54 protein-coding genes (2 of these 54 cut by a window edge) are annotated in these 55696 nt (G+C 57.1%); 32 read left to right on the top strand and 22 right to left on the bottom strand.

Annotation, left to right across the window (positions count from 1 at the left end; translation table 11 throughout):
• A protein-coding gene (locus ACTYEO_RS06855) for an NAD(P)/FAD-dependent oxidoreductase (RefSeq protein ID WP_449322970.1) crosses the window boundary here: on the top strand, nucleotides 1-816 show its 3' portion. It extends 216 nt beyond the left edge of the window; only the last 816 of its 1032 coding nucleotides appear in the window; the start codon falls outside the window, past its left edge; its stop codon occupies nucleotides 814-816.
• Between the two features lie 2 nt (nucleotides 817-818).
• Here ACTYEO_RS06855 and ACTYEO_RS06850 read toward each other — a convergent pair whose 3' ends face one another.
• Nucleotides 819-1361, bottom strand: a complete 543-nt coding sequence (locus tag ACTYEO_RS06850) for an NADPH-dependent FMN reductase (RefSeq protein WP_449322969.1) — start codon at nucleotides 1359-1361, stop codon at nucleotides 819-821.
• 56 nt (nucleotides 1362-1417) lie between these two features.
• Between ACTYEO_RS06850 and ACTYEO_RS06845 the strand changes: the two genes are divergently transcribed.
• Nucleotides 1418-3058 (top strand): thiamine pyrophosphate-binding protein, encoded by a 1641-nt coding sequence (locus ACTYEO_RS06845; protein WP_449322968.1) that lies wholly within the window; start codon nucleotides 1418-1420, stop codon nucleotides 3056-3058.
• Between the two features lie 211 nt (nucleotides 3059-3269).
• Nucleotides 3270-4676 carry a 3-isopropylmalate dehydratase large subunit gene (leuC, locus tag ACTYEO_RS06840; RefSeq protein WP_449322967.1) on the top strand — a complete coding sequence of 469 codons (1407 nt, stop codon included), beginning with the start codon at nucleotides 3270-3272 and terminating at the stop codon, nucleotides 4674-4676.
• A 54-nt stretch (nucleotides 4677-4730) separates the two neighbouring features.
• Here the strand turns inward: leuC and ACTYEO_RS06835 are convergent, their stop codons facing one another.
• Nucleotides 4731-5966, bottom strand: a complete 1236-nt coding sequence (locus ACTYEO_RS06835) for an MFS transporter (RefSeq protein WP_449322966.1) — start codon at nucleotides 5964-5966, stop codon at nucleotides 4731-4733.
• 43 nt (nucleotides 5967-6009) lie between these two features.
• Nucleotides 6010-7128 (bottom strand): HupE/UreJ family protein, encoded by a 1119-nt coding sequence (locus ACTYEO_RS06830; RefSeq protein WP_449322965.1) that lies wholly within the window; start codon nucleotides 7126-7128, stop codon nucleotides 6010-6012.
• A 31-nt stretch (nucleotides 7129-7159) separates the two neighbouring features.
• On the opposite strand from ACTYEO_RS06830, the gene ACTYEO_RS06825 reads away from it, so the two are divergent.
• The 6 genes from ACTYEO_RS06825 to ACTYEO_RS06800 all read left to right on the top strand — a co-directional run bounded on the left by ACTYEO_RS06825 (nucleotide 7160) and on the right by ACTYEO_RS06800 (nucleotide 13043).
• Nucleotides 7160-7969 carry a DUF4198 domain-containing protein gene (locus ACTYEO_RS06825; RefSeq protein ID WP_449322964.1) on the top strand — a complete coding sequence of 270 codons (810 nt, stop codon included), beginning with the start codon at nucleotides 7160-7162 and terminating at the stop codon, nucleotides 7967-7969.
• A 60-nt stretch (nucleotides 7970-8029) separates the two neighbouring features.
• A complete protein-coding gene (leuD, locus tag ACTYEO_RS06820) occupies nucleotides 8030-8635 on the top strand; it encodes a 3-isopropylmalate dehydratase small subunit (RefSeq protein WP_449322963.1) in 606 nt (201 codons plus the stop codon).
• Between the two features lie 340 nt (nucleotides 8636-8975).
• Nucleotides 8976-9707, top strand: a complete 732-nt coding sequence (locus tag ACTYEO_RS06815) for a hypothetical protein (RefSeq protein WP_449322962.1) — start codon at nucleotides 8976-8978, stop codon at nucleotides 9705-9707.
• A 23-nt stretch (nucleotides 9708-9730) separates the two neighbouring features.
• Nucleotides 9731-10741, top strand: coding sequence for an endonuclease/exonuclease/phosphatase family protein (locus ACTYEO_RS06810; RefSeq protein ID WP_449323010.1), 1011 nt, complete (start codon nucleotides 9731-9733; stop codon nucleotides 10739-10741).
• A 106-nt stretch (nucleotides 10742-10847) separates the two neighbouring features.
• Nucleotides 10848-11954 (top strand): 3-isopropylmalate dehydrogenase, encoded by a 1107-nt coding sequence (gene leuB, locus ACTYEO_RS06805; protein ID WP_449322961.1) that lies wholly within the window; start codon nucleotides 10848-10850, stop codon nucleotides 11952-11954.
• 87 nt (nucleotides 11955-12041) lie between these two features.
• Nucleotides 12042-13043, top strand: coding sequence for a DMT family transporter (locus ACTYEO_RS06800; protein WP_449322960.1), 1002 nt, complete (start codon nucleotides 12042-12044; stop codon nucleotides 13041-13043).
• A 15-nt stretch (nucleotides 13044-13058) separates the two neighbouring features.
• Here the strand turns inward: ACTYEO_RS06800 and ACTYEO_RS06795 are convergent, their stop codons facing one another.
• From ACTYEO_RS06795 to ACTYEO_RS06785, 3 genes are all read right to left on the bottom strand, one after another.
• Nucleotides 13059-13835, bottom strand: a complete 777-nt coding sequence (locus ACTYEO_RS06795; RefSeq protein ID WP_449322959.1) for an ATP-binding cassette domain-containing protein — start codon at nucleotides 13833-13835, stop codon at nucleotides 13059-13061.
• A complete protein-coding gene (locus tag ACTYEO_RS06790) occupies nucleotides 13832-14890 on the bottom strand; it encodes an ABC transporter permease (RefSeq protein WP_449322958.1) in 1059 nt (352 codons plus the stop codon). Before ACTYEO_RS06790 ends, ACTYEO_RS06795 begins: the two co-directional genes overlap by 4 nt.
• Nucleotides 14891-14965: 75 nt before the next feature.
• On the bottom strand, nucleotides 14966-15985 hold the full coding sequence (locus ACTYEO_RS06785; protein WP_449322957.1) for a substrate-binding domain-containing protein: 1020 nt from the start codon (nucleotides 15983-15985) through the stop codon (nucleotides 14966-14968).
• 163 nt (nucleotides 15986-16148) lie between these two features.
• On the opposite strand from ACTYEO_RS06785, the gene ACTYEO_RS06780 reads away from it, so the two are divergent.
• The 4 genes from ACTYEO_RS06780 to ACTYEO_RS06765 are packed head-to-tail and all read left to right on the top strand — an operon-like array spanning nucleotide 16149 to nucleotide 21109.
• Nucleotides 16149-17336, top strand: coding sequence for an ROK family protein (locus ACTYEO_RS06780; RefSeq protein WP_449322956.1), 1188 nt, complete (start codon nucleotides 16149-16151; stop codon nucleotides 17334-17336).
• A gap of 39 nt (nucleotides 17337-17375) precedes the next feature.
• Nucleotides 17376-18224, top strand: a complete 849-nt coding sequence (locus tag ACTYEO_RS06775) for a BadF/BadG/BcrA/BcrD ATPase family protein (protein WP_449322955.1) — start codon at nucleotides 17376-17378, stop codon at nucleotides 18222-18224.
• The gene (nagA, locus tag ACTYEO_RS06770; RefSeq protein ID WP_449322954.1) at nucleotides 18221-19366 is read left to right on the top strand and encodes an N-acetylglucosamine-6-phosphate deacetylase; all 1146 of its coding nucleotides are present in this window, start codon (nucleotides 18221-18223) and stop codon (nucleotides 19364-19366) included. Before ACTYEO_RS06775 ends, nagA begins: the two co-directional genes overlap by 4 nt.
• A gap of 54 nt (nucleotides 19367-19420) precedes the next feature.
• The gene (locus ACTYEO_RS06765) at nucleotides 19421-21109 is read left to right on the top strand and encodes an ABC transporter permease (RefSeq protein WP_449322953.1); all 1689 of its coding nucleotides are present in this window, start codon (nucleotides 19421-19423) and stop codon (nucleotides 21107-21109) included.
• A gap of 51 nt (nucleotides 21110-21160) precedes the next feature.
• On the opposite strand, the gene ACTYEO_RS06760 is transcribed toward ACTYEO_RS06765, so the two are convergent.
• Nucleotides 21161-22174 carry an extracellular solute-binding protein gene (locus ACTYEO_RS06760; protein WP_449322952.1) on the bottom strand — a complete coding sequence of 338 codons (1014 nt, stop codon included), beginning with the start codon at nucleotides 22172-22174 and terminating at the stop codon, nucleotides 21161-21163.
• 283 nt (nucleotides 22175-22457) lie between these two features.
• Between ACTYEO_RS06760 and ACTYEO_RS06755 the strand changes: the two genes are divergently transcribed.
• On the top strand, nucleotides 22458-23480 hold the full coding sequence (locus ACTYEO_RS06755) for an aspartate-semialdehyde dehydrogenase (RefSeq protein WP_449322951.1): 1023 nt from the start codon (nucleotides 22458-22460) through the stop codon (nucleotides 23478-23480).
• A 77-nt stretch (nucleotides 23481-23557) separates the two neighbouring features.
• Entirely contained in the window at nucleotides 23558-25195 is a 1638-nt protein-coding gene (locus ACTYEO_RS06750; protein ID WP_449322950.1) for a mucoidy inhibitor MuiA family protein, read from the top strand.
• 27 nt (nucleotides 25196-25222) lie between these two features.
• Here the strand turns inward: ACTYEO_RS06750 and ACTYEO_RS06745 are convergent, their stop codons facing one another.
• A complete protein-coding gene (locus ACTYEO_RS06745; RefSeq protein WP_449322949.1) occupies nucleotides 25223-25879 on the bottom strand; it encodes a carbonic anhydrase in 657 nt (218 codons plus the stop codon).
• Nucleotides 25880-26018: 139 nt separating this feature from the next.
• Here ACTYEO_RS06745 and ACTYEO_RS06740 point away from each other — a divergent pair, with 139 nt between their 5' ends.
• The 3 genes from ACTYEO_RS06740 (at nucleotide 26019) to ACTYEO_RS06730 (ending at nucleotide 28703) form a co-directional block, all read left to right on the top strand.
• Entirely contained in the window at nucleotides 26019-26402 is a 384-nt protein-coding gene (locus tag ACTYEO_RS06740; RefSeq protein WP_449322948.1) for a hypothetical protein, read from the top strand.
• A 67-nt stretch (nucleotides 26403-26469) separates the two neighbouring features.
• On the top strand, nucleotides 26470-27864 hold the full coding sequence (locus ACTYEO_RS06735; RefSeq protein ID WP_449322947.1) for a leucyl aminopeptidase family protein: 1395 nt from the start codon (nucleotides 26470-26472) through the stop codon (nucleotides 27862-27864).
• The gene (locus tag ACTYEO_RS06730) at nucleotides 27861-28703 is read left to right on the top strand and encodes a C40 family peptidase (protein ID WP_449322946.1); all 843 of its coding nucleotides are present in this window, start codon (nucleotides 27861-27863) and stop codon (nucleotides 28701-28703) included. The genes ACTYEO_RS06735 and ACTYEO_RS06730 overlap by 4 nt, the downstream gene beginning before the upstream one ends.
• Here ACTYEO_RS06730 and ACTYEO_RS06725 read toward each other — a convergent pair whose 3' ends face one another.
• Nucleotides 28704-29048, bottom strand: coding sequence for a DUF2794 domain-containing protein (locus ACTYEO_RS06725; protein WP_449322945.1), 345 nt, complete (start codon nucleotides 29046-29048; stop codon nucleotides 28704-28706).
• An 87-nt stretch (nucleotides 29049-29135) separates the two neighbouring features.
• Nucleotides 29136-30005, bottom strand: a complete 870-nt coding sequence (locus ACTYEO_RS06720; RefSeq protein ID WP_449322944.1) for a branched-chain amino acid aminotransferase — start codon at nucleotides 30003-30005, stop codon at nucleotides 29136-29138.
• A gap of 172 nt (nucleotides 30006-30177) precedes the next feature.
• Between ACTYEO_RS06720 and ACTYEO_RS06715 the strand changes: the two genes are divergently transcribed.
• The 6 genes from ACTYEO_RS06715 to dxs are packed head-to-tail and all read left to right on the top strand — an operon-like array spanning nucleotide 30178 to nucleotide 35400.
• Nucleotides 30178-30693 (top strand): MarR family winged helix-turn-helix transcriptional regulator, encoded by a 516-nt coding sequence (locus tag ACTYEO_RS06715; protein WP_449322943.1) that lies wholly within the window; start codon nucleotides 30178-30180, stop codon nucleotides 30691-30693.
• Nucleotides 30690-31403 (top strand): response regulator, encoded by a 714-nt coding sequence (locus ACTYEO_RS06710; protein WP_449322942.1) that lies wholly within the window; start codon nucleotides 30690-30692, stop codon nucleotides 31401-31403. The genes ACTYEO_RS06715 and ACTYEO_RS06710 overlap by 4 nt, the downstream gene beginning before the upstream one ends.
• A gap of 9 nt (nucleotides 31404-31412) precedes the next feature.
• Entirely contained in the window at nucleotides 31413-32345 is a 933-nt protein-coding gene (locus ACTYEO_RS06705; RefSeq protein ID WP_449322941.1) for a histone deacetylase family protein, read from the top strand.
• Nucleotides 32345-32590, top strand: a complete 246-nt coding sequence (locus ACTYEO_RS06700) for an exodeoxyribonuclease VII small subunit (RefSeq protein WP_449322940.1) — start codon at nucleotides 32345-32347, stop codon at nucleotides 32588-32590. The genes ACTYEO_RS06705 and ACTYEO_RS06700 overlap by 1 nt, the downstream gene beginning before the upstream one ends.
• Complete coding sequence (locus ACTYEO_RS06695; RefSeq protein WP_449322939.1) at nucleotides 32591-33457, top strand: polyprenyl synthetase family protein; 867 nt, start codon at nucleotides 32591-32593, stop codon at nucleotides 33455-33457.
• Between the two features lie 23 nt (nucleotides 33458-33480).
• A complete protein-coding gene (dxs, locus tag ACTYEO_RS06690; protein WP_449322938.1) occupies nucleotides 33481-35400 on the top strand; it encodes a 1-deoxy-D-xylulose-5-phosphate synthase in 1920 nt (639 codons plus the stop codon).
• A gap of 4 nt (nucleotides 35401-35404) precedes the next feature.
• On the opposite strand, the gene ACTYEO_RS06685 is transcribed toward dxs, so the two are convergent.
• The 9 genes from ACTYEO_RS06685 to hslO form a co-directional block, all read right to left on the bottom strand.
• Nucleotides 35405-36184, bottom strand: coding sequence for an ion transporter (locus tag ACTYEO_RS06685; protein ID WP_449322937.1), 780 nt, complete (start codon nucleotides 36182-36184; stop codon nucleotides 35405-35407).
• A gap of 17 nt (nucleotides 36185-36201) precedes the next feature.
• The gene (locus ACTYEO_RS06680; RefSeq protein WP_449322936.1) at nucleotides 36202-37437 is read right to left on the bottom strand and encodes a class I SAM-dependent RNA methyltransferase; all 1236 of its coding nucleotides are present in this window, start codon (nucleotides 37435-37437) and stop codon (nucleotides 36202-36204) included.
• Nucleotides 37438-37446: 9 nt separating this feature from the next.
• Nucleotides 37447-37881 carry a glyoxalase gene (locus tag ACTYEO_RS06675; RefSeq protein WP_449322935.1) on the bottom strand — a complete coding sequence of 145 codons (435 nt, stop codon included), beginning with the start codon at nucleotides 37879-37881 and terminating at the stop codon, nucleotides 37447-37449.
• Between the two features lie 18 nt (nucleotides 37882-37899).
• Complete coding sequence (locus tag ACTYEO_RS06670) at nucleotides 37900-39759, bottom strand: ABC transporter ATP-binding protein (protein WP_449322934.1); 1860 nt, start codon at nucleotides 39757-39759, stop codon at nucleotides 37900-37902.
• The gene (locus ACTYEO_RS06665) at nucleotides 39756-41603 is read right to left on the bottom strand and encodes an ABC transporter ATP-binding protein (protein ID WP_449322933.1); all 1848 of its coding nucleotides are present in this window, start codon (nucleotides 41601-41603) and stop codon (nucleotides 39756-39758) included. Before ACTYEO_RS06665 ends, ACTYEO_RS06670 begins: the two co-directional genes overlap by 4 nt.
• Nucleotides 41604-41652: 49 nt before the next feature.
• Nucleotides 41653-42234, bottom strand: a complete 582-nt coding sequence (locus ACTYEO_RS06660) for a LysE family translocator (protein ID WP_449322932.1) — start codon at nucleotides 42232-42234, stop codon at nucleotides 41653-41655.
• A 75-nt stretch (nucleotides 42235-42309) separates the two neighbouring features.
• Complete coding sequence (locus ACTYEO_RS06655) at nucleotides 42310-43455, bottom strand: CCA tRNA nucleotidyltransferase (RefSeq protein ID WP_449322931.1); 1146 nt, start codon at nucleotides 43453-43455, stop codon at nucleotides 42310-42312.
• On the bottom strand, nucleotides 43452-44054 hold the full coding sequence (locus tag ACTYEO_RS06650) for an NUDIX hydrolase (protein WP_449322930.1): 603 nt from the start codon (nucleotides 44052-44054) through the stop codon (nucleotides 43452-43454). Before ACTYEO_RS06650 ends, ACTYEO_RS06655 begins: the two co-directional genes overlap by 4 nt.
• The gene (gene hslO, locus ACTYEO_RS06645) at nucleotides 44038-45051 is read right to left on the bottom strand and encodes an Hsp33 family molecular chaperone HslO (protein ID WP_449322929.1); all 1014 of its coding nucleotides are present in this window, start codon (nucleotides 45049-45051) and stop codon (nucleotides 44038-44040) included. The genes ACTYEO_RS06650 and hslO overlap by 17 nt, the downstream gene beginning before the upstream one ends.
• Before the next feature lie 165 nt (nucleotides 45052-45216).
• Between hslO and ACTYEO_RS06640 the strand changes: the two genes are divergently transcribed.
• The 5 genes from ACTYEO_RS06640 (at nucleotide 45217) to ACTYEO_RS06620 (ending at nucleotide 50804) form a co-directional block, all read left to right on the top strand.
• Nucleotides 45217-46476, top strand: coding sequence for a glycosyltransferase family 4 protein (locus tag ACTYEO_RS06640; RefSeq protein ID WP_449322928.1), 1260 nt, complete (start codon nucleotides 45217-45219; stop codon nucleotides 46474-46476).
• A gap of 69 nt (nucleotides 46477-46545) precedes the next feature.
• On the top strand, nucleotides 46546-47259 hold the full coding sequence (locus ACTYEO_RS06635; RefSeq protein WP_449322927.1) for a sugar transferase: 714 nt from the start codon (nucleotides 46546-46548) through the stop codon (nucleotides 47257-47259).
• A complete protein-coding gene (gene galE / locus ACTYEO_RS06630) occupies nucleotides 47238-48251 on the top strand; it encodes a UDP-glucose 4-epimerase GalE (protein WP_449322926.1) in 1014 nt (337 codons plus the stop codon). Before ACTYEO_RS06635 ends, galE begins: the two co-directional genes overlap by 22 nt.
• 130 nt (nucleotides 48252-48381) lie before the next feature.
• Nucleotides 48382-49407: an SDR family NAD(P)-dependent oxidoreductase gene (locus ACTYEO_RS06625; protein WP_449322925.1), complete on the top strand. Its 1026-nt coding sequence runs from the start codon at nucleotides 48382-48384 to the stop codon at nucleotides 49405-49407.
• 89 nt (nucleotides 49408-49496) lie between these two features.
• Nucleotides 49497-50804: a UDP-glucose dehydrogenase family protein gene (locus ACTYEO_RS06620; RefSeq protein ID WP_449322924.1), complete on the top strand. Its 1308-nt coding sequence runs from the start codon at nucleotides 49497-49499 to the stop codon at nucleotides 50802-50804.
• A 22-nt stretch (nucleotides 50805-50826) separates the two neighbouring features.
• Here ACTYEO_RS06620 and ACTYEO_RS06615 read toward each other — a convergent pair whose 3' ends face one another.
• A complete protein-coding gene (locus ACTYEO_RS06615; protein ID WP_449322923.1) occupies nucleotides 50827-51792 on the bottom strand; it encodes a KpsF/GutQ family sugar-phosphate isomerase in 966 nt (321 codons plus the stop codon).
• Nucleotides 51793-51897: 105 nt separating this feature from the next.
• Here ACTYEO_RS06615 and ACTYEO_RS06610 point away from each other — a divergent pair, with 105 nt between their 5' ends.
• Nucleotides 51898-52359 (top strand): NUDIX domain-containing protein, encoded by a 462-nt coding sequence (locus ACTYEO_RS06610; RefSeq protein WP_449322922.1) that lies wholly within the window; start codon nucleotides 51898-51900, stop codon nucleotides 52357-52359.
• On the opposite strand, the gene ACTYEO_RS06605 is transcribed toward ACTYEO_RS06610, so the two are convergent.
• Complete coding sequence (locus ACTYEO_RS06605) at nucleotides 52343-53596, bottom strand: PP2C family protein-serine/threonine phosphatase (RefSeq protein WP_449322921.1); 1254 nt, start codon at nucleotides 53594-53596, stop codon at nucleotides 52343-52345. The genes ACTYEO_RS06610 and ACTYEO_RS06605 overlap by 17 nt on opposite strands.
• A 147-nt stretch (nucleotides 53597-53743) precedes the next feature.
• Here ACTYEO_RS06605 and ACTYEO_RS06600 point away from each other — a divergent pair, with 147 nt between their 5' ends.
• The gene (locus tag ACTYEO_RS06600; RefSeq protein ID WP_449322920.1) at nucleotides 53744-54073 is read left to right on the top strand and encodes an Hpt domain-containing protein; all 330 of its coding nucleotides are present in this window, start codon (nucleotides 53744-53746) and stop codon (nucleotides 54071-54073) included.
• 20 nt (nucleotides 54074-54093) lie between these two features.
• Here ACTYEO_RS06600 and ilvA read toward each other — a convergent pair whose 3' ends face one another.
• Nucleotides 54094-55341: a threonine ammonia-lyase IlvA gene (gene ilvA / locus ACTYEO_RS06595; protein WP_449322919.1), complete on the bottom strand. Its 1248-nt coding sequence runs from the start codon at nucleotides 55339-55341 to the stop codon at nucleotides 54094-54096.
• Between the two features lie 165 nt (nucleotides 55342-55506).
• Between ilvA and ACTYEO_RS06590 the strand changes: the two genes are divergently transcribed.
• A protein-coding gene (locus tag ACTYEO_RS06590) for an argininosuccinate synthase (RefSeq protein WP_449322918.1) crosses the window boundary here: on the top strand, nucleotides 55507-55696 show its 5' portion. 1037 nt of this gene lie beyond the right edge of the window; the window shows 190 of its 1227 coding nt (coding positions 1-190); it begins with the start codon at nucleotides 55507-55509; the stop codon falls past the right edge of the window.

The raw sequence follows: 55696 nt of genomic DNA, 5'->3' as shown, positions 1-55696 counted from the left end.
TGGGGTGAAGTCAGCGAAACGGCGGGCGAGGATGCGGGCTATGCCCGTTCGGGCCGCTTGCAACCGATCCTTGATGAGGGTCAGATCGCCTTGGCCGAAAAACGGGTCGAGACCGCGAAAACCCTTTGGCAGGGACAGTTCCATTGGCGATTGGTCGAGGCAGACCAATTCGGCGATTTCGCGCCCTCCCCCACGGGCTTGGTCATCAAAGATAGCCTGAGCGCGCGCATCCACCCCCGCCGCGCGACCCATGCTTTGGCCAAAGCCATCCAAGCCAAAGGCGGCGAAATTTGTGATGTAGGCAAGCCTGAGGGCGCAATCATCTGGGCAACAGGTGTTGCGGGGCTGGAGGCGCTGAGCAATGAGGCTGGCCGCCCTGCGGGTCTCGGGGTGAAGGGGCAAGCGGCCCTTCTTGATTTTGACGGGCGCGGCCTGCCGCAATTATTTGCCGATACGCTGCACATCATCCCGCATAGTGATGGCACAACAGCCATCGGGTCGACCTCTGAGACCAGCTTTTCCGACCCAAGCGCAACCGATGATCAGATCGACGCCATCATCGCGCGGGCGCGGCTGCTTTGCCCCGCGCTGAAACAGGCGGATGTCGTGGAAAAATGGGCGGGCCTGCGCCCCCGCGCCCGATCCCGTGCACCCTTGATCGGGCGGCATCCATATGAGGAACAAACATTCCTTGCCAATGGCGGCTTCAAAATCGGCTTTGGCATGGCCCCCAAAGTCGGCGAGGTGATGGCTGACCTCATTTTGAAGGGCGAGGATAACATCCCCCCCAGCTTCAAACCCGAGGCCAGCCTCTAGGCCTAGGCCAGCCCTGCTGTTTTGCGCAATTCATCCATCAAGTCCTGCAAGGCCTTGAGGTTGAACTCATTGCTCAAAGTATCGCCCTCGAATTGCTGTGCGGTTTGGGCCACCATAACCTCGGGCCCCTGCAAAATGCGCGGACGGAAGGGCACCATGCATAAACGCAGGGAAAACTGTGCGCGCTCGCCACCTGCGCGGCCAGCCGCGGCCGACATGATCGCAACAGGTTTATCCAGCCAAGGGCTGCCCTTTGTGCGGCTCACCCAATCCAAGGCATTCTTCAGAACACCTGACAGCGCCTTGTTATATTCAGGTGTCGAGATGACAACGGCATCGGCCTTGGCGATCTCATCGGCCAAAGCCTGCACCTCGGCGGGAATGCCTGTGCTGCCTTCGATATCCTCATCAAACAGCGGCAGGCGCAGATTGCCTTCGATGAACTCGGCAGGATCAAAAAGGCGCGCGGCTTCGCGCATCAATTTGCTGTTAAAGGCATCGGCGCGCAGCGACCCCGATATCCCCAAAAGACGGCCACTAGACATACTACACCCAGTCAGATCATGTGAATGCTCAAGCACAGATATGACATGAGGCGGCAATGGCAAACAGGCATGGCGGAAAAATCCTTGCGGATCAGTTGGCGATCCAAGGCGTGAGCCGTGTTTTCTCTGTTCCGGGCGAAAGTTTTCTGGCGGCTCTTGATGGGCTTTATGACCACGACATCCAGAATATCGTTTGCCGCCAAGAAGGCGGTGCCTCCCTGATGGCCGAGGCCCATGCCAAGGCAACGGGGCGCGCGGGGGTGGTGTTTGTGACACGGGGGCCTGGCGCAACAAATGCCAGTTCGGGGCTTCACGTGGCGATGCAGGATTCCACGCCGCTGGTTTGTTTCATCGGTCAGGTCGAGTTGAAACACCGTGACCGTGGCGCTTTTCAGGAGGTGGATTACCGCGCCTTTTTCGGCCCATTGGTGAAATGGGCAGCCGAGGTCGAAAGCACCGAACGTTTGCCCGAATATATCGCGCGGGCCTTTCAAGTGGCGCAGTCGGGCCGCCTCGGCCCTGTTGTTTTGGCCCTGCCCGAAGATGTACTGAGCGCCATGGCAGATACGCCCGATCTGGGGGCCGCACGCGTGGTTCAGCAAAGCGTTGATCCAAGCCTTGCCCGTGACGCAATGGAGCAGCTTCTTTCGCATGAGCACCCGATGATCATGGTGGGCGGGTCGCAATGGTCCGAGAAGGCGCGCCTTGATCTGGAGGCGCTGGCCACCCGCACAGGCCTGCCCGTTGCCACATCCTTCCGCAGGCAGGATTATATCGACAACGCCCATCCCAATTTCATCGGCTATGCAGGCGTGGGGGCCAGCGCGCATGTGCAAAAGCAATTGCAGCAGGCCGATGCTATTCTTGTTCTTGGCGCGCGCCTTGGGGATACTGCCACAGGCGGCTACACCCTGATTGACCCCGCCGCGCCGAACAAATCGATCATCCATGTTCATCCCGATCCGGACGAGCTTGGCACCGTTTATCAACCCAGCCTCGCCATTGCCGCTGCTGCCCCTGACATGCTGGCGGCCTTGTCTGGTTTGAATGATCTTCCCAAGACCCGCTCGGAGGATACCGCGCGCGGGCAGGCAGCCCTTGCCGCATGGCAAATCCCGCAAGAAACCCCGGGTGCTGTGAAGCTGGAGGAGGTTGTGCATTGGCTGTCCAACCATCTGGACGGGCGTGGGATCATCACCAATGGCGCGGGCAATTACGCCGCTTTTGTACATCGCTATATGCAATACCGCCGTTACGGCGCGCAGCTTGCCGCAACCTCAGGCTCAATGGGCTATGGCCTGCCAGCCGCGATTGCCGCCAAACTGGCCAAACCAAGCGAAACCGTCATCTGTTTTGCAGGGGATGGCTGCTTCCAGATGACGATGCAGGAGCTTTCGACTGCGCGGCAATACGGGGCCGATATCATCGTGATCATCGCCAATAATGGGCGCTATGGTACGATCCGAATGCATCAGGAAAAGCATTATCCTGGCCGCGTTTCTGGCACCGATCTGTTCAACCCCGATTACATGATGCTGGCACAGGCCTATGGCGGCACAGGTCATATCATCACCCGAAGCGATCAATTCGCGCAGGCCTTCCAACAGGCCGAGCAAGGCGGGCTGCATATCATCGAGCTGAAACTTGACCCCGATATGCTGACAACCAGCTACGCGCTCAGCGACATAGCGACATAGCCAAACGCGCTTTTGCCCAAGGCATCTTGGATTCCATGCGCGCGGGGTGTATCTGCCAGCCTATGACACGGGTATTCGACATGGATGACCGAGCACGCCTGCCCTGGCGATTTCACGGGCGGCAGCATTCGGCTTTGGGGCGACTTCGGGCGCACTGACCTCCCCCTTGTTCTTTCACCCCTAGCCAAACACCCGTCAGGAGAGACGAGACATGACCGCCGGCAAGACACTCTACGACAAAATCTGGGACGCCCATCTGGCCCATGAAGCCGAAGATGGCACCTCCCTTCTTTATATCGACCGCCACCTCGTTCACGAAGTGACCAGCCCGCAAGCCTTTGAAGGTCTGCGGATGGCAGGACGCAGCGTGCATGCGCCCGATAAAACCATCGCTGTGCCCGATCACAACGTACCGACAACGCTTGATCGCGAGAACGGGATCACCAATCCCGAAAGCCGCATTCAGGTGGAAGCGCTTGATAAAAACGCCAAGGATTTCGGCATTCACTACTACCCAGTGAATGACGTGCGCCAAGGCATCGTGCATATCGTCGGCCCCGAGCAGGGCTGGACCCTTCCGGGCATGACCGTGGTTTGCGGCGACAGCCACACCGCCACGCATGGTGCATTCGGCGCGCTGGCGCATGGTATCGGCACCTCCGAGGTGGAGCATGTTCTGGCAACGCAAACGCTGATCCAGAAGAAATCCAAAAACATGAAGGTCGAGATCACTGGCAAGCTGCGCGAAGGCGTAACCGCCAAGGACATCACCCTTTCGGTGATCGGTGTGACAGGCACCGCAGGCGGCACGGGCTATGTGATTGAATATTGTGGTGAGGCGATCCGCGACCTCTCCATGGAAGGCCGCATGACCGTGTGTAACATGGCCATTGAAGGCGGCGCGCGCGCTGGCCTGATCGCGCCTGACGAGAAGACTTTCGAATATGTAAAAGGCCGCCCGCATGCGCCAAAAGGCGCGCAATGGGAAGCTGCTCTGGCATGGTGGAAAACCCTCTATTCCGATGATGATGCGCATTGGGATAAAGTGATCACCCTCAAAGGCGAGGATATCGCGCCCGTGGTCACATGGGGCACCTCGCCCGAGGATGTTCTGCCGATCACCGCCAATGTGCCTGCACCAGATGATTTCAAAGGCGGCAAGGTTGATGCAGCCAAGCGCTCGCTCGAATATATGGGCCTGACAGCCGGCACGCCCCTCTCCGAGATCGAGATCGATACAGTGTTCATCGGCTCTTGCACCAATGGCCGGATCGAGGATTTGCGCGCTGCTGCCGCCGTTCTCAAAGGCAAGAAGATCAAGGATGGCCTGCGCGCCATGATCGTTCCAGGCTCAGGCCTTGTTCGGGCCCAAGCCGAGGAAGAAGGGCTGGCCGAAATCTTCAAAGAGGCTGGTTTTGAATGGCGCCTTGCGGGTTGTTCTATGTGCCTTGCCATGAACCCCGACCAGCTCTCCCCCGGTGAGCGCTGTGCCGCCACCTCGAACCGCAATTTCGAAGGGCGTCAGGGCCGCGGTGGACGCACGCATTTGATGTCGCCTGCGATGGCCGCGGCAGCGGCGATCACAGGTCGCCTCACAGATGTGCGCGAGATGCTCTGAGCGGCGTTTCAGTTGAATTCAAAGAAAGCCCCGTTCATTCGAGTGGGGCTTTTTTCATGGGCGCGCAAGGCGTTGCGACAGGTCGATCTCGGGGCCAAGTTTGCGCAGCACAAACACCATCGCCAAGGCAAGCCCAAGGCACCAGATGCCCAAAGCAAAACATTGCTCGGGGAAGGTGATGCCCAGATCAATCAGCCAGCCCGTCACGCCCGGACCGATGGCCGTGGATAGAACCATCAGCGCCACATTCATCGACCGCACCGCCCCAAGGTTCTTGGTGCCATAGACAAAGGGCAGAAACGCGCCCCAAAGCGTGCCGACCATGCCTTGGGTCAACGCCATAACGGCCAAGGCCACCACCCACATGATCGACGCGGCAGCAGGCCCGATCAGGAACATGGCCAGCCCCATCGGCACCAACACAATCGGCAAGAGTTTTTGCGAGCCAAAGCGGTCACAAGCCCATCCCGTCAGGATCGACACAACAATCGTGACGCTTGCATAGACAGGATAGGCCACCGCCATTTGCGTCAGGCTCCAGCCTTTGACCTCGGCAATATGCACCTGATGAAAGAACACGACCGTCCCGATAAAGCCCGGTGTCAGCATCAACGGCGTCAGCGCGGGGAATAACCAATGCGACAGCACCTCGCTCCGCGTCCAATGCCGCCCTTCAAGGCCTGTGCTGCCTGCCTCTCCACCTTGCCCTTGCGGCGCGCGATCCTGCGACAGGAGCAGCATCAATGCAGGCAAAAGGCCCAAGGCGATGATCCCCGCAACAATCATCCAACTGCTGCGCCAGCCGATGGTGGCAATCAGCAAAACAAAAACCAGCGGCCAGACCATTTCGCCCAAAGGAAAGCCAAGCCCTTTGATCGCGATCGCTCGGCCACGATTGGCCACAAACCAACGTCCCATCGCCGTTGCCGCGATATGGGTAAACATGCCCTGCCCGCAAAATCTCAGGAAAAAGACGGAAAGGCCCAAAATCCAGATGGATTGGCCAAAAGCCATGCCCAAAGCCGCCAGCGCAAAGACCGACGCCACAAGGGGCGCCAAGCGCGATAATGGCATGGTATCGGCCAAGGACCCGCGGCTGAGCAGCAAAAGCGCCGAAGCCAGTGTCGCGATTGTATAGATGCCACCCCATTCGCCATCGCTCAGCCCAAACTCGGCACGGATTTCACCTGCCGATAACGAGATGAACCAAGTCTGGCCAAAGGCAGACCCGAAGGCGAGGATGATACCCGTGGCCAGCCAACGGCTGTTATCAAGAAAGAAACGCAGCATGCCCTCGGCTCTACGCTCCTTCCTTGGTCAGGGGAAGAGGCCGTTATAGCAGCGTGCGCTCAATGAACCAGTAAGCCCCGATGGCCGCGATAACCAGCGAGGCTGGAATGGCGATCACACTGCGGTACCAAGGCTTTTTGCCAAACCAATATCCAACGGCAAGGAAGGCCAGCAAAATAACGGCCAATTGCCCCAGTTCGACCCCGATATTGAAGCCAACCAAGGCCACCGCAAAACGCTCGGTCGCGATGCCGAAATCGCCAAGCACGCTGGCAAAACCAAGCCCGTGCAGCAGACCAAAGCCAAAAATAAGGATGGTCCGCGATTTGGTTGTGCCCCAACCCGTGGCATTCTCGATCCCGACATAGACAATCGTGACGGCAATCAGCGGCTCGACAATGCTGGCCGGCACCGAAACGATCTCAAGGCTCGCCAAAGCCAGCGTGATGGTATGCGCCAGCGTGAATGCCGAGACCTGCAAAAGCAAAGGCCGCCATTTCAGCGCAAAGAAGAACAGGCCAAGGACAAAGAGGATATGATCCATCCCCAGCGGAATGATATGCTCAAACCCAGCTAGGACGTAGCGCAGGAAAACCGACCCCGCGCCTTCGGTCAGGATATCTTGACGGGGCAGCGCCTCACTCAGCGCGCCTCCGGTCAGGAAATCCTCATAGGCATCCTCACCACCACCGATCTGGCGCAGGACAAGCTCACCATACGACGGGCTCCAGCCGATCTGCACGGGCGCATCCCCTTCGGGCAGGGGAACAGACAAGCTCAAAGTCGCATCACGTGGCAATTCAAGATTGCCAATCTCAGGGATGGACAGGCCACTGATCTCGGGCGTCAGCCGCGTGCCATCAACTTCGAAGATGAAACCTTCCCGAATTTGTGGCCAAGCCTCACGAAAGGCGGCGTCAAGCTCAATGGGCTCCAGCGCGCGCAGGGCGTCATAGAGTGCAGCCTCTGGTGCATCATTTGTATCTTCGATACCCGCAAGGTTGATGCCAGCGACCAGAGGCTCCAAGGGCATCCGCACCGACATCCGCGCCTCATCTGCCAGAATCTCGACATCGGCCACACCCGGTCTGATTTCATGGGCCATTGCAAAAAACGTCATCGTGAAGGTCACGGCGATTGACAGCAGCAAGGAACGGATCATGTTTCTGGTAACTCTTGTTAGGAATTTCTTAATGCGCAAAATTGCACTCGCCGCCACACTTGTCGCAGTTGCCCTGATTGGCAAGGTCCAAGCCCATGAGTTCTGGATCGAACCGCTGGAATATAGGGCCGATACTGGGGCCGAGATCACTGCAAATTTGCGGATCGGTTCGGAATATGAAGGGTCGTTGGTGTCCTATCTGCCGCGCAACTTCACCCGTTTTGATGTTGTCCAAGGCGACGTAACCCGCCCTGTCGAGGGGCGTTTGGGCGATTCACCCGCGCTTAGCATGGCGGATATGGCCGATGGTCTGGCAATCGTTCTGCATGAAACCACCGAATCTACCCTGACTTGGAGCGAATGGGCCCGTTTCGCCAATTTCGCCGAGCACAAGGATTTCGAAGGTTATGAAGCCCATCATGAGGCGCGCGGCCTGCCGCGTGACGGGTTCCGCGAAAGCTATTCCCGCCATGTCAAAGCGCTGATTGCCGTGGGTGATGGCGCGGGCGAGGATCGGGCTTTTGGCCTTCTGACCGAAATCGTGGCCTTGGCGAACCCCTATACGGATGATCTGTCCGAAGGGCTGGCCGTGCAGGTCTTCTACCAAGGCGCGATCCGCCCCGACACACAGGTGGAGCTATTCTCACGCGGGTCGGATGGCGTGGTCGAGATCACCTATCACCGCACCGATACGAATGGGGTTTCGATTCTGCCAATGGAGGCGGGGCATGAATATCTCGTGGATGCGGTGGTGCTGGAGGATCTCGAACCCAGCACCGAGAATGACCCCGTCTATCGCACAAGATGGGCTGCCCTCACCTTCATGACCCCTGCGCAATAGGCGGTGCTTGCCCCCCTTCGCGCAAGGCGTTAAACGCAAGCCGACCGAAGGAGAGCACTCATGGACAAGTTCACCAAACTGACCGGCATTGCAGCCCCACTGCCCTTGATCAATGTTGATACCGACATGATCATCCCCAAGCAGTTCCTCAAAACGATCAAACGGTCCGGCCTTGGCGCGAACCTTTTTGACGAAATGCGTTTTGACGATAATGGCGACGAGATTGCCGATTTCGTTTTGAACAAGCCCGCCTATCGCAAGGCCGAGATTCTTGTGTCGGGCGATAATTTTGGCTGTGGCTCCTCGCGGGAACACGCGCCTTGGGCCTTGCTTGATTTCGGCATCCGCTGCGTGATCGCACCGTCTTTCGCCGATATTTTTTACAATAACTGCTTCAAGAATGGCATCCTGCCCATCGCGCTTCCGCAAGAAGATGTCGATAAATTGATGGAAGATGCCGAGCGGGGCGCCAATGCGACCGTAACCGTTGATCTGGTCGAGCAAACCATCACAGGGCCTGACGGCGGCTCGATCTCGTTTGAGGTTGATGCCTTCCGCAAACACTGCCTGCTCAATGGTCTCGATGATATTGGACTGACGCTGGAAAAAGCAGCATCCATCGAAAGCTTCGAAGCCAAGGCATCGCAAGAGCGCCCTTGGGTCTGAAACCTTCAAGAAAATGATCAAAATGGCCCGGTTTTCACCGGGCTTTTTTGTTTGCAGGTGATGCAAAGCGGCGACAGCCCAAATGCCAAAAGATATGTTTTGATTCCTTTAGGGTAATCAAATGCTTGCGTGACAATGCAAATTTGGGCAAGAATAAGGCAATTGAGGCAAAACTATGGAACAAGGGTCTGGCATGAACTGGATCCGGCCAAGTTAAGGGTTGAAGCACGTGGTTTCACAGCTAATCGGCGCTGTGGTACGGGCAGTGGTGGTATTTATCGTTATATCCACACCGTCCTTACTCATTCCGTGGACCGGAGCAGAGACGATTCAAGTCGTCATGCTGCTAGGTGTTTTTGCTGCGCTTTTCACATTCTCTGAATATTCCTCCAACTATCCCGCTTTGATCGAATTCCGCGATGCCGCGCCGTTCAACCGCATTCGCGTTTTGGTTTTGTTTGCCATGCTATTTGCCTTGTCGCTGGTGGCCGTCGGTGATGCGACGGGCTCAACGCTTGCTTTGGTGTTGAACGCGGCAGGGCTGATTATTGGCAATGCTCTGGATTTCACGGGCAGCCCTTTGCGAATGCTGCTGCAACAGGTGCCCGAAGACGCCCCTGCAATCATCAGCGTGAAGGTACAAATCATGGCCGGTCTCGCTGCGCTTATCGGGTTGTTCACGATTACCAGCTTCGCAATCCTGACCCGCTTGCAAGTCTGGCCGCGCCCGAAATCGACCTTCAATGTCTGGATAAACCTTCCAACCTTCGATCCCACACGCGGCGGAGATATCGTGACCCGCCTCACACGTGAAAGCCGCGTTAACATCTTGTTAGGGTTTCTTCTGCCATTCGTAGTGCCGATTGCCGCGGAATTCGCGTCAAAGAATCTGGGCTTGTCGATCTTCAACTCGACGCAAACCATGGTTTGGATAATCGCGCTATGGATGTTTCTTCCGGTCAGTATGTTCATGCGCGGCATGGCCATGGCCCGCGTGGCCGAAATGATCAGCGCGCGGCGGCGCAGATTGGTGACCGACCCCGCGCCAAACGAAGATTTCCTGACCGCCTGATCGGCTGTTTTGCAGCGATCACGATGATCGCAACCTCGCCTGTCTTTTGTGATGAAATACGAATTGCCAGCTACCATACAGGGCTTTCAAGGGATGGGCCTGGCTTGCTTTTGCGCGATATCCATCGCGGGGAAGATGCCCAAATCGCCGCCTCAATCGATGTGATCCGCGCGGCGGATGCCGATATTCTGGTTCTACAGGATTTCGATTATGACGGGCGCGGGCTTGCCCTTACGGCTTTCGCCGATGCGCTTGAACAGGCGGGTGCACCCTACCCCCATCTGTTTGCACTACGCCCCAATTCAGGGCGGATGACCGAGTTTGACCTCAATGGAAACGGGCGCAGCGGGGATGCGCAAGATGCCGAAGGGTATGGGCGTTTCAATGGGCAAGGCGGCATGGCGATCCTGTCGCGCCTGCCGATCGGGGAAGATGTACGGGATTTCTCGCGTCTGCTGTGGTCCGAGATGCCCGAGCCTCAGGTGACCAGGCTTTTCTCACCCGAAATTGCCGAAATATTGCCCCTGTTCTCGGTCGCGGCATGGCAGGTTCCGATTGTTCTGCCAAACGGCTCTGACCTGCAACTTCTTGCGACCCATGCCACAGCCCCGGTTTTCGATGGCCCCGAGGACAGGAACGGGCACCGCAATGCCGATGTGTTGCGCTTTTGGCAGGCCTATCTCAGCGGGTGGAACCCACCGAATATGCAGGCCCTGACAAGCCCGCAATTCGCCTTGATCGGCACGCTGAATGTTGATCCCGACCAAGGTGAGGGCCAGCGCGATGTGCTACAGGATTTGCTGGCCCATCCCGCCATCCAAGACCCGATCCCGCGCTCCGCCTCTGGCATCATCCAAACCGCCGATTGGCCCGAGCCAGAACCTGGAAATTTGCGGGTAGATTATATCCTTCCTGCCGCAGATTTGCCTGTGATGGATCACGGGCTGATCTGGGGTGAGGAGAGCGAGGATTTGGCAAATGCTGTCGCACTGGCCTCGGATCATCGGCTTGTCTGGGTCGATATCGCGTTTTGAACGGGAATTGGCACAAGGCCAGCGCCAATAGGCCGCCACTTTCTTGACCACCCGCCTGCACCACGATAGGCCCTGTCCAACTCAACGAAACAACGGACCCCCGATCATGACCAACCCTTCTATCTTGATCCTTCCCGGCGATGGCATTGGCCCCGAAGTGATGGCCGAAGTGCGCAAAGTCATCACATGGTTTGGCGAAAACCGCGACCTGCGCTTTGATGTCAGCGAAGACCTTGTGGGCGGTGCTGCCTATGACGCGCATGGCACCCCTCTGCATGATGATACGATGGCCAAAGCCCAAGAGGTTGACGCCGTGTTGCTTGGCGCTGTTGGCGGGCCAAAATATGATGTGCTGGATTTCAGCGTAAAGCCCGAGCGGGGCCTGTTGCGCCTTCGCAAGGAGATGGATCTCTATTCCAACCTCCGCCCTGCGCAATGCTTTGACGCGCTGGCCGATTTCTCTTCGTTAAAAAAAGATGTGGTTGCTGGCCTCGACATCATGATCATCCGTGAATTGACCAGCGGTGTCTATTTCGGTGAGCCACGCGGCATCCACAAGGAAGGCAATGAGCGCGTTGGCATCAACACGCAGCGCTATACTGAATCCGAGATCGCGCGCGTTGCCCGCTCTGCCTTTGAAATGGCACGTCGTCGCGGCAATAAGGTCTGCTCCATGGAGAAGGCCAATGTGATGGAATCGGGTATCTTGTGGCGCGATGTGGTGCAGGAAATCCATGATGCGGAATATCCTGATGTCGAGCTGTCGCATATGTATGCAGATGCAGGCGCGATGCAGCTGACCCGCTGGCCCAAGCAATTCGACGTCATCGTCACCGATAACCTTTTTGGCGATCTTCTCTCCGACCTCGCTGCGATGCTGACAGGCTCCCTCGGGATGCTGCCTTCGGCCTCGCTTGGTGCGCCTATGGCCAATGGTCGGCCCAAAGCGCTGTATGAACCCGTGCATGGTTCCGCCCCCGATATCGCGGGTCAGGGCAAAGCCAACCCGATCGCCTGTATCCTCAGCTTTGCGATGGCGCTGCGCTACAGCTTCGATGCGGGCGAAGAGGCAAGCCGCCTTGAAAAGGCTGTTGAGGCCGTTTTGGCCGATGGCCTGCGCACGGCCGATCTGATGGGTCCCGATGGCGGCACCCCTGTCAGCACGACCGAAATGGGCGATGCGATTGTTGCAAAGCTTGCCGCTTCGCTGTGATCCCTACATCCTGAGACATCGAACCCGGCCTTCTCAGGCCGGGTTTTCTATTTGCAGTTTCTCTTGGAAAGCTGTCAGACTCATTTCATGACAGACAAGGCTTCCAACCAGAATACCCGTGGCGCGTTGATGGCACTGGCCGCTTTTGCGGTTTTTGCCAGCCATGACGTGGTGGTGAAATTTCTAGGCGGCAGCTATTCCGCCTTCCAGATCGTGTTTTTCAGCGTTCTTTTCGGCTTTCCCATCGTCACATTTCTTCTGATGCGCGAGGCCAAGGCCGATAACCTAAGGCCCAAACACCCTTGGTGGACCCTGTTCCGCACGGTCGCGGTCGTCATCACGGGCTATTGCGCATTCTATGCTTTCGCAACTTTGCCTCTGGCACAAACCTACGCGATCCTCTTCGCCTCGCCTTTGCTGATCACGCTTTTCGCCATCCCGATGCTGGGTGAGAAAGTCGGCATTCATCGCGGGATCGCCGTGGTGGTGGGCTTGATGGGTGTGATCGTTGTCCTGCGCCCTGGATCAACCGAGCTTGGTCTGGGTCACCTCTTTGGTTTGGTGGCGGCCTTTGCGGGGGCTTTTGCCTCGATCATCGTGCGTAAGGTCGGGCAGGAAGAGCGCTCGGTCGTGTTGATCCTTTATCCAATGATGGCGAATTTCGTGATCATGGGCATCGCGCTGCCCTTCGTCTACGAGCCAATGCCGCTGGTTGATTTAGGGGCCTCTGCCGTGGTCGCAGCCCTTGCCTTGATCGCCAATGGCTTACTGATCGTGGGCTACCGCATGGCAAATGCGGTGATCGTCGCGCCGATGCAATATTCGCAGATCATCTGGGCCAGCATCTTTGGCGCTCTGCTTTTTGATGAAAGCATCGATATCGCCACCGTGATCGGCACAGGCATTATCATCGCGTCAGGCGTCTATATCGTTCTGCGCGAGGATCGTGGCCCGAACTCGGCCAACACACCTGTTCTCAGGGCGCGCAGCCGCATGGGCGTGCCTGTAGCGCCAAAGGTGGCCAGCTTCCTGTCAGCTGCAAAGCGGGGGCCGCAAAACATCCGCACCCGAGATGCGGATGATAGCTAACCCCCTGACACAGGCTCAGGCGATTTCTTGATCGGGCAGTTTCGCACCTGTCATATAGGCTACAGCATCCGACATGGAATGGTCTTTCGGGTCGATCACGCATAGCCGCTTGCCCAAACGATGCACGTGGATACGGTCTGCCAATTCAAAGACATGCGGCATGTTGTGACTGATCAGTATGATCGGAATACCACGCTCTTTTACGTCTTGGATCAGCTCCAAAACCTTACGGCTTTCCTTGACACCCAAGGCGGCGGTCGGCTCATCCAGAATGATCACTTTGGACCCGAAGGCCGCAGCACGCGCCACAGCAACACCTTGGCGTTGACCACCCGAGAGGGTCTCGATCGCTTGGTTAATGTTCTGGATGGTCATCAACCCCAGTTCATTCAGCTTTTCACGGGCGAATTTCTCCATAGCGGGCCGATCGAGCTGTCTGAAAACAGACCCTAATATGCCTGGTTTGCGCAATTCGCGCCCCATGAACATATTGTCGGTAATCGACAAAGCAGGTGACATCGCCAGCGTTTGATACACCGTCTCGATGCCCGATCCGCGCGCGTCATTAGGGGAAGAGAAGCGGACCTTCTTGCCCTCCAGCCAGACCTCGCCCTCATCAGGCTGCACAGCCCCCGAAACGGCTTTGATCAAGGTGGATTTTCCAGCGCCATTGTCGCCAATCACTGCCAGAATTTCGCCCGGCATAAGCTCAAAATCACAATTATCCAGAGCGGTCACACGGCCATAACGTTTCGTCAGACCACGGCCTTTGAGAATGGGTTCCTGCGTCATGCCGATACCTTTCTGATCCATTGATCCACTGCGACAGCGGCGATGATAAGCACACCGATCAACAGATAGGTCCATTGCGCGTCTGCCCCCATCAGGCGCAGACCAAGCGTGAACACGCCCACGATCAATGCGCCAAAGAAGGTGCCCAAGATCGAGCCGCGCCCCCCAAAGAGAGAGATACCCCCGATCACCACAGCCGTGATCGATTCAATATTTGCGAATTGACCAGATGTCGGTGACACCGATCCGATCCGGCCAATCAAGGCCCATCCCGCAAAGGCGCAGATCAGACCCGAAAGCATATAGACCGAGATCAGCGTTTTGCGGACATTCACCCCTGACAGCTCCGCCGCTTCAGGGTCATCGCCCACAGCATAGACATGCCGCCCCCATGCCGTGTGGCGCAGCGCATAGGCCAGCACCATCACCAAAATGACCAAGAAGACGACGCCATAGGTAAAGACAGCCCCGCCAATCTCGAAGCGCGTGCCAAAGAATTGCAGTATCGGCGCATTGGCTTCGATATCCTGACTGCGGATGGTCTCGTTCTTGGAATACAGGAAATTCGTCGCCAGAACGATCTGCCACATACCAAGCGTCACGATGAAAGGCGGCAGCTTCATCACGGCCACAAGAAAGCCGTTAATAAAGCCGCATAGCGCACCACACATCAGGCCGCAGGCAACCGCCACTTCGGGCGGCAGACCATAGCGGAAGGTGAACTGCCCCATCACCACCGAAGACAGCACCATGATCGCGCCAACCGAAAGATCGATACCAGCGGTCAGGATCACCAAGGTCTGGGCTGCGGCCACGATGCCCACAATCTGAACCTGCTGCAGGATCAATGTCAGCGCAAAGGGCGTGAAAAAATTGTTCGCGAAGATGCCGAACATCACCAAGGAGGCGAGCAGCACAACAAGCGGCACAAGCGAGGGGGTCACATGAAGGGCATGCTGGATCCTGTGGATCGGGCTCTTCCTTGTATCCGCGAATTCGGCAACATTTGTTGCCGCATCCTTCGCGGCGGACTCATAATCGTCCTGCGCGTTCATCGCGTCGTCTCCCTCGATTTTGGAAATTGTAGCATGAACGGGGCAAGCAGTCGCCTGCCCCGTTCAGAAAAGGGCTTAGCCCCAGCAGAGATCGGTGCCTTCGGCAACCGAAACGGAGTCTACGCCATCAACAGGCGTATCTGTAACCAGTGCAACACCAGTGTTGAAGAAATCGAGCCCTTCAGAAGGCTGAGGCACAGTGCCGTCAGCCGCGAATTGCGCAATCGCTTCGATGCCGAGCGAAGCCATCAACAGCGGGTATTGCTGCGATGTCGCGCCGATAACGCCATCTGCTACGTTCTGTACACCAGGGCAGCCACCGTCGACCGACACGATCAGAACATCGTTTTCACGACCGATCGAGCGCAGGGCTTCATAAGCACCGGCAGCGGCTGGCTCGTTGATGGTGTAGACCACGTTGATCATCGGATCGATGGCGAGAAGCTCTTCCATCGCTGTACGACCACCTTCTTCGTTGCCTGCTGTGACAGCATTGCCAACGATACGTGGGTCTTCCTCATCGCCCCAACGGTTTGGATCGCCAAGGTCGATACCGAAGCCTTCAAGGAAGCCTTGGTCACGCAAAACGCCAACGGTTGGCTGGCTAACAGCAAGGTCGAGCATCGCAATGCGCGCATCTGCGGCTGCATCGCCCATGGACGCGGCTGCCCATGCACCGATCAGACGGCCAGCTTCGAAGTTATCGGTTGCGAAGGTCGCATCCGCTGCATCGATTGGGTCCAGAGGGGTATCGAGTGCGATCACAAGAATGCCCGCATCACGTGCTTGCTGCACGGCAGTAGTGATGGCGGATGTATCGGACGCTGTCAGCAAGATGCCCGACGCGCCGTCTGCAATGCAGGTTTCGATCGCGGCAACTTGTGTTTCATGGTCGCCATCAACCTGACCCGCATAGGCGTTCAAGGTGATGCCGAGCTCTTCAGCAGCAGCCATCGCACCTTCGCGCATTTTTACGAAGAACGGGTTGGTATCAGTTTTAGTAATCAGGCAAGCGGTTACGCCATGGCCATCAGCCATCGCCGCGCCACCAGATGCCATAAGAGCAAGTGCAGTACCTGCAAGAAGCTTTTTCATTGATAGTTCCTCCCTAAAGTTTGTTCGGACCTCCACGTTCCGAACGACTCACTGTTTAAGCAAGTTACCTTAACACAATCCATTTTCGCTCTGGCGTCAATAAGTAAATCAAGTTGACTTATTAAATACCATGTGATGAAAATTTCGGTGGGGAGGAGATCGCATGAGCATGCAGACAAACACAGCGCAGGGCATCGCCTTGCCTGGTCAGGATAGATCATTGTTTGCGCGGAGCGATAATGAACGTTTGATCCTGACCCTGATCAAAAGATATGGCGAGCTTCCTGCTTCGGAAATTGCCAAGGAAACAGGCCTTTCTGCACAGTCAGCGTCGGTCATTTCTCGGCTTCTCGAAACCCAAGGCCTCGTGATCAAGGGCGAGCCTGTGCGCGGGCGTGTGGGCAAACCTTCTGTGCCCATCATGCTGAACCGCGACGGTGCGTTTTCAATCGGGCTGCGGATTGGACGGCGCTCGGCTGATCTGGTTTTGATTGATCTGACCTGCGAGATCAGGGGCGAGTTGCGCCAGACCTATAAGTTCCCCACGCCCGAGGTCATCGTGAATTTCGCGCGGAGCGGCATCAGAAAACTTGTCGGTGCATTGGAGGATGAGCTTCAAAACCGCATCGCGGGCATTGGCATCGCCGCGCCTTTTGAATTGTGGAACTGGCTTGACGATACCTCCGCACCCAAGGATCAGATGCTGGCTTGGAAGACCTTTGATTTCGTCACCGATTTCAGAAGCCTGACCGACCTGCCCATTATCGTGAGCAATGACAGTTCCATGTCCAGCATGGGGGAACACGCCTTCGGCAGTGCAAAATCCCTCTCGAATTTCGCCTATTTCTACATCGGCTCCTTCATCGGTGGCGGCGTTGTTCTGAATAACCGTCTCTATCTTGGCGAAAGCGGGAATGCGGCTGCCTTCGGATCTTTCCCAATCCGCGATAGCGACGGGAATTGGGGGCAATTGATTGGCAAAGCCTCCCTTGTTTTGCTTGAAAACAAGCTTGAAGATCGCTTTCCAAATCAAGCTCAGCACATGCTTCAGGCAAGCGAATGGCAAGGGTTCGATGACCTGCTCGAGGCGTGGCTGCAAGAAACCGCCGCCAATCTGGCCTATGCGATCGTGATGGCCGTGGCTGCCTATGACGTGCCTGCAATTGTCATTGACGGGAGCATGCCACCTGAAATTCGAACACGTCTGATCAGCATGGTCGAAGACGAAATGAAAGGCGCGGACCTCCGCGGTATTCGCGCGCCGGTGATACAGGAAGGCAGTCTGGGGAATATGGCAGGCGCCCTTGGAGCGGCCTACCAACCCATCGCCACGCAAATTCTGTCGGAGTAGCCTCTGCCCAAAGCCAATTCTGTGGTGTAGGCCTGTGGTATGGCGGAACGGCACAGCATTTTGATCGGTATTGACGGCGGCGGAACCCGCTGCCGTCTGGCCGTAGAGCTTGCAGGCCAAAGGCATCAGCTTGAAACGGGGCCTACGAATGTCACCAGCGATTTTGACGGGGCAATTGCAACTCTGAAGGCGGGGTTGGCCGAGCTGGCCCAAAGCGCAGTTCTACCCCTTGAGACGCTTCTTGATGCACCGGCGCATTTCGGATTGGCGGGGATTGTCTCACCCAAGGATGCAGAGCGCGTCAGTGCTGCGCTCGCAATGCCACATGCCCGATATTCCGATGATCAAACCACAAGCATTCGCGGCGCTTTGGGGCGGGATGATGGTATCGTAATCTCCCTCGGGACAGGCTCCTTCATCGTGCGCCAGCTTGGCGGCGAGTTTCGCAAGATCGGTGGCTGGGGGCTCATTCTGGGCGATGAAGCATCGGGTGCTTGGCTCGGGCGGGAAGCTGTTGCTGACGCCTTGCGCGTACAAGACGGGCTGCTGCAGGAGACGCCGTTTTTACGCATGCTGGGGCCGCGCCTTACCGATCTGGTCAGCCACCCCAAACAGACTGATTTTGCGGCTCTCGCCCCTAAGGTCTTTGCCGCCGCAAACGAAAATGACCCATCCGCAAAAGCCATTCTGGATCGCGGCTTGGCCTATCTAGCCGCCTCCGTCACAGCGCTTGATCCTGAGGCGTCCCTTCCCCTCTGCCTGATCGGCGGATTGGCCAATGCCTATCTCCCGCTACTACCTGCGCCCCTCGCTAACCGCCTTGTTCTAGCAAAAGGAACAGCCCTTGATGGCGCGCTTGATCTGGCACGTGAGGCAAGCCTGACATGACCCTTTTCGCCTATAAAGCCGATCAGATTTTCGATGGCACAACGCTGCTGTCCGACCATGCGCTTCTGGTTGAGAATGGGAAGGTCTTGGGCCTAGAAACCGGCACTAACCTGCCTGTTAGAGCCGAATTCATCGATCTTGGGGCAGGTGTTCTTTCTGCTGGTTTCACCGATCTTCAGGTCAATGGCGGCGGCGGTGTGATGTTCAATGATGACCCAACCGTAGCCACGCTGAGAGTGATCACTGAAGCCCATGCCCGCCTTGGATCAACAACCATTCTGCCCACGCTGATCACGGATAGTTTTGAGAAAACACGCGCAGCAATTGACGCCGTTGAACACGCCATCGCGCAAGGCATTCAGGGCATCGCAGGTCTGCATCTGGAAGGGCCCCATCTCGACCCGCGTCGTGCAGGGGCGCATCTGCCCTCACTGATCAGGCCGATGGATCACGGCGACCTTACGCTGCTTCTGGATGCAGCCGCGCGCTTGCCTGTTCTGAAAGTGACCCTTGCACCCGTCTCGGTGACATCCGAGCAGATCAGGCACTTGGCGCAGGCCGGCGTTATCGTCTCGCTTGGGCATGCTGATTGCACAGCGCAACAGGCCCTTGAGGCGCATCAAGCGGGTACAATTTGCGTCACCCATTTGTTCAACGCCATGAGCCAGATAACGCCGCGCGAGCCGGGGTTGGTGGGTGCAGCCTTGAGCACGGATGGTTTGCAGGCAGGGCTTATTGCGGACCTGATCCATGTCCACCCCGATATGATCCGCATCGCGCAGCGGTCAAAGCCCAAGACGGGGCTGTTCCTTGTCTCGGACGCGATGGCGGTTGCGGGCACCGCTCACAAGAGCTTCACGCTCAATACCCGTAAAATCACGCGCCAAGATGGGCGGCTGACATTGGAGGATGGCACCCTTGCAGGGGCTGATCTTGATCTGGCGCGCGCGGTCTCGAATATTGTCTCGCTCGGGTGGGCGCCTGCGGATGCGCTTGCGATGGCTACAAGCATTCCTGCCAAGCTGATCGGGGCGGGCAGCGCCTTTGCCCAAGGGCAGCCTGCGGATTTCATCCATCTCTCTGCAGATTGGCAACTGGCCCATGTCTGGCGCAAAGGCGAAACGCTGCTGTCACATCCTTGAGTGTTTTTATAAGGCACTCTTGGCGCGGCACAGGAGATGGCATAGACCGACCCCATGATTGGCACTCGCAGCAAGACATTTTTCTCGCCTTTTGGCTGGATCGCATGGATAGCGGCCGCGCTATGCCTTTTGCCTATGGTTGCCGTGCTTATTTCAGCCTTTAGCGGCGGGGCAGAAACGGTCACTTCGCTGATCAGCTCGGTTTTACCGCGTTATCTGGGCACCACGCTGCTGATGGTGGTGATTGTGGCCCTTGCTACGGCTGTTATCGGCACGGGTGCGGCTTGGCTTGTGACCATGACACGCTTTCCCGGGCGCAAGCTATTCGAAATTGCCTTGGCCCTGCCTTTGGCCTTTCCCGCCTATGTGCTGGCCTATGCCTATACCGATTTCCTCGACCATCCAGGGCTGGTGCAGACCACGCTGCGCGATCTGACAGGCTGGGGGCCGAGGGACTATTGGTTCCCCGAAATCCGCTCGCTTGGCGGGGCCGCCGCGATGCTGACGCTTGTACTCTACCCTTATGTCTACCTTTTGGCGCGCGCGGCTTTCCTGCAACAAAGCGCCACCGCCTATATTGCCGCGCGCACCCTTGGCCATGGGCCGTTCAGCGCCTTTTGGTCCGTCAGCCTGCCGATTGCGCGCCCTGCTATTGCAGGGGGGATGTTATTGGCCACGATGGAAACCATCGCGGATTTCGGCACGGTTTCCTATTTCGGCGTTCAGACCTTTGCGACAGGCATTTATCAAAGCTGGTTCTCCTTCGCCGATCGCGCGGCTGCCGCGCAGCTTGCGCTTTGCCTTCTGGCCTTTGCCCTGATCCTTGCCAGCCTTGAACATGCACAACGCAAGAGCAAACGGCATCATGGTGCAGGTCGCCGCTTTGAAGAGATGGAACCCGCCCGCCTGAAAGGCTTGCACGCCTTCGGCGCGATGCTGTTTTGTGGGCTTCCCGTGGCGCTCGGGTTTTTGCTGCCTGCCATCCTGTTGATCACCATGGGCTGGGGATCGAGCCAGATTTTGCTGAGCAGCCGCTATATCGGCTTCTTCCAGAACTCACTGACCTTGGCGGTGATTGCGGCGCTTCTGACCGTGCTGGCTGCGGTTTCACTGGGGTTCAATGCACGGCTCAAACGCTCCAATGCGTCTAAGGCGGCGGTGCGTGTCGCAGGGCTTGGATATGCTGTTCCTGGTGGGGTAATCGCTGTGGGGCTTATTGTTCCCTTCGCGGCTTTCGACAATGCGGTTGATGCCCTGATGGAGGCGCATTTCGGCATTGATACGGGGCTTTTGATCACGGGTTCCATCTGGTTGCTGATCATGGCCTATATCGTGCGTTTCATGGCAGCCGCCCTTTCGGCCTATGATGCAGGCCTTGCAACGATCAACCCGAATATGGATGCCGTGGCGCGCACTTTGGGGCGCAGCCCGCCTGCGATGTTGCGCGGCGTGCATTTGCCGATCCTCAAGCCAAGCCTGCTGACAGCGCTCTTGATTGTCTTTGTGGATGTGATGAAGGAGCTGCCCGCCACGCTGATCATGCGGCCCTTCAATTTCGACACGCTCGCCGTGCAGGCCCATAGGCTGGCCTCGGATGAGCGTCTTGCCGAGGCTGCTGTGCCAAGCCTTGTGATCGGGGCGGTCGGGCTCTTGCCAGTTGCGCTGCTGTGTTGGGGGATGGGGCGGAAGGAGTCATCCGCGCGGGGCTTTGTGCCCGAACCTGATGCTGCCCGCAGCCCATAAAAAAAGGGCGCTCAGAACCTGAGCGCCCTTCCGGGGAGGTGTTGGAAGGACTTACTCCCAACCAGCTTGGTTAAAGACCTGCTGCGCCAGCGGGGTGTTTTCACCCAAGACGCTGAGGTTCAGGTCATCCATCAGGAACAAACCCATGCTTGCCGAATTGGCCGACATAGGAAGGCCGGGAACAGCCGAATACTCGTTATTCTGATTGGCGAAATAGCTCTGCGCCTCATCCGTCGCGAGATATTCAAGGAAGGCCACCGCATTCTCTTGGTTAGGCGCATGTGCGGCCACGCCAGCAGCGGCAACATTCACATGGGTTCCGCGATCAGATTGGTTCGGGAAAACCCAACCAATGCCATCCGTTTCGCCTGACAGGCCGTCGACACCACCATCCAGCGCACGCAGGAAGTAATAGGTATTGGCAACTGCAATATCGCATTCACCCGAGACGATGCCGCGGAGCTGGTCCGTATCGCCGCCTTGCGGGGCGCGCGCCATATTGGAGACAATGCCGCTTGCCCATTCAGCGGCGGCGTCTTCGCCATCTGCATCAATGATCGAGGCCAGCAGCGACTGGTTGTAAACATTCGAGGAGGAGCGGATGCAAATCATGCCCTCATATTCGGGGCTGGCGAGGTCCTCATAGGTTTGCGGCGGGTTCGCGACATCATCCTTATCGTAGAAAATCACGCGCACACGCTGCGAGAAGCCGAACCAGTGGTTGTCAGGGTGCTGCAAATGCGCGGGGATACGCTCATCAAGGTAATCTGACACGACAGGCTGCAACAGGCCCGCTTCATCAGCGCGCCAGATACGGCCCGCATCCACGGTCAGGATGACATCAGCGGGGCTGTTATCGCCCTCGGCCTGCATCCGCGCCAAAAGCTCGTCTGCATTGCCTTCAATCCTGTTTACCGTGATGCCCGTGGCATCTGTGAAACCCTGATAAAGCTGCTCATCACCGTCATAATGGCGCGAAGAATAAATATTGACCTCCTGCGCATAGGCGGTGGCCGTGCTGGCGAGGATCGTTGCACCCAGAAGAAGCGTGAAGGTTTTGGTCATGGATCACCCCATGGTTGAATTTGAATTTCTGACTGTTTTAGTCGGTTACATGAGTGTCTTCAAGCATGCCCGAAACCAGTGGTCAAGGTATATCTGATAGTTTTGATCAGGTAATGCGTTCAACCCGCAATCATCCGCCCAGAAACATCCATGTTGCCCCCCTCTCGGTAAACACAAGCGCCACATATTTTCGTCAGCGCAGGCGAAGGGGGCGGCTTGGTCTTTCGCTCAACAGCAAGTTCCAGTATGAGCCGCTTCATTCTCCGACCAAAGGACAAGGACTATGGGTTATAAAGTCGTCATCGCTGGCGCCACGGGCAATGTGGGCCGCGAAATGCTGAACATTCTTGCGGAACGCCAGTTCCCTGTTGATGAGATCGCCGTGCTTGCCTCGCGCAAATCGCTTGGCACCGAATGCAGCTTTGGCGACCGAACTTTGAAAACCCAAGACCTTGATACATTTGATTTCACGGGCTGGGATATCGCGTTTTTTGCCGTTGGCTCGGACGCAACGAAAACCTATGCGCCCAAAGCGGCGAAAACGGGCTGTATCGTGATCGATAACTCCTCGCTCTATCGCTATGATCCCGATGTGCCGCTGGTTGTGCCCGAGGTGAACCCGCAAGCCGTGGATAATTACCACAAGAAAAACATCATCGCGAACCCGAATTGCTCGACCGCGCAGATGGTTGTCGCCCTCAAGCCCTTGCATGATCGCGCTACGATCAAGCGGGTTGTTGTCTCGACCTATCAATCGGTTTCGGGCACAGGCAAGGACGCGATTGACGAGCTGTGGAACCAGACTAAGGGCATGTATGTTCCGGGCCAAGAGGTCGCCCCGAGCGTCTATCCCAAGCAGATCGCCTTCAACGTGATCCCGCATATCGATGTCTTCATGGAGGATGGCTCCACTAAAGAAGAATGGAAGATGGTCGCCGAAACCAAAAAAATCGTCGATCCCTCCATCAAGGTCACCGCCACTTGTGTGCGCGTGCCCGTCTTTGTTGGCCATTCCGAATCGATCAATATCGAGTTCGAGGATTTCCTCGATGAAGAAGAGGCCCGCGATATCCTGCGCGAAGCGCCTGGTATCATGGTGATCGATAAGCGCGAGACGGGTGGCTATATCACCCCAGTCGAATGCGTTGGCGATTACGCGACCTTCATCAGCCGCATTCGTCAGGACAGCACCATCGAGAACGGTCTGAACCTGTGGTGCGTCTCGGATAACCTGCGCAAGGGTGCTGCTTTGAACGCTGTTCAGATCGCGGAGACCCTTGGCAATCGGGTGCTGAAAAAAGGCTGAGGGCAAAACGGTTATTGAATAACCTGTGACAGCGGGGGAAGCTTGGGGCATCAGAAACAACCCGAGGCTTCCCCCGAATGCGTTTCACCCTATCCCTTCTCGCCCTGATGGCGGCAAGTGCCGCCCATGCCGAAGAGTTCCAACTTCGCGCCGACATCACTGAGGCGACCGTTTTTCTCTCTGGAGCACAGATCGGGCGCAGCGCCACGCTTGCGCTGCCTGCGGGGGATCACCGCGTGCTCCTTGCCCTGCATAATCCCGATGGCATCATCCTGCCTGAGGTTTCGGGCCCCGATGGCGTTGAGATTGGAACACCAACGCTCCTGCGCAATATACCTGTGGCAGAAGGTGCGCTGGATACAGCCGAGCAAGCCCGCGCGCGCGACGCTGTGCAGTTGGCCCAAGACGCCGTTCAGGAAGTTCAGGACCAGATCGATTTGGCGGATACAGCGATCCGCGCGATGGACCTGCAAATCAGCCTACTTGAAGCCATCGCGCGCGGTGGTGATGCAGGTGCCTCCATGCCCAGTGATGCCAGCGCCCTTACCGCGCAATTGGCGACCCTTGGTGCAGAAATGAACCGCATTGCCACAGAGCAACACCAAGCCCAAATCGCCCGCCGCAGCCTGACCGATGACTTGGCCGAGCAGCAGATCAGCCTGCGCGATGCTCAGACCGAATTGGACCGCCTTCGCCCCTTTGGAACCTCTGCCGATTTTCTAGCCGTCGAGATAAGCGCCGAGGCCGCGACCGAGCTTACCCTAGATATCGCGCATTTCAGCGCAATGGCGGGCTGGTCGCCCCTCTATGAGATCAGCCTTGATAGCGAGGGAGAGAGCTTGGACGTAGCGCGCTCCATCGTTCTGAATGTGCAAAATGGGGAGCCGTGGCGCGATGTCGATGTCACCTTCTCGACCGCCAATCCAAACCGCCAACGCGAGCCAAGCCTTGTCTATCCCAGCCCTGTGCGGATCGGTGAAACACCGCCGCAGCGGCCTATCGCCTTGCAAGACAGCCAAGGCAGGGTCGCGATGGAAGCCGTCATGGCCCCCAGCGTGATGGAGCAAGACGCCACAGCCGTCATGAATGTCACAGGTCTCGATATCAGCTATGCCTATCAAAGCCCCGTTTCCGTCTCGGGCGACGGGCGTGTCACACTGCCCTTTGATACTCTCGCCTTCGATGCCGCGCTGACCCAACTGGCCCAACCCCGTTTTGAGCGCACGGGTTTCCTGATGGCCGAGTTTGAAAACAACTCAGGCGAACCCATCCTTCCAGGACAGACGCGTTTCTACCTAGATGGAGGTCTGGTCGGCGAGGGTTGGATCGATATGATCCCCGATGGCGCCACACAGGAAATGGCCTTTGGCGCGCTCGACCATCTGCGGCTCGACTGGCAGGACCTATCGCGTGACGAGGGGGACCGAGGGATATTCACCAGTTCGAACACCCAAAACCGCCGCATCCAGTTCAGCGTCGAAAACACTTCTTCTTCTGATGAAAACCTGCGCCTTGTCTATGCAACGCCCTTCTCCGAACAGGAGGATCTTGAGCTGGACCTGACCCTGTCCATCGCACCTGATGAACAGGATATCGAAGGCAGGCGTGGTGTCATGGCATGGGATCTGGACGTGCCCGCAGGCGAGACCGTGACCATCGAAATGACAGTTGATATGGCGTGGCCCGAGGGCCAGACGCTGTTCTGGCAACCCTGAGCAAACGGGCGGTGGAGTAGGTCTGCCTTACCGCCCGATCTCTACGAAGCTGTTGCTGCTGCCATCAAATGCCTCGATATCCATATCGGAGATATCGGCCCAAATGCCATGCAATGACAGGCTTTCCGCCCCGACGGCATCCCTGACAAAGGGATAGCTCATCAGATTTTCCAAAGAGACATGAATGCCCTCTTTCTCCAGCGCAGTTTGGAGTTTCGCGTCATCGTCAATGCTCGATACGCGCGCATAGCCAGGCCGCAGGATATCAAGCCAACGTCCGATAAAGCTTTCTTGCGCCTCAAACTGAGGTGCTGCGCCTGAGCACATATCGATACAGCCCCGCACACCGCCGCAATGCGAATGCCCCATGACCACGATATGCGCGACCTTTAGATATTTGACCGCGAATTCAACCGCCGCCGCCGTCCCGTGGTGTTGGCCATCAGGCGTATAGGGCGGCACCAGATTGGCGATGTTGCGGTGAATAAACAATTCGCCAGTCCGCTGGCCGAACACAGCCGAAATCGCAACGCGGCTGTCGCAACAGGCGATGATCATGGCCTGCGGGTGCTGGCCTTCTTCTGCCAGCTTTTGAAACCATTCACGGCTTTCAGGAAAAGACGCTTGCCGCCAGTTATTGTAGCGCTCCACCAGATAGTCGGGGAGATGATGAATCCGATGCATGGGCACTCCAATTGCAGTAGTCCGTACCAATACCCTGCATTCAATGAAATTTGGAGCTTTATTTCCTCATAGATCAATCGTTTGTTCAGAACCTTTTGGCAGTTTGCATTTGCCTGAGGGGGCGAGAGTGAGGTGAACTATGACGAATTTGGTGACCGTGTTAAAAATCCATGACCGCGCAACCTTCGATCCGGATCGGCTTGAGGAATTATGCGTGGAAATTGGGGAATATCGTGCGGAATGGGAATTGGCGCGTGGGCTTCAGACCATGGGCCTCTACCTTTCAACGCTCAGCAAACTGACCGCAAGCGCGCCGCGCGGCGATATTGCCAAGCCGCTTGATAAGCTGATCCCTACCGCCGAACGCATCGGGATGACCACGCTTGCACGGGTTGCGGGTGATGTTCGCAATTGTCTTGATAGCGGAGGGGAAGCCGCGCTGGCCGCAACCTTGGCACGGCTGCAACGCGTTGGTGAGAAATCCATCTATGAAACTTGCGATATCGATGGCGTTTCACGCTGATGCCGCTTGCAGAGGCAACTCACGGCGTTAGGCTGCGCGGGACCTGAATTTTCTGAGGCCTGCCTTTATGCCGAGCGACGCAAGATTTGCCCTACCGGGTTTACCCGCAACCCCAATTCAATTGGTGGCACCAGACGGTCTGGACAGCGTCATGGCTGATCTGCCCGCAGCACATGCCAATTGGGCGCGCCAGACAGGGTTTTCAGCCGCTTTGGGCGAGGCCTGTTTGCTGCCCGATGGCGATGGCAGCATGGCCCTTGTCTTGATGGGCTTGGGCTCAGAGAAAAGTCAAAAGCGCAAGCGCTTTGCAATTGGCGCTGCCATAGCTGCTCTGCCAGAAGGCAGATATGAGCTTCAGGAAGGACGCGGTGACGAGCCCGATCTGAACGAGCTGGGGTTGGGCTATCTTCTCGCTCAATACCGCTTTGATCGGTATCACAGCCAATCCATGCCAAAGGCCAAGCTTGTCGCGCCAAGCGGTGTTGATATCGCGCGGCTGGAAGCCATCGCCGCAGGCGAAATGCTGACCCGTGATCTGATCAACACGCCTGCGCAAGATATGGGGCCAGACCAGCTGGAAGAGGCGATGAAACGGCTTGCCGCACAACATGGCGGCACGGTCACCACTGTCGAAGGTGATGATCTTCTGGCCGAAAATTTCCCCATGATCCATGCTGTCGGTCGCGCCGCCGAACAAGCCCCCCGCCTTATCGAGATGACATGGGGCACAAGCGGCCCGTCGCTGTGTTTAGTGGGCAAGGGCGTTTGCTTCGACACAGGCGGGTTGAACCTCAAGCCGGGTGCCTCAATGGGGTTGATGAAAAAGGATATGGGCGGTGCCGCAACGGTTTTGGGCCTCGCGCATATGATTATGTCGCTTGGGTTGAACCTGCGCCTGCATGTGTTGGTACCTGCCGTTGAAAACAATGTCAGCGGCAATGCCTTCCGACCTGGTGATATTCTGACAGCGCGCAATGGCAAAACCGTTGAAATCAACAACACAGATGCCGAAGGGCGGCTTGTTTTGGCCGATGCTTTGGCGCTGGCCTCCGAGGCCAAGCCGGATCTGATGGTTTGCATGGCAACCCTGACGGGGGCCGCGCGCGTGGCCGTCGGGCCTGATATCGCGCCTTTCTACACCGATGATGACAGCTTCGCCTCGGCGCTGAGCATGGCGGCGGACCGCGTCAAAGATCCGGTCTGGCGCATGCCCTTCCATGACCCTTACGAGACCATGATCGAACCCGGCATAGCGGATTTGGACAATGCGCCCTCAGGCGGAATGGCGGGGTCGATCACAGCCGCTTTGTTCTTGCGGCGCTTCGCGGTAGATAGCCCACGATTCGTCCATTTTGACATCTACGGATGGCAACCCGCGAACGCTCCCGCACGGCCCAAAGGCGGGGTCGGCCAAGCGTCACGCGCCATCCTTGATGCATTGCCCGAGGTGCTTGATTTATGAATGATTTCGACCCGCGGATTACGCCTGCGAATGAACGCGTGGCCCATACGTCCTTGATAGGCTTGGTGCCTGCCAAGAAATTTGTCGAAGGCCGCGCGATGGTCGTTCAACAGCCGGTTGCGAATATCTCTCAGGAGCCTCAAGGCAATCGCGCCTCCCAACTTCTATTCGGAGAGACGTTCCTCGTTCTTGAAACTGTCGATGGCATGACCTTCGGGCAGGCCATGCGGGACGGGCAATGTGGCTATATCCCCGAACGTGCTTTATCCAACCTCGTTGAGCCAACGCATTGGGTGGTCGCGCCTGCCACCCATCTCTACCCGCAAGCCAAGCTGAAAGCGCCTGCGGATGTCTCGATCTTTTTTGGATCCCGCGTGGCTGTCACCCATGAGGGCAAAGACTATTGCCGCATCCATACGGGCCATCACATTCCGCGCGGACATCTGATGAAAACCACATCCCGCTTTTCAGATAGTGTTGGCGTGGCGGATCTTTTCTTGGGCACGCCTTATCTTTGGGGTGGCACCAGCCGCTGGGGTATTGATTGCTCGGGCCTGATACAGGCCGCGATGCTAGCCTGTGGCGTGCCCTGCCCCCGCGATAGCGACCAGCAGGAAGCCGTGCTTGGCGAAGAACTGGCCGAGGACGCGCCGCTGCGCAGGGGCGATCTGGTGTTCTGGAAAGGGCATGTCGGGATCATGTCGAGCGAGAGCATGTTGCTCCATGCCAATGCCCATCACATGGCCGTGGCCTATGAGCCCTTGGAAGAGGCCGAGGCGCGGATCAAAGCCAGCGGCGGCGGCCCGATCACCTCACGGCGACATGTTCTGATTGAATGATCAGTCCTGCACGGCGCGGATCAATTTCCGCTCGAGCACCCGCATAACCGCCTTGAGATCATTGCCGCGTTTGAGAATGCGCCCATCCATGCCGATAACCGCGTATTGGCCTTGCTTGGCGGCAAGTTTGGGGCGCTTTTCGACGGTATAGATCGGGTGCTCGGCCGTGCGCCTGAAAATCGAGAAGACAGCGACCTCACGCAGATGCGACAAGCCGTAATCGCGCCATTCGCCCGCGGCGACCATGCGCCCGTAAAGCTGCATGACGATGCCCAATTCACGCCGATCAAAGGCGATATTTTCGCGGATATTGGACGGGGCGAAGGGTTGATAATGAACCACCATACCCCCGAGACTGGCCGTTGCCGCCGCGCAAATCAAGCGCGGAATGGGCAAAGGCCCTCCCGCATCGCGGGAAGGCCCGATTTTTCATCACGCACGAACGAGGTCGTCATAGCCTTTGGTGATGTCACGGGTCATGGCGCCGACCTCGAAATTGTAATCCCCGATCTGGGCAACAGGCGTCACTTCGGCAGCTGAACCCGTAAGCCAGCATTGCTCAAAATCAGCCAGCTCATCAGGCATGATCACACGTTCATGCACGGTGACATTCTGCTTTTTCAGCATGCCGATAACAGTCTGGCGGGTAATACCATTGAGGAAGCAATCCGCTTTGGGTGTATGAACCTCGCCATCCTTTACGAAGAAGATATTTGCCCCCGTCGCTTCGGCCACATAACCGCGGAAATCCATAAAGAGCGCATCCGAGCAGCCTTTGGCCTCGGCCGCGTGCTTGGACATTGTGCAGATCATATAAAGACCCGAGGCCTTTGCATGAACGGGGATCGTCTCAGGGCTGGGGCGTTTCCATTTGGAGATGTCGAGCTTGGCACCCTTCATCTTCGCATCGCCGTAATAGCTGCCCCAAGCCCAAGCAACGACCGCCAAGCGCACTGGGTTGCGCGCGGATGAGACACCCATATCCTCGCCCGAACCACGCCATGCAATCGCGCGAACATAGGCGTCACTGAGGTCATTTGCCTTCATGACTTCGTATTTCGCCGCTTCGATCTCATCGACTGTCCAAGGGATGGTGATATCCAGCATCTCGCCCGATTTCAGCAAACGCTCAGAATGGCGGCGGCTTTCGAAAATCTTGCCGCCATAGGCGCGCTCACCCTCGAATACCGACGAGGCGTAATGCATTGCATGGGTCAAAATATGCACATTGGCATCGCGCCAAGGCACCATTTTGCCATCCATCCATATCATTCCGTCGCGATCATCAAAGGTAGCGCTCATCATCCCGTCCTCGAAGTTTTTGCTGCAAAGCAGCGTGACATTTTTCCGATTATTACCCAACTATGGCCGATACGGACATAATGTTTCGTAAAACCTGCCATTCGCTAGCAATAGATTCTTGGAAAGTCAACAAGGCTGACATAAAGTGATGTCGGAGATGGAAGGGAGAACAATGGCCGAGCGCGCAGGACAAAACGCAATGGGGAGCGGTGAAAGCCTCCTGTTCCTAACCGATGAGCAATTGCGGCGGGGCATTGAGGCGATGTTTTTCGCCTATCGCGGCTTCACGGCCGATCCCGACCGTATCTTGGCCAATTACACCTATGGCCGCGCGCATCACCGCGCCATCCATTTCATCAAGCGCAGCCCCGGCACCACCGTCAATAACCTGCTGGCCATCCTTGGGGTGACCAAGCAATCGCTCAACCGTGTGTTGCGCGCCCTGATCGAGGATGGTTTGGTCGAAAGCCGCGTCGGCAAGCGCGACAAACGCGAACGCCACCTTTTCCTGACTGAAGAAGGGGCGGCACTTGAACGTGAATTATCCGAGGCGCAGCGCAACCGCATGCGCGCCGCCTATAGGCAGGCAGGCCCCGATGCCGTTGCGGGGTTTCGCGCGGTGCTGGAACAGATGATGGACCCTGAAATGCGTAAACATTACGGAACCGGATCGGAGCAAGGCCCATGATCGACCCCGCCGCCCATCTGCTGATCGTCGATGATGATGAACGCATTCGCAGCCTGCTGCAAAAATTCCTGATCAGGAACGGCTTCATCGCCACGATTGCGCGGGACGCGGCCCATGCACGGCGCTTGCTGGACGGGCTGGAATTCGACCTGATCGTGCTTGATGTGATGTTGCCAGGCGAAGATGGTGTCAGCCTGACCAAAGCATTGCGGGAGAAAATGACTACACCCATCCTTTTGCTGACCGCCAAAGGCGAGGCGAATGAACGTATCGCAGGCTTGGAGGCGGGTGCGGATGATTACCTCACCAAACCGTTTGAACCCAAGGAATTGCTGCTCAGGATCAATGCAATCCTGCGCCGTGTGCCACAGGTGAACGAGCCGCAGGGCACCCCAAAAGTGCTGCATCTGGGCGCGATCCGCTATGATCTTGAGCGTGGTGAAATGTGGGCAGGCCAAACCCCGTTGCGCCTGACCGCCACCGAGGCCGCCTTGATGCGGATTTTCGCCGCCTGCCCGAACGAGCCTGTCTCGCGCCTGCAATTGGTCGAAGACCTTGGCCGCGACAAAGGCGCTGGCAATGAACAGGCGCAGGAACGCGCGGTAGATGTCCAGATCACGCGCCTGCGCCGCAAAATCGAGGCAGACCCGAAACAACCCCGTTATCTGCAAACAGTGCGCGGCGCGGGTTATATGCTCTCCCCTGATTGAGGGTTGGTCATGGCAACTCTGCTCATCGAAAACCCCTCGGCCATCACTCATGTGACTCCTGAGGGCCATCCCGAACAGATCGCACGGATCAAGGCTGTCACCGATGCTCTTGCCTCGGCCGATCATGATGCGCTTACCCGTATGGATGCCCCAATGGCGCAGGAGGACGACCTCGCCCTGTGCCATCCAAAGCATCATATTGATGCAATCAAAGGCGCGATCCCCGCGCAAAGCATGACCGCCCTTGACCCTGACACCCATGTCAGTGCCGGATCATGGGAAGCCGCTTTGAAAGGTGTGGGGGGAAATCTTCTTGCCGTGGATCAGGTGATGTCAGGCGCAGCGCGCAATGCCTTTGTCGCGACCCGCCCGCCTGGTCATCATTGTGAAACGGCTAGGCCGATGGGGTTTTGCCTGTTTGGCAATATCGCCATCGCAGCCCGCCATGCGATGGAACGCCACCACCTGCAACGCGTGGCTGTTGTGGATTTCGACGTGCATCACGGCAATGGCACCCAAGATCTGCTCTGGGACGAGCCGCGCGCGCTATTCATCTCATCGCATCAAATTCCGCTTTATCCCGGAACGGGCAGCCCGTCGGAGAGGGGCGGATCGAATAATGTGCTTAATGTTGCACTCGCCCCGAACTCGAACGGGGCTTCGATGCGGCAGGCCTATGAGGCGCAGGTTTTTCCCCGCCTTGAGGCTTATGAACCCGAACTCATTTTGATATCGGCAGGGTTTGATGCACATGCCGATGACCCTTTGGCCAATCTGAACTGGCAGGTCGAAGATTTTGTCTGGCTCACAAGGCGGATTTGCGAGGTCGCAAATATCCATTGCGAGGGGCGCGTGGTCTCGACTCTCGAAGGGGGCTATGATCTTTCTGCGCTGGCGGCTTGTGTCGCCGCGCATGTGACTGAGTTGATGGAGCACGCCTGATGAGCGATGAAAAAGCGATCAAAGATATGAGCTTCGAGGATGCGATCCGCGAATTGGAAGCCGTGGTGAACAAGCTTGATCGGGGCGATGTGGCACTTGAGGAATCAATCGCCCTTTATGAGCGCGGCTCGGCCCTCAAACAGCGCTGTGAAACCAAGCTGAAAGAAGCCGAGGAGAAGGTCGCCAAGATCACGCTCGACGGCAATGGCCAGCCCAATGGAACCACCCCTGTCGAGGGGCTGTGAGTGTTTCAAACTGCGCTGACCGATGCTCAGGCTCAGATAGGTGAGTTTCTCGAGCAAAGCCTGACCAATCTTGGGGATAACACCATCGCGGATGGAATGCGCTACGCCACAACTGGCGGCAAGCGCCTGCGCGGTTTTCTGGTGATTGAAACGGCGCGTCTGTTTGATGTGCCTGCCTCACAATCCCTGTTTGCTGCCGCTGCCGTCGAATGCTTGCATGCCTACAGCCTTGTGCATGACGATCTGCCTTGCATGGATGATGACGACCTGCGCCGCGGCCAGCCGACCGTCCATAAGAAATGGGACGAGGCGACTGCCGTTTTGGTCGGCGATGCCTTGCAGGGTTTTGCTTTTGAATTGCTATCGCGTCGCGGCGCGGGCGATCCCACGCAGCGGATTGAATTGGTCCAGACCCTTGCCAAGGCTTGCGGGGCCGAAGGGATGGTTCTGGGGCAAGCCCAAGACATTGCCGCCGAGACAGCGGGGCGCGCCCTTACACTTGATGAAATCCGCGATTTACAGCGCAACAAGACAGGTCAGCTGATTGAATGGCCCGCCCGTGCAGGGGCCATTTTGGGCCGCGCGGACCCGCTGCCGCTGCTACAATATGCCAATGCCATCGGCCTTGCTTTCCAGATCGCCGACGACATCTTGGATGTTGAGGGCGATGCCGAAACGGCGGGCAAGGCGCTGAGGAAAGATGCGGATGCAGGCAAGGCCACCTTTGTATCCCTTATGGGCTTAGCGGGCGCAAAAGCCGAGGCGCAGGCCTTGGTCGAGCAGGCCGAAACTGCGCTTTCTTCCTATGGAGAAAAGGCCCAGACCTTGAAGGCGCTCGCGCGCTATATTATCGCCCGCGACAAGTAATTGCGCCCAAGGGAGGGCCAGCCATGAGCCAGCGACCAGACACACCGCTTCTTGACCGCGTCAAAACACCCGCTGATTTGAAACAGTTCAGCGATGGGGATCTGACGCGTCTGGCCCATGAATTGCGCGCCGAGACGATCAGCGCGGTCTCTGAGACGGGCGGCCATCTGGGCGCAGGGCTGGGTGTGGTTGAACTGACCGTGGCTTTGCATGCCGTGTTCGACGCCCCACGCGACAAGCTGATCTGGGATGTCAGCCATCAATGCTACCCCCATAAAATCCTGACAGGGCGGCGCGACCGTATTCGCACCTTGCGGATGAAGGACGGACTCTCGGGTTTTACCAAACGCAGCGAAAGCCCCTATGACCCCTTTGGCGCGGCCCATAGCTCCACTTCGATCTCGGCCGCTTTGGGTTTTGCCGTGGCGCGTGATCTGGGCGGGGATAGCCCCACGGGCCATGGCGATGCCATTGCGGTGATTGGCGATGGCTCGATCTCGGCGGGCATGGCTTATGAGGCGCTTAATAATGCAGGGCATTTGAAAAAGCGGCTGATCGTTATCTTGAACGACAATGAAATGAGCATCGCGCCGCCAACAGGCGCAATGTCGGCCTATCTGTCGCGGCTGTATGCAGGCGCCCCCTTTCAGGAGTTCAAGGCCGCCGCCAAAGGCGCGGTTTCGCTTCTGCCCGAACCGTTTCAGGAAGGCGCGCGGCGGGCGAAGGAATTGCTTAAATCCGTCACCGTTGGCGGCACCTTGTTCGAGGAGCTTGGGTTCTCCTATGTCGGGCCGATTGACGGGCATGATATGGAGCAATTATTGGCCGTTTTGCGCACTGTCAAAGCCCGCGCCGATGGCCCGATCCTGATCCATGCGATCACCCAGAAGGGCAAAGGCTATGCCGAAGACCGCCCTGATCGCGGCCATGCTACGGCGAAATTCGATCTGGTCACGGGCAAGCAGCAAAAAGCGCCCTCCAATGCGCCTTCCTACACAAAAGTATTTGCGCAATCGCTGATCAAAGAGGCCGAGGAAGACAGCCATATCACTGCCGTCACCGCGGCAATGCCCGATGGCACGGGGCTGAACCTCTTTGCGGAACGCTTTCCCAATCGTTGCTTTGATGTCGGCATCGCCGAGCAGCATGCCGTGACCTTTTCGGCGGGGATGGCGGCGGGTGGTCTCAAACCCGTCTGCGCGCTTTATTCGACATTCCTGCAGCGCGGCTATGATCAGGTTGTGCATGATGTCGCCATCCAGCGCCTGCCTGTGCGCTTTGCGATTGATCGCGCAGGTTTGGTCGGGGCGGATGGCGCGACGCATGCGGGCAGTTATGATGTGGCTTTCCTTACCAATCTGCCGGGTTTTGTGGTTATGGCCGCCGCGGATGAGGCCGAGCTTGTCCATATGGTGCGCACGGCCCTCGAGATTGATGACCGCCCCTCTGCCTTCCGCTTCCCGCGGGGCGAAGGTGTCGGCGTTGAAATGCCCGAGCGCGGCACAGCGCTTGAGATCGGCAAAGGCCGCATGATTGCCGAGGGGAACCGCGTTGCGATCCTGAGTTTCGGCACCCGCCTCAAAGAGGTCCGCGAGGCCGCAGAGGCGCTGGCCCAAAAAGGCATCACTCCGACCATCGCGGATGCGCGTTTTGCCAAGCCATTGGACCGCGAATTGATCCTTCAACTGGCCCGCCACCATGAGGCGCTGATCACCATCGAGGAAGGGGCCGTGGGCGGCTTTGGCTCGCATGTGGCGCAATTGCTGGCCGAGGAAGGCGTGTTTGATACAGGGCTGAAATACCGCTCCATGGTTTTGCCCGATATCTTCATCGACCAAGCCAGCCCTGCAGATATGTATGCAGTGGCCCAGATGAACGCCGAAGATATCGAGGCCAAGGTGCTGACCACCTTGGGTGTCGAGGTGATCGGGAAGAGGGCCTAGAGCCTCACTTCTCCAACCGCTCTTCGATCTTGCGCAAGCGCTCCAATACCTCGTCACGATAGGCATCAGTTGCGGCATTGCTTTCTTGGGCATGGGCGTCCTGCATCGAATTCACGATCAGACCGACCAGCAGGTTCACCACCGCGAAGGTCGTGACCATGATGAAGGGCACGAAAAACACCCATGCAAAGGGGTAAACCTCAAGCACAGGGCGTACGATGCCCATGGACCACGATTCCAGCGTCATGACCTGAAACAGCGTATAAAGCGATGCCCCGATAGACCCGAACCAATCAGGGAAGGCCCCGCCAAACAGCTTCGTCGCCATCACCGCGCCGATATAGAAAATGATCCCCATCAGCAAAAACACCGAGCCCATTCCCGGAAGGGCGGTGACAAAGCCCTCGACCACGCGGCGCAGGCTAGGGGCCACCGAGATTACCCTGAGAACCCTCAATATCCGCATCGCGCGCAGCACGGACAAACCATGCGCCGAAGGTACCAGCGCGATGCCGACGATGATGAAATCGAAAACATTCCAGCCCGAGCGGAAAAACCGTGTTCCATGCGCGATGAGCTTGAGCGCGATTTCCAGAACGAAAATACTCAAACAGGCCCAATCAAGCGCCGTGATCAAAGGGCCTGCAACCGCCATGATTGTCGGTGATGTCTCCAGCCCCAGAATGATGGCATTGAAGATAATCACCCCAATAATGGTGAAGCGAACTTTTGCCGTCTCCAGCCAATCCGCCAGTTTTGCGCGAAACCCAGAATCTTGCGTCATGTTGCCCCTCAGAACCTTTACGCGTCGATATGGGCAAGGCTGAAGCTTGCTGCAAGCTCCACATGGGGGGACCAGCGAAATTGATCGACCACTTGCACCCAATTCAGCCGATACCCCGCCTCGATGAGCAATTTGGCATCACGCGCGAAGGTCACTGGGTTGCAAGAGATAAAGGCGATGCGCGCAACCAGCGCTTCCGCCAGCATTTTGGTTTGTGCCTCGGCACCCGCGCGGGGCGGGTCGATGACAGCCGCATCGAAACGGCGCAACTCATCGGGCAGAAGCGGGCGGCGGAACAAATCCCGCGCCTCGGTGGTCACCGCCTTATGGCCCGTGGCAAAGCGCGCACCGTGATCAAGCGCGGCCAGCATTTCGGCCGATGTTTCAACGGCATGGACCGCAGCGTTGGCCGCCAAAGGCAAGGAAAAGGTCCCGCAACCTGAAAACAGATCAACAATGCGCTTGGCATCCCCCACGGCCTCGGCCGCGGCGGCAAGCAAGGCGGCTTCGCCCTCGCGGGTGGCTTGCAGGAAAGCACCCGAAGGCGGCGCGACCTGCGCCGTGCCAAACCGCTGATAGGGAGGTGCATCGGCAAAGACAGGCTCCCCCTCCCAAGCGAGCCGCATGAAATGCGCCGCGAATTTCGGAAGCTGTTGTAGCAGCTCGGCATCCAGCGGTTTGCCGCCTGTGACCGCAAGGTCAAACCCCGCCTCGGCGCGGGTGATCTGAAAGGACAGGGTTGCATTGCGCGAGCCGCCCAAACGGGTGATCTCCTCCAAAACTGGCAAGAGGGGCAGAAAGGCCTGATCAAGCAAAAAACAGTCTCTAATCGGCACAATAGTGTCTGATTTTCGGGCGTGAAAGCCGATCAGCGCGCCCTTTTTCGTGCGGGTGCCTGCCAGCGTCGCACGCCGCCTTGAGCGGGCAGGCGATGTCTGGATCGGCCGCATCTCGGCCTCCAATCCATGGGCTGTCAGGGCTTTGCGAACCACTTCGGTTTTCCACTCGGCCACAAAATGATCTGAGGCATGTTGCAGAGCGCAGCCACCACATGCCTTGAAATGCGGGCACGGGGCGGCAACACGATCCGCCGAAGGCGTAACGATCTTGGGGTCAACCATGCGGTCGCCGATGATCTCGCCTGACACGACCTCTCCGGGGAGAACCAGTTGCGCGTAAACAGGGCCCAATTCAGGATCATGCGCAATGCCATCCCCCAAATGCCCCAAACGATGAATTGAAATTTCAGCCATGGCTTGGCCTTAGCCCTCGCCCTGCTGCAACGCAATGGCGGGCGAACAGGCATAACCATCAGGGCTGAGGATTGTGGCCTCGCGCAGCCCATGCGGTTTATCGCGGGCAGGCTCGATCACGAGGTCACCACGCGCCTCGGCGCGGGCGACACAGAGGTCGGGATCAAGCCCGAAAAGGTAGAATTGCGCGCCACCCCCGCGCGGCGGATTTTCAGGAATATGCGCAAAGAGCGGATGCGCCGCGAAGGTTCCATCAGCATGCAGTTGAAAGACCGAGCTTGCATGGCGCAGGATCGCGAAATCATCAGAGAGGCGATAGGCCTCCACTTCGAAAACCTCAGCGAAGAATGCGGCTGTGGCCCGAACATCCGCGCAAAGCAGATTGACACCAAGACCTTGAAGCGAGCGGCCAAATTCATCGGCGGATACGGTTTCAAAATCCATGACCAAACCCTTCTCGCGCTATTCGGCGGCGTCCTGAATGCCGATAAATCCGCCTGATTGCCGCTCCCAATATCGTGCATAAAGCCCGCCCAAAGCGCGCAATTCTTCATGGGTTCCGTCCTCGACAATGCGGCCCTGATCCAGCACGATGATGCGGTCCATCTCGGAAATCGTCGAGAGGCGATGCGCGATGGCAATCACGGTTTTGCCATCCATCACATCTGACAAGGCATCCTGAATAGCGGCCTCAACCTCACTGTCCAAGGCGCTTGTTGCCTCATCCAGCACAAGCACAGGCGCATCCTTGAGGAAGGCGCGCGCCAAGGCGATGCGCTGCCTTTGACCACCCGAAAGCTTCACACCCCGTTCCCCCAAATGAGCGTCATATCCCTCACGGCCCATATGGTCGCGCAGGCCCAGAATGAATTCATGCGCCTCGGCCCTTTTGGCGGCGGCAAAGACTTCCTCATCGCTCGCATCGGGGCAGCCATAGCGGATATTGTCCCGCGCGGAGCGGTTGAACATCGCGGTTTCCTGCGTGACCATGGAAATCTGGCGGCGAAGGCTGTCTTGGGTCACGTCCCGCAGGTCTGTGCCATCCAGCGTGACTTGGCCTTCCTCGGTGTCATAGAGCCGCAGGAGCAGGGCCACCAAGGTTGATTTTCCCGCCCCAGAGGCGCCCACAATGCCAAGCTTTTCACCCGGCTCGACCGTCAGGCTCAACCCCTCGACGCCGCCTGCTCTTTGACCATAGGCGAAACTGACATCCTGAAAGGAAATACGGCCCGTCACTTGCCCGATTTCGTGCGCATCTTCACGGTCGGTCAGACGATGGGGCGGGGTGAGGGTGCGCATGCCATCCTCGACCTCGCCGATATTGGCATAGATCCCCATAAGCGTGAAACTGACCCAGCCCGTCATCTGCGATATCCGCATCGCGATCGCTCCGATTGCGGCGATCTCGCCTGCGCTGACAAGGCCCGCCTGCCATTGCAGAACGGCCCCCAAAACCAGAAACACAGGCAAAACACCCGCGACCGTCATCAATGCAAAACGGAACCCTGTAGAGAGATAGCCAAAATCGAGCGCTTTTTCGCGGTAGCCCCCCATCGCCTCAAGTGCGGCTTCATCCTCATGATCGGTATGACCGAAAAGCTTGACCGTCTTGATATTGGTGATCGTATCGACGATCTGGCCCGTCACATTGGCACGCGCCGCAGCACGCGCCTTGGAGCGTTGCCTGATGCGCGGCATGAACCAACGGATCATCAGGAAATAGAGCCCTAGCCAAACCAGCAGAAACACCGCAATCCGCCAATCGATAAAGGCCAGCATCGCAACCGCCCCGATCAGGGTTGCCACCGCAAAAGCGGCGGCATTGATCACCTCGGTCACGACATTGACCAAGGCCGTGGCTGTCTGCATCTGCTTTTGCGCGATGCGACCTGCGAAATCATCGTCAAAGAAGCTGACAGAATGCCCCAAGGACCAGCGGTGAAGGCGGCTCTGGATCAGGGGTGCAAGATTGGGCGGCAAGACGATGCCATTAAACGCCGCCGAGACACCGAAGAACACAGGCCTGAGCAGCAAATAGAAGGTGACATAGCCCGCGATGATCAAAGCGTTCTGTGCGAAATAGGCGGAGGGATCAGCGCTCTGGACGGTGGTGTCGATCAACACCCCCAGAAGATAGGCCGAGAAGACATCCAGCATACCTGCCGCGCCTGACAGCACAGCCGCCAGAATGATGACAGGCCAAGCCCCCGCGAGGCACCATTTGACAAAGGGCCAAAGCGTATTGGGGGGGGCGATTTCAGCATGTTGAAACGGCGCAATCATGCCGCCAAGCCAGCTTAGTACAGGCGTTAAGAATTTCATTCTGCGGCCTCGGTTTCTATCCCGATAAACCCGCCCGATTGCCGCGCCCAGAAACTGGCATAGAGCCCGCCTTGGGCCAGCAATGCCTCATGATCCCCGTCTTCGACTATCTTGCCGTCATCCAGAACAATGATGCGGTCCATATGCGCGATGGTGGAGAGGCGATGCGCAATTGCGATCACGGTTTTACCCTCCATGACACCATAAAGCGTGTCCTGAATTGCGGCCTCCACCTCGCTGTCCAAAGCGCTTGTTGCTTCATCCAGCACAAGGATTGGCGCATCTTTCAGGATCACCCGTGCAAGCGAAATACGCTGCCTTTGCCCACCTGACAATTTCACACCCCGTTCGCCAACATGCGCCTCATAACCTTGGCGGCCTTCAGCATCTTGCAGATCAAGAATGAACTCATGCGCCTCGGCCCGTTTTGCGGCCAGAAGCATGTCGTCTTCAGTAGCATCGGGGCGGCCATACAGGATGTTATCGCGGATCGAGCGGTGCAGCAGAGAGCTGTCTTGCTGCACCATCCCGATGACATGGCGCAAACTGTTCTGGGTGACTTTGGTGATGTCCTGACCATCAATCAGGATGCGCCCGTTTTCGGTGTCGTAGAAGCGCAAAAGCAGCTTGACCAGTGTCGATTTCCCAGCACCCGAGCGGCCAATCAACCCGACCTTTTCACCAGATTTGATAGTCAGGGAAATGCCATCAAGCCCGCCCGCGCCCCGCCCGTAATGGTGGCTGATATTATCAAGGGTGACCTCGCCCTTGCTGAGTTGCAATTCAGTTGCATCAGGCCGGTCTACAAGGGTGATGGGCTGTGCGATCGTCTCCATCCCTTCGGCCACAACGCCGAGCGAGCGGAAGAAGGTGGAAAGCGCCCACATGATCCAGCCTGTCATCGCATTCAGCCGCAAGGTCAGCGCGGTCGCCGCCGCCACCACACCGACCGAGGCGGAACCCTGCGCCCAAAGCCATATCGCCCAACCCACAACAGCCACGATCAGGAAACCATTCAGCGCGACCAGCACCACATCCATCACTGTGAAAATCCGCATCTCGCGCGCGAAGGTCTTGCGGGTATTCTCAATCGCCTCTTTGGCATAGGCGACCTCGGTCTCGGTATGGGCAAACAGCTTGACCGAATGGATATTGGTATAGCTGTCCACAACCCGCCCCGTGGTCGTGGAACGCGCATCGGAACTGGCCTTGGATGCAGGGCCGACATGCTTCATCGTCCAGCGCACCAGCAACCCATAAAGCACCAGCCAGATGATCAGCGGCACAGCAAGGCGGGGGTCGGCCTCGGCCAGAATGATCGCGGCACCGATCAGATAGGCAAGCGCAAAGGTAATGGCATCAAAGACCTGAAAAATCGCATCGCCCGCACTGGTCGGGGTTTGCATGATACGGTTTGCGATGCGCCCTGCGAAATCATTCTCGAACCAGCCAACTGATTGGCGCAAGACCTGCCGATGCGCTCGCCAGCGGATCAAAGCGCCGAAATTCGGCAGGATCGAATTGTTCAAAAGGGCAACATCCAATCCCTGCAAAAGTGGCCTAAGGGTCAGGACGAAAACGGCCATGACCAGAAATTCCCACCCATGATTGGCAAGAACCTCAGAGGGCGCATCCGATGACAGAATATCGACAACGCGGCCCATATAGAAAATCAGCCAAATCTCGACGGCAGCAACAACAACCGACATGAACGCTGTCAGCGCGAAAAGCTTTTTGAAGGGCTGCGCATAGTCCCACAGAAACGGCCACAGCTTTCGGGACGGCGTATCGTTATCGGGATACGGCGTGTAAGGGTCGACCAGATTTTCGAAAAATCGAAACATGTTTGGCCTTTGTGGGGAGCGTTCTATCACCACACATATAGAGCGCCATTCATGCAAAGACCATGACAGCCGAGACCGCAAGGGCCAGCGCCATGGTTTTGGTAAAGATCGACGCCGCAAAGGGTGAGGTCAGCAGATAGGCCAGAAGCGAACCCGCAAAGCTCCAGAACAGGCAGACAAATAGGTTTATACCCGCAAAAACCATCGCCAAACGCTGCGCCTCGCCAATCGGGGAAAGCCCCGCCGAATAGCCCACGGCGGCGGCAAGCGCGACAGCCCAAAGCTTGGGATTGACCCATTGAAACAGCACCGCTTGCAAAAAGGTGAAAGGCCGCTCGGCCTCGCTTTGGTTGGTCTGGGACAGATCGGCGTTCCACAGCTTCCACGCCATCCACAAGATCCACGCGGCAGCGACGATCTTGAGACCGAAGGTCAGAACAGGCTCGGCGCGCAGCAGGCTTGCAACCCCCAACCCCGCCAAAGCCGCGATTATGCCGACACCAAAAGCAACGCCGAAAACATGGGGAAGCGTGCGCTGGAACCCGAAACGGGCACCAGAGGCCGTCAGCAGAATTACATTCGGCCCTGGGGAAAAGAGGCCTGCGAAAACGAAGGCATAAATCGGGTCCATTCTACGCCTCCGATCACGGTTAATGCAGCCAATAGCGAGGCGCCCATTATGTCAAGAAGTCGCCAAGGGATGGCCTCAGGCCAACAGCTCAGCCTTGGAGAGTTGGAACCCTGAACCGATCCAAAGCCCCTCAAGGCGGGCAAGCTCCGCCCCTAAGGCAGGCCCTTCAAATTGCGCGTCCAAATCAGCGGCCCTGATTGGAAACTGGGCCGCGGCGCCACTCCGCGCAGCCTCGATCGCGGCTTGATCAACCTCTGCCTCAAAGAGGGCGGCGCGCAGCAAGATGATGTCGCGCGCAAAATCGAACCCGTGGCGATACCCCAATTCACCCGCGCCTGTATCGCTTTCCATGCCCTTGCGCAGAATGGTCAGATGCTTGGCCTCCGCACGGCTTAGCCGCAGGGCCGAAGCCTGTTCAGCACTGGCAATGGCGGCCAAACGGCGGATCGGATCGGTGGGGGTGTCCGCCTCAAGATGGACCAAGATCGGCAAAAGGCGCGCGGATGCGCCAGCAAGGGTTTGCGCCAGAACACCTGTCTGCTCCATCGCGGCCACCGCCATCGAAGGGTCAGAGGCCGCGAGGAGCTTCTTGATCTCGGAGCCCACGCGTTCGCGTGAAAGTGTCTCTATTCCGCTTGATAGAGCCGCACAGGCGGCCAATCCATCCGCATCAAACCCGCCCTGCGGGTCGGAATACCATGCGTGAAACCGAAAGAAGCGTAGGATACGGAGGTAGTCTTCGCGGATGCGATCCACGGGCAGGCCGATAAAACGCAAGCGGCGTGCCTGCAGGTCATCCAAGCCCTGCCCAGTTGGATCAAGCACCTCTCCGTCACGCCCTGCATAAAGCGCATTCATCGTGAAATCGCGGCGCTTGGCGTCTTCCTCAATCCCATCAGCGAAGGCCACAACAGCGCGGCGGCCATCGGTTTCGATATCTTGGCGGAAGGTGGTCACTTCAAGTGGGCGGGATTGGGCGATGACAGTGATCGTGCCATGCTCGATCCCCGTGGGTATGGGGCGCAGATTGGCCGCTTGCGACAGCTCAATCACCTTCTCGGGGCGCGCATCTGTGGCGATATCGATATCCTGCACATCGGCCCCGATCAGACCATTGCGCACACAACCGCCAACAAAAAGCGCCTGATAGCCAGCCTGCTCAAGAGCCGTGCAAAGCGCCACGGTTCCCGCGTGATGCAGCCACTCCGCCTCAAGCTTCATGCCTGCCACCTGTCGGCCAAGGATTTCAAAATACGCGCCGTCGCGCCCCAGATGTAATAGGGCCCGTAGGGAACCGTAAAGAAATGCCGCCTTGTGCCGCGCCAACGGCGGCTTTCGATATTGAAATTCGACGGGTCCATCAGGAAGGATAGTGGCACGCGAAACACCTCGGCCACTTCACCCGCTTCTGGCATCGGATCAAACGGTGCTTTCACCCGAGCAAGGATCGGAAAGACATCATAGCCCGTGACGGTTTCATGGCAGGGAAGCTCGGCCAGAACCTCGACATTTTCGGGCAAAAGGCCGATCTCCTCCCACGCCTCACGCAAGGCAGCGGCACGTGGCCCGCTATCGCCCTCGTCAATCTTGCCACCTGGAAAGGCGATCTGGCCCGGATGATGTTTGAGATGAGAGGCGCGCTTGGTCAAAAGCACGGTCGGGCCAGCGGGCCCCTCTTCCAGCGCGATCAGCACGGCTGCAGGCCGCAATTTGCGCCCTTCGGGCAGAACGACCTCAGGGTTCAGATCATAATCTGAGGACGGCCGCGCAGGTCGGGCCAGCGCGGCCTTGATGTTTTCCAGATCAGTTGGTTGGCCCATCAGGGTCTTCCACGGGTTTGCTGGCCTCGAACCCCAAAGTTGCAGGGTCAAAGGCGTAGTGCGCGCCGCAAAACTGGCAATCCGCCGTCACGATCCCCTCATCGGTGGTCATATAGGCGATATCCTTGGCCGAGTAGATGCTGAGGCTTTGGCGGACACGATCATCAGAACAGGTACAGCCGAACCTGACCCGCTGCGTTTCAAAGATACGGGGGCCCTCTTCATGGAACAGGCGCACCAGAAGATCGGTTGGCGAGATGCTCGGGCCAATCAGCTCAAGGCTCTCGACCGTATCCAGCAGGATCGACGCGCGCTTCCAGTTCTCACCATCTTCGCCATCATAAAGATCCTCGGCATTGAGCAAGCCATCCTCGCCCGAGCCGCCTTCACCGCTGACGCGTGGCTGCGCTTTGGGCATATGCTGCAGCATCACCCCACCAGCACGCCAGCTTTCATCAGCACCTGGCTCCTGCGAACGTCCGAAACTCAGCGAGAACTTCGTTGGAAGCTGCTCGGATTGCGCGAAATAAGCCTCAGCACAGGCCCTGAGAGACCCACCCGCAATCGGCGTGATGCCCTGATAGGGCGCGGTGCCAGTGCCTTGATCGATCAAAACCGCGAAATAGCCCTTACCGACCTGCGAGAAAGGATCAGCCGCAGGATCAAAGCGGTCTTCGTCATAGCTTGCATAGGCACGGATTTGCGCAGGCTCCCCCTCATCGGTGGCCGCGAAATAATCAGTGGCGATCAAACGCACAGGGCCATCGCCACGCACTTGCAGCGACAGCTTCCAGCGCAGCTTGATCATATGGCCGATCAAAGCCGTCAAAAGCGCCATTTCCGCCACCAGCGCCTCAACACCTGCGGGGTAATTATGCTGCGATAAAACCTTGTCGAGCGTCGTGTCGAGCCGAACGACCCGACCGCGAATGTCGGATTTGTCGAGTTGAAACGGCAGAACGGTATCGTCCCACGCGATTTTGGTACCGAGTGTCATCATCTATCCTTGCGAAACGGCAACGCCTTTAGCTTGGCGGTCTGGTCCCATATAGGTCACCTTATCGCAATACCCAAACCTTGCCATCGCATTGCCCTATGGGTGCCTTGTGCCCATGATTGGTTTCGGCAAAACTCAAAAAACGTATAGAACAGGCAACAGGCTATGAAACTCCTTTTTGTTCACCAGAATTTTGCTGGTCAGTATCGCGAGATACTGGATTGGCTGATTGCGCAAGGTGGCCATGAAATCGTGTTTCTGACCCAACGCAAAAACGTGGCCCCGAGAGACGGAGTTCGCGTTGTCGAGTATCAAACCCATCGCAAACCCGCCAAAGATGCCTATACGCTGACGGCCTATTGGGAAGAATGTACCGGCAATGGGTTCGGCGCGGCACAGGCCTTTCAGAAATTGGAAGCAGAAGGGTTCAAGCCCGATCTAATCGTGGGTCATGTGGGCTGGGGCGAATTGACCTTTTCCAAGCAGGTCTGGCCTGATGTGCCTGTGCTTGGCTATTTCGAATATTTCTATCTCGCTCAAGGTGGCCCTGTCGGGTTTGACCCTGAATATCCCGCCTCTGCTCATGCGCCTTTCATCATGCATGCGCGCAATGCAGTGAATTTCAGCAATATCGAAACTGTTGATCTGGGTGTGGTGCCCACCCAATGGCAGCAGGACAGCTTTCCCAAAAGCCTGCAAAAGAAACTCTATCGCTGCCATGATGGTATCCGGACAGATCGGTTGAAGCCGAACCCCAAAGCCTCGATCCCGCTGGGGCGTTTGGGGCGCAATGTCACCAAAAATGACGAGATTTTCACCTATATGGCCCGCAATCTGGAGCCCACCCGCGGCTTTCACCAATTCATGCGTGCCCTGCCTTCAATTCTGGATGCCCGCCCCAATGCGCGCGCGATTGTAATTGGCGGAAACGAGGCGTCTTATGGCAAGAAAAGCACCGAAAAAGGCGGGTATCGCGCCCAGATGGAGCGTGAAGTCGGCGACCGCGTGGATTGGGACCGCGTCCGTTTTGTGGGCCGCGTGCCTTATGCAGAATATCAGAAAATCATCCAGCTCACGCGCTGCCATATCTACCTGACCGCGCCCTTCGTCCTGTCATGGTCCCTATTGGAGAGCATGGCGATGGAAGCTGTGATTGTGGCGTCTGACACCGCCCCTGTGCGCGAAGTGATCGCACATGAAAAGAACGGCCTTCTTGTGGATTACTTTGATCCTGAGGCGATTGCGGCGCAAGTCATCAAGGTTTTGGAAAACCCGAAAGCCTATGAAAAACTGGGGCGCGCCGCACGCAATAAGATTGTGAACAAATACGATTTCGAAACAGTTTGCCTGCCTGAGCATATCAGGCGGATGAACAGCCTCGTTCCACAATCCAAAGCGATTGCTCTGCCAAAATCGAAAAAGTGATGCTGGCTTAAACCTTCCGAAACACCTCTGCGCAAAACTGGGAATGTCTTTTGGTTTTGGCGGGGTGTGATGAGTTTTCAGAAACGTATCTTCGATCTCGTGCTGGCGTTCGCGCTGATCATTCTGTTTGCGCCTTGTATCGCTGTGCTGTCTGCTTGGCTTTTGCTGCGGCAGGGGCGGCCCGTTTTCTTCAGGGGCGAAAGGATGAAAACCCCTGATGAGGCCTTCACGCTTTATAAATTCCGAAGCATGGACGCCAAAATGCCCGATTGCGGTGTCACGGGCGGCGAAAAGCAATCCTGCATCACACGGGATGGCCATTGGCTTCGACGAAGTCGTTTGGACGAGCTTCCTCAGCTTTGGAATATTCTGATCGGTGATATCAGCTTTGTCGGCCCCCGCCCGCCGATGCGAGAATTTGTCGAACGATTTCCCGAAATCTATCGCGCTGTCCTCAAAAACCGCCCCGGGGTGACGGGGCTGGCCACTTTGACATGCCATCAATATGAAGATCAGCTTTTGCGCGAAACAAGCTCAGCACAAGAAACCGATGCCCTTTATGTCTCGCGATGCCTGCCCCGAAAGGCGCGCATTGATCTGATTTATCAAAGGCGGGCCTCGATGCTGTTGGATCTGGCCCTGATCATGAGAACGGCAGGAAAATGGGTTGGGATCTCCCCTCGCAACAGGCTTTGGCGTTTGACCAGACAATGGAAACATGACAGCACAAAGCCATTCAGCTTGGGTAGGGAAAAGGCGACATGGCGGGTCGAATACTTTTGACAGGCGGTGCGGGCTATATCGGCTCTCACACATTCTTGGCTTTGCGCGCAGCAGGCTATGACCCGATCATCCTCGATGATTTCAGCAATGCAAATGCAGATGTCCCCGACAGGCTAGCGCAGATTTCTGGTACAGCCGTGGCTGTGCTTCACGCCGATGTGCGTGATGAAGCCCGTCTGAGGCAGATTTTTTCAGATCACGAATTCGATGCCGTTATCCATTTCGCCGCGAAAAAGGCTGTCGGTGAAAGCGTCGCCAAACCCCTGCTTTACTACGATACCAATATTGGTGGCCTGCTCAGTCTGACAACTGTCATGGCCGAGCATGGCTGCAAGACGATCGTGTTTTCATCCTCTGCCACCGTATATGGCGAACCCGATGAAGCGCCCACGCCCGAGACCGCACCGCGCCGCGCTATGAACCCTTATGGTCAGACCAAAATTATGAGCGAGGAAATGCTCGAGGCGATCATGCGGGCCGATCCTGAATGGTCCGTTGGGATTCTGCGCTACTTCAACCCCGTCGGCGCGCATAGCTCGGGCCTGATTGGCGAAAACCCTCGCGATATTCCCAATAACCTTATGCCCTATATCGCGAAGGTTGCCTTGGGCGAGCTTCCTGAAATTCAGGTTTTTGGTAACGACTACAAAACACCCGATGGCACGGGCGTGCGTGACTATATCCATGTCGATGATCTGGCCCATGCGCATCTGCTCTCACTGAAATCATTGCTCGAAAAACATGAGGGGCATCTGGTCAATATCGGCACTGGCCGCGGCTATTCCGTGATGGAGATGATCAAAGCCTATTCGCAAGCCTGTGGCCAAGACCTGCCCTATCGCATTACCGCACGCAGGCCTGGCGATGTGCCGATCTATTGCGCGAAAACGGGAAAGGCCGAAGAGGTTCTGGGATTTCAAGCCAAATATGGTTTGGACGAGATCTGCGCTTCAAGTTGGAAATGGGTTTCGGGCCAACTCAAAGGCCAATAATCGCGCCGAGTGGATGCAGCCTTAGACCTCATTTATTGCCGGCAAAACCAAGTGGCCTGACTTCCCTTTTCTACAGCAAGCCTGATAGGTGTTGCCCATTATGATCTGAAGCTCCTTGAGGCAAAATCCAATGGCATCCTCTAATCGCACCGCATTTGTAACCGGCTCGTCCGGCTTTATCGGGTTTCACCTGTGCCAAAGGCTTTTGCAGGACGGTTGGACGGTTATCGGCCTAGACGCGATGACCGATTATTATGACGTGACGCTGAAAGAGCGGCGCGAGGGCATGCTGAAGCAAAACCCGAATTTCCGCGTCATCCATGCCCGTGTCGAAGATGAGGGGGCTGTTGAGGCGATTGTATCCGAGGCAAAGCCCGATGCGATCATCCATCTCGCGGCGCAAGCGGGTGTTCGGTATTCTATCGAGAACCCTGAATCCTACGTCTCTTCAAACCTGATCGGCACCTTCCGCGTGATGGAGGCGGCCCGAAACCACAAAACCGCGCATCTTCTGATGGCCTCAACCTCCTCGGCCTATGGCGCAAATACCGAGCAGCCCTTCATCGAAACCCAGAAATGCGACACGCAAATGTCCTTTTATGCGGCAACGAAAAAGGCAAATGAATCGATGGCGCATTCCTATGCGCATCTCTTCGATATCCCGACCACAATGTTCCGTTTCTTCACCGTTTACGGACCATGGGGTCGGCCCGATATGGCTTTGTTCAAATTCACCAAGGCGATCCTCGAGGGGGATCCGATTGATGTCTACAACCATGGCGATATGGCGCGTGACTTTACCTATGTGACCGATCTTGTGGACGGCATCGCGCGGCTCATTGATGCTGTGCCAGAACGCCCTGCCTCACCCGATGATATTGTTGAGGGGGATAGCCTTTCCCCCGTTGCACCCTACCGCGTGGTGAATATCGGCAATTCCCATTCGGTTCAGTTGATGGATTTTATCAAAGCGATTGAAGACAAGACAGGCATTACCGCTGAAAAGAACTTCATGGATATGCAGCCGGGCGATGTGCCCTCCACTTGGGCCGATGCATCCTTGTTGATGCGTTTGACGGGCTATACCCCCCAAACCCAAGTGCAAGACGGCGTGGCGCAGTTTGTCGATTGGTATCGGGATTATTTTCAGGTTTGAATTTCTAGCCATAGCGATGGCCCGCTGCTACAAGCAGGAAAAAGCGGCGGTAAAGTCGAAACAGGATTTCTAAAAAGGGCAGTTTAGCCATGCGTATTGCAATGATTGGCACAGGCTATGTTGGCCTTGTTTCTGGGGTTTGTTTCTCGGATTTCGGACATGACGTGATTTGCGTCGACAAAGACCCGCAAAAAATCGAACGGCTGAACCGTGGCGAGGTTCCGATCTATGAGCCCGGTCTTGACCTTCTGATGGCCAAGAATGTCGAGGCTGGTCGCCTATCCTTCACCACCGATCTTCCATCGGCTGTCGACGGGGCGGATGCGGTGTTTATCGCTGTCGGGACGCCCACGCGCCGTGGTGATGGCCATGCTGATCTGACCTATGTGATGCAAGCAGCCGAAGACGTGGCCCAAGCTCTAACGGGCTATGCCGTGATCGTCACCAAATCGACGGTGCCCGTTGGCACCAACCGCAAGGTGCGCCAGACCGTTTCCAAGGCCAATCCAAATGCCGAATTCGATGTGGCCTCCAACCCTGAATTTTTGCGCGAAGGCGCGGCCATTGACGATTTCATGAAGCCCGATCGCGTGATCGTTGGCGTCCAGTCCGAGCGTGCCGCCGAAGTTATGGCCGATATCTACCGCCCGCTCTATCTGCGGGACTTCCCGATTGTGACCACGGATCTCGAATCCGCCGAGATGATCAAATATGCCGCCAATGCCTTCCTCGCGACGAAGATCACCTTCATTAACGAAATCGCTGCCCTTTGTGAGCGTGTTGGCGCGGATATCAAACAGGTCTCAAAAGGGATGGGTCTGGATAACCGCATCGGGAATAAATTCCTCCATGCCGGTCCGGGCTATGGCGGGTCATGCTTTCCAAAGGATACGCAAGCTTTGGCACGGATCGGGCAGGATAATGCCATGCCACAAAGCATCGTTGAGACAGTCATCCGCGTAAACGATCAGGTCAAACTCCGCATGATCGAAAAGCTGCGCGATCTCTGCGATGGGTCGTTCAACGGCAAAACCATCACGGTGCTTGGCGTAACGTTCAAACCCAATACCGATGATATGCGCGATGCGCCCTCCTTGACCATTGTGCCCGCCTTGGTTGGCGGTGGCGCCAAGGTCCGCGTGGTTGATCCGCAAGGGCAGCGTGAGGGGGAGGCCCTGCTCCCCGGTGTTATCTGGCAGGATGATCCCTATAAGGCGGCTAACAAAGCCGATTTGCTGGTGATTTTGACCGAATGGAACGAGTTCCGCGCACTTGATCTGCAGCGCTTGGCCAAAAAGATGGCACAGCCTCGTATGGCCGATTTGCGCAACATCTATTCACCACGCGATGCCAAGCGGGCAGGGTTTGAAGCCTATGACGCTGTAGGTCGCGGATAAATCACAAAAAAGGCATGGGTCATTAAACCAGACCCGCCCTCAGGCAGTCATGCAAATGCAGCAGGCCGATGGGGCGCCCTGCGGCATCAACCACAAACAAGGCGGTGATCTTGTTTTCGGACATGACCGCCAAAGCCTCAACTGCCAAGGTATCAGGCTGGGTTGTGCGCGGGTTACTTGTTGCAACATCGCCTGCGCTTTGTTCCATCAGATTGGCCATGTTCCTGCGCAAATCCCCGTCGGAGATGACCCCGACGAGGGTGCCTTCTTCGACGACACCAACAATCCCGAAACTCTTCTCGCTCATCACCAGCAGAGCTTCGGACATATGCTGATCCGCCGAAACCAAGGGCAACGCATCGCCATCATGCATCAGTTGCGAAACCTTCGAGAGTTGCGCGCCCAGTTTGCCACCGGGGTGGAAGGTTCGGAATTGCTCGGGCAGGAAGCCGCGACGCTCCATCACCGCCACGGCCAACGCATCGCCCAAAGCCAATGTCAGGGTGGTCGAGGTTGTTGGCGCCATGCCGATGATGCAGGCCTCGGGTGCATCGGGCAAGGTCAGGCGGAAATCGGCGGCGCGCATCAAGGTGCTTTCAACGCGGCCAGAAATACCAATCATCGGAATGGAAAACCGCGCAACATGGGCCACGATATCGCGCAACTCGGCTGTCTCACCCGAATTCGAGATCAAAATCACCAGATCATTCGGGGTGATCATGCCCAAATCACCATGGCTGGCTTCTGCGGGGTGCACAAAGGCCGAGGGCGTGCCTGTTGAGGCAAGGGTCGAGCTGATCTTGCGCGCAATATGACCCGATTTCCCGATACCCGAGAGGATCACGCGCCCCGAAACCGCAAGAATGGCTTCAATCGCGGCCTCGAAATCTTCGGGCAGGCTGTCCGCCATGGCCGATACGGCTTCGCCTTCAATCTTGAGGACGCGCGCCGCTGTTTCACGAATGGTTTGTTTTTCGTCTTTTGTCATGACGCTCCAATACCGCAAGCGAATGCTCTTGCACAGTGGGCAGCTTTTCATCTGAGTTAAGCACTGTCATAGCTGCAATATTATATGTTGTGATGGGATATTCAGATGAACCGCCGTTTCGGAAAAACCCCCGACCCAAAACTGACCTACCGCACACGGCCAGGGGTTTATGCAATTATTCGAACCGGCGAAGGCATTCTGGCAAGCTTTCAAGAAAACCCCACGCCTGAGCTGCAATTGCCTGGCGGCGGCATTGATGAGGGTGAGACGACATTGCAAGCGCTCTATCGCGAGGTGATCGAGGAAACGGGCTACCGCATCCACTCACCACGGCGTTTGGGGATGTTCCACCGCTACACCTTTATGCCCGATTACGGCTTTCACGCGCATAAGCTGTGCCATATCTATCTGGCTGATATCGGGCCGCGCCTATCTGACCCGACCGAAGCGGGGCATACGGCCGTATTTCTGGATTGGGAGGAGGCCCTAACGCGCTTGGCCGTTTCGGGTGACCGCTTTTTCGTCTCGCAACTTTTGGACGGTCGGTTTTCTAATCGGCCCCTGTAAACTCGATCAGCGCCGCTGAGATATCATCAGGGAAATCGCTCGTGCCTGAGTAAAGCTCCACCTCCCTCTGAAGGGATTTGAGCAAATCCAGATCCTTTTTCGAGGCCAGTTTTCCAAACAGCCGCATCAGCCCGCCATCATCAAGCAGATCACCATTGGGAGCGGGGCATTCGGTAAACCCATCGGAATGGATGAGCAGTTTGTCACCCGCTTGAAGCGTAATCTGAACCATTTCCCAACTGGCCTGCCCAATAAGCCCGATCGGCAAGCCGCCCTTCCCGAGCATCTCCATAGATCCGTTGCGACGCTGTAGAATGGGGTGTGGGTGACCCGCCTGAACCATGTCCAAGGTCCCGTCCCGAATGTTCAGGATTGCCAGACATAAGGTGCAATACTGATCACCACCAACCTCGCTGATCATCAGATCATTCAGCCGCTTGGCGACCTCATCAAGGGGTCGCGCCTCGGGGCCGAACGCCCCTTTGCGCAAGGCCAGATTGCGTGATGGGGAACTGGCCCCCAAAACAGAATAAAGCCGCGCGGCAATCATGGCCGAGGTCACGCCATGCCCCGACACATCGATGGAAAACACGCCAACCCGATGCCGACCTGCGGGAAAATACCCGACCAGATCGCCCCCGACATGGCCCGATGATTCCAGCAAGAAGGAGAGATTGGCACCGCCAAGCGATACGAATTCTTCCCGCAAAAGGGACTCCTGCAAGCGTTTCGCTTCCTGAAGTTCACGCTCGATCTCGGCATAAAGCGATTGGATTTCACTCAAGGCGCCACTGATCTGGCGGTTCTTTTCCTGCAATTCAGCCTGCGTCGCGAGGATGCGTTCACCTGCATTCAAGCGCGCGCGCAATTCGGTGGCATGAACCGGTTTTGCGAGAAAATCATCCGCGCCAGCATCCAAGCCTTGGGCAATCGCCGCCTTCTCGGATTTCGAGGTCAGAAGAATGACATAGCCATATGCGCCGCGCTGCATCTCCCGAAAACGGTGGCAGAATTCAGGGCCCGTCATCTCGGGCATGACCCAATCGCTGATCACCAGATTGATATCCGTGTCAGCCAGACAAGCGAGCGCTTCCCGAGGATCCGTAAAGGTCACCACGTCATAGCCCCAACCGCCAAGCAGCGATGCCAGCATGGCACATTGCGCGCGGCTGTCATCCAGCACCAAAGCCCGCAAATTCGGGGTGGGGTGGTTTTGGCTATGCTCGGCCGCGATCATTCGGAAACTCCTGTGATTCCGCATGATCTAAGCGACCAGCTTTAACGAGGTGTGAAAGATAAAATGCGCGTTAATCCGAGTTGAGAAGTGAACCACTCGTTAACTCTCAAGCTGCATTGTCCCGCTAGGTTGCAAAACAGGTGAGACATGATCGATTGGGATAGGTTTAACGAATTGCGAACAGATATCGGTGAAGAGGATTTTGCAGAAGTGGCGGAACTCTTTACCGAGGAAATGTCCGAGATGTTGGGCAATCTTGCGCGCAGGCCCAATACCGCAACGGCTGACGATTTTCACTTTTTGCGAGGAAGTGCTTTGAACCTCGGCTTTATCGATCTGGCCAAAGCCTGTCTGGAGCGGGAAAACACCGTCAAATCAGGCGCTCTTCCCGAGGTTGCAAGCCTCTTGGAGGTGTTCGAGAAATCCTTCGCAGAACTTCAAAAAGCCCAACCCCTGCTTATCAAAGGGGCGGCCTGACGCTGTTTGAACGCTTCAGCCTAGATCAGGAATTCTGAAAGCACCTCATCATCGGTGATATCACGATAGGCAAATCCGTTTTCTTCCATCCTCGCAAAGAGATCAGGAAAATGATTTTCATCTCGCGTCTCGATCCCAATCAGAACCGAGCCATAGTTCCGCGCAGATTTCTTCAGATATTCAAACCGTGCAATATCGTCATCAGGCCCAAGTAGCCCGAGGAAATCCTTCAAGGCTCCGGGGCGTTGGGGCATACGCAGGATGAAATATTTCTTCAAACCCTGATACCGCATGCCGCGTTCCTTGACCTCGGGCAGACGCTCGAAATCAAAATTCCCGCCCGATGTCAGGCACACAACCGTCTTGCCCTTTATGCTTTCGGCAAGGTCGCGCAGCACATCAATCGACAAAGCGCCCGCAGGCTCAAGCACAACGCCTTCGATGTTCAGCATTTCCTGAATCGTCACACAGATGCGATTTTCAGGCGCAAGATGCACATCCTCAGGCTTCACCGATTTTAGAATGGCGAAGGGCTTCGCACCGATCCGTGCCACGGCTGCGCCATCCACAAACGTATCTTTGATCGCAATCGTATGAGGCGCGCCATGTTCAAGCGCTGCTGTCAGGCTTGGGCCACCCACAGGTTCGACAAGGCTGATATGGGTTTTTACGCCAGCCGCGTTGAAATAACTTGTCACCCCTGAGGATAATCCGCCGCCACCCACAGGCAAGATCACCTCATCAGGCAGGTTTGGCATTTGCGCCAACATTTCAACCGCGACCGAGGCTTGGCCTTCGATCACATCAGGGTCATCGAAGGGAGATAGGAAATGCGCGCCCTCATCGCTACAATAGCTTTGCGCGGCGGCCAAGGTTTCATCAAAATAGTCACCAATCAGCCGAATAGTGACGTTTTCACCCCCGAACACACGGGTCTTGTCGATCTTTTGTTGGGGGGTGGTCACGGGCATGAAAATCACGCCTTTCACACCGAAATGCTGGCAAACAAAAGCAACACCCTGCGCATGATTGCCCGCACTGGCGCAAACGAATTGCGAGCGGGTCGGATCCATCTCCAGCACCTTGCGCATGGCATTGAATGCGCCCCTGATCTTATAGGAGCGCACAGGCGAGAGATCCTCGCGTTTGAGCCAGATATCGGCCTCGTAGCGCTCGGATAGATAGGCATTGCGCTGCAAGGGCGTGGCTGGAAACAGGGTTCGCATGGCCGCTTCGGCGGCGCGGGCTTTTTCGGCAAAATCACTCATGCCCTCTGGCCTGCACCAATGTAGCCATCCTGTCCAGTGACAGATGCGCCCGATCATGGGCAAAACCCGCGCCACTCCGCCCCTTTTGCCCCGCGCCTTACCTTGCGCCCATTGGTAAAACCCGTTATCCGCCCGACCGTCATACCCCCAATTCGGAGCTGCCTCATGTCTGCGCCCAAAAAAGTCGTCCTTGCCTATTCCGGTGGTCTCGACACCTCGATCATCCTGAAATGGCTGCAGACGGAATATGGTTGCGAGGTGGTGACCTTCACCGCCGATCTCGGCCAAGGCGAAGAGCTGGAGCCCGCACGCAAGAAGGCAGAGTTGCTAGGGATCAAGCCCGAGAATATTTATA

The organism is Rhodophyticola sp. SM2404 (genome assembly GCF_053570515.1).
This window is presented reverse-complemented; position numbering and strand designations above follow the sequence as displayed.

What these genes read in the sequence shown, in the direction of transcription:
- ACTYEO_RS06730 (WP_449322946.1), top strand. Translation starts at nt 27,861, where the DNA reads ATGAATGATTTCGACCCGCGGATTACGCCTGCGAATGAACGCGTGGCC.
- ACTYEO_RS06710 (WP_449322942.1), top strand. Translation starts at nt 30,690, where the DNA reads ATGATCGACCCCGCCGCCCATCTGCTGATCGTCGATGATGATGAACGC.
- ACTYEO_RS06765 (WP_449322953.1), top strand. Translation starts at nt 19,421, where the DNA reads ATGATTGGCACTCGCAGCAAGACATTTTTCTCGCCTTTTGGCTGGATC.
- leuC (WP_449322967.1), top strand. Translation starts at nt 3,270, where the DNA reads ATGACCGCCGGCAAGACACTCTACGACAAAATCTGGGACGCCCATCTG.
- ACTYEO_RS06605 (WP_449322921.1), bottom strand. Translation starts at nt 53,596, where the DNA reads ATGATCGCGGCCGAGCATAGCCAAAACCACCCCACCCCGAATTTGCGG.
- hslO (WP_449322929.1), bottom strand. Translation starts at nt 45,051, where the DNA reads ATGACACTCGGTACCAAAATCGCGTGGGACGATACCGTTCTGCCGTTT.
- ACTYEO_RS06795 (WP_449322959.1), bottom strand. Translation starts at nt 13,835, where the DNA reads ATGACGCAGGAACCCATTCTCAAAGGCCGTGGTCTGACGAAACGTTAT.
- ACTYEO_RS06635 (WP_449322927.1), top strand. Translation starts at nt 46,546, where the DNA reads ATGAGTTTTCAGAAACGTATCTTCGATCTCGTGCTGGCGTTCGCGCTG.
- ACTYEO_RS06830 (WP_449322965.1), bottom strand. Translation starts at nt 7,128, where the DNA reads ATGATCCGTTCCTTGCTGCTGTCAATCGCCGTGACCTTCACGATGACG.
- galE (WP_449322926.1), top strand. Translation starts at nt 47,238, where the DNA reads ATGGCGGGTCGAATACTTTTGACAGGCGGTGCGGGCTATATCGGCTCT.
- ACTYEO_RS06775 (WP_449322955.1), top strand. Translation starts at nt 17,376, where the DNA reads ATGGCGGAACGGCACAGCATTTTGATCGGTATTGACGGCGGCGGAACC.
- ACTYEO_RS06790 (WP_449322958.1), bottom strand. Translation starts at nt 14,890, where the DNA reads ATGAACGCGCAGGACGATTATGAGTCCGCCGCGAAGGATGCGGCAACA.
- ACTYEO_RS06825 (WP_449322964.1), top strand. Translation starts at nt 7,160, where the DNA reads ATGCGCAAAATTGCACTCGCCGCCACACTTGTCGCAGTTGCCCTGATT.
- ACTYEO_RS06665 (WP_449322933.1), bottom strand. Translation starts at nt 41,603, where the DNA reads ATGTTTCGATTTTTCGAAAATCTGGTCGACCCTTACACGCCGTATCCC.
- leuB (WP_449322961.1), top strand. Translation starts at nt 10,848, where the DNA reads ATGACCAACCCTTCTATCTTGATCCTTCCCGGCGATGGCATTGGCCCC.
- ACTYEO_RS06760 (WP_449322952.1), bottom strand. Translation starts at nt 22,174, where the DNA reads ATGACCAAAACCTTCACGCTTCTTCTGGGTGCAACGATCCTCGCCAGC.
- ACTYEO_RS06740 (WP_449322948.1), top strand. Translation starts at nt 26,019, where the DNA reads ATGACGAATTTGGTGACCGTGTTAAAAATCCATGACCGCGCAACCTTC.
- ACTYEO_RS06680 (WP_449322936.1), bottom strand. Translation starts at nt 37,437, where the DNA reads ATGGCTGAAATTTCAATTCATCGTTTGGGGCATTTGGGGGATGGCATT.
- ACTYEO_RS06685 (WP_449322937.1), bottom strand. Translation starts at nt 36,184, where the DNA reads ATGACGCAAGATTCTGGGTTTCGCGCAAAACTGGCGGATTGGCTGGAG.
- ACTYEO_RS06750 (WP_449322950.1), top strand. Translation starts at nt 23,558, where the DNA reads ATGCGTTTCACCCTATCCCTTCTCGCCCTGATGGCGGCAAGTGCCGCC.
- ACTYEO_RS06610 (WP_449322922.1), top strand. Translation starts at nt 51,898, where the DNA reads ATGAACCGCCGTTTCGGAAAAACCCCCGACCCAAAACTGACCTACCGC.
- ACTYEO_RS06660 (WP_449322932.1), bottom strand. Translation starts at nt 42,234, where the DNA reads ATGGACCCGATTTATGCCTTCGTTTTCGCAGGCCTCTTTTCCCCAGGG.
- ACTYEO_RS06650 (WP_449322930.1), bottom strand. Translation starts at nt 44,054, where the DNA reads ATGGGCCAACCAACTGATCTGGAAAACATCAAGGCCGCGCTGGCCCGA.
- ACTYEO_RS06625 (WP_449322925.1), top strand. Translation starts at nt 48,382, where the DNA reads ATGGCATCCTCTAATCGCACCGCATTTGTAACCGGCTCGTCCGGCTTT.
- leuD (WP_449322963.1), top strand. Translation starts at nt 8,030, where the DNA reads ATGGACAAGTTCACCAAACTGACCGGCATTGCAGCCCCACTGCCCTTG.
- ACTYEO_RS06720 (WP_449322944.1), bottom strand. Translation starts at nt 30,005, where the DNA reads ATGAGCGCTACCTTTGATGATCGCGACGGAATGATATGGATGGATGGC.
- ACTYEO_RS06655 (WP_449322931.1), bottom strand. Translation starts at nt 43,455, where the DNA reads ATGAAGCTTGAGGCGGAGTGGCTGCATCACGCGGGAACCGTGGCGCTT.
- ACTYEO_RS06735 (WP_449322947.1), top strand. Translation starts at nt 26,470, where the DNA reads ATGCCGAGCGACGCAAGATTTGCCCTACCGGGTTTACCCGCAACCCCA.
- ACTYEO_RS06755 (WP_449322951.1), top strand. Translation starts at nt 22,458, where the DNA reads ATGGGTTATAAAGTCGTCATCGCTGGCGCCACGGGCAATGTGGGCCGC.
- ACTYEO_RS06745 (WP_449322949.1), bottom strand. Translation starts at nt 25,879, where the DNA reads ATGCATCGGATTCATCATCTCCCCGACTATCTGGTGGAGCGCTACAAT.
- dxs (WP_449322938.1), top strand. Translation starts at nt 33,481, where the DNA reads ATGAGCCAGCGACCAGACACACCGCTTCTTGACCGCGTCAAAACACCC.
- ACTYEO_RS06780 (WP_449322956.1), top strand. Translation starts at nt 16,149, where the DNA reads ATGAGCATGCAGACAAACACAGCGCAGGGCATCGCCTTGCCTGGTCAG.
- ACTYEO_RS06725 (WP_449322945.1), bottom strand. Translation starts at nt 29,048, where the DNA reads ATGGTGGTTCATTATCAACCCTTCGCCCCGTCCAATATCCGCGAAAAT.
- ACTYEO_RS06810 (WP_449323010.1), top strand. Translation starts at nt 9,731, where the DNA reads ATGATCGCAACCTCGCCTGTCTTTTGTGATGAAATACGAATTGCCAGC.
- ACTYEO_RS06800 (WP_449322960.1), top strand. Translation starts at nt 12,042, where the DNA reads ATGACAGACAAGGCTTCCAACCAGAATACCCGTGGCGCGTTGATGGCA.
- ACTYEO_RS06815 (WP_449322962.1), top strand. Translation starts at nt 8,976, where the DNA reads ATGCTGCTAGGTGTTTTTGCTGCGCTTTTCACATTCTCTGAATATTCC.
- ACTYEO_RS06620 (WP_449322924.1), top strand. Translation starts at nt 49,497, where the DNA reads ATGCGTATTGCAATGATTGGCACAGGCTATGTTGGCCTTGTTTCTGGG.
- ACTYEO_RS06845 (WP_449322968.1), top strand. Translation starts at nt 1,418, where the DNA reads ATGGCAAACAGGCATGGCGGAAAAATCCTTGCGGATCAGTTGGCGATC.
- ACTYEO_RS06715 (WP_449322943.1), top strand. Translation starts at nt 30,178, where the DNA reads ATGGCCGAGCGCGCAGGACAAAACGCAATGGGGAGCGGTGAAAGCCTC.
- nagA (WP_449322954.1), top strand. Translation starts at nt 18,221, where the DNA reads ATGACCCTTTTCGCCTATAAAGCCGATCAGATTTTCGATGGCACAACG.
- ACTYEO_RS06670 (WP_449322934.1), bottom strand. Translation starts at nt 39,759, where the DNA reads ATGAAATTCTTAACGCCTGTACTAAGCTGGCTTGGCGGCATGATTGCG.
- ACTYEO_RS06705 (WP_449322941.1), top strand. Translation starts at nt 31,413, where the DNA reads ATGGCAACTCTGCTCATCGAAAACCCCTCGGCCATCACTCATGTGACT.
- ACTYEO_RS06640 (WP_449322928.1), top strand. Translation starts at nt 45,217, where the DNA reads ATGAAACTCCTTTTTGTTCACCAGAATTTTGCTGGTCAGTATCGCGAG.
- ACTYEO_RS06700 (WP_449322940.1), top strand. Translation starts at nt 32,345, where the DNA reads ATGAGCGATGAAAAAGCGATCAAAGATATGAGCTTCGAGGATGCGATC.
- ACTYEO_RS06675 (WP_449322935.1), bottom strand. Translation starts at nt 37,881, where the DNA reads ATGGATTTTGAAACCGTATCCGCCGATGAATTTGGCCGCTCGCTTCAA.
- ACTYEO_RS06835 (WP_449322966.1), bottom strand. Translation starts at nt 5,966, where the DNA reads ATGCTGCGTTTCTTTCTTGATAACAGCCGTTGGCTGGCCACGGGTATC.
- ACTYEO_RS06785 (WP_449322957.1), bottom strand. Translation starts at nt 15,985, where the DNA reads ATGAAAAAGCTTCTTGCAGGTACTGCACTTGCTCTTATGGCATCTGGT.
- ilvA (WP_449322919.1), bottom strand. Translation starts at nt 55,341, where the DNA reads ATGAGTGATTTTGCCGAAAAAGCCCGCGCCGCCGAAGCGGCCATGCGA.
- ACTYEO_RS06615 (WP_449322923.1), bottom strand. Translation starts at nt 51,792, where the DNA reads ATGACAAAAGACGAAAAACAAACCATTCGTGAAACAGCGGCGCGCGTC.
- ACTYEO_RS06600 (WP_449322920.1), top strand. Translation starts at nt 53,744, where the DNA reads ATGATCGATTGGGATAGGTTTAACGAATTGCGAACAGATATCGGTGAA.
- ACTYEO_RS06850 (WP_449322969.1), bottom strand. Translation starts at nt 1,361, where the DNA reads ATGTCTAGTGGCCGTCTTTTGGGGATATCGGGGTCGCTGCGCGCCGAT.